General features: G+C 35.9%; 52 protein-coding genes and 2 other annotated features (2 of these 54 cut by a window edge). Of the genes, 23 read left to right on the top strand and 29 right to left on the bottom strand.

The features are described from left to right. From NKR20_RS18905 to NKR20_RS18940, 8 genes are all read left to right on the top strand, one after another. On the top strand, positions 1-512 hold the 3' portion of the coding sequence (locus NKR20_RS18905) for an alpha-ketoacid dehydrogenase subunit beta (RefSeq protein ID WP_253428439.1). The gene continues 469 nt to the left of window position 1, outside the view; 512 of the gene's 981 nt are visible here — the last part of the coding sequence; its start codon lies off the left edge, out of view; the stop codon is at positions 510-512. Positions 513-525: 13 nt separating this feature from the next. Further along, complete coding sequence (locus NKR20_RS18910) at positions 526-1,812, top strand: dihydrolipoamide acetyltransferase family protein (RefSeq protein ID WP_253428440.1); 1,287 nt, start codon at positions 526-528, stop codon at positions 1,810-1,812. Between the two features lie 14 nt (positions 1,813-1,826). Further along, positions 1,827-3,203: a dihydrolipoyl dehydrogenase gene (gene lpdA / locus NKR20_RS18915; RefSeq protein ID WP_253428441.1), complete on the top strand. Its 1,377-nt coding sequence runs from the start codon at positions 1,827-1,829 to the stop codon at positions 3,201-3,203. Position 3,204: 1 nt separating this feature from the next. Beyond that, on the top strand, positions 3,205-3,951 hold the full coding sequence (locus NKR20_RS18920) for an SDR family NAD(P)-dependent oxidoreductase (RefSeq protein WP_253428442.1): 747 nt from the start codon (positions 3,205-3,207) through the stop codon (positions 3,949-3,951). Beyond that, positions 3,948-5,369, top strand: a complete 1,422-nt coding sequence (locus NKR20_RS18925; protein WP_253428443.1) for an aldehyde dehydrogenase family protein — start codon at positions 3,948-3,950, stop codon at positions 5,367-5,369. The genes NKR20_RS18920 and NKR20_RS18925 overlap by 4 nt, the downstream gene beginning before the upstream one ends. A gap of 6 nt (positions 5,370-5,375) precedes the next feature. Further along, on the top strand, positions 5,376-6,191 hold the full coding sequence (gene aroE, locus NKR20_RS18930) for a shikimate dehydrogenase (RefSeq protein WP_253428444.1): 816 nt from the start codon (positions 5,376-5,378) through the stop codon (positions 6,189-6,191). Between the two features lie 354 nt (positions 6,192-6,545). Next, on the top strand, positions 6,546-7,754 hold the full coding sequence (locus tag NKR20_RS18935; RefSeq protein ID WP_253428445.1) for an MFS transporter: 1,209 nt from the start codon (positions 6,546-6,548) through the stop codon (positions 7,752-7,754). A 26-nt stretch (positions 7,755-7,780) separates the two neighbouring features. Continuing rightward, positions 7,781-8,635 carry an RCC1 domain-containing protein gene (locus tag NKR20_RS18940; protein WP_253428447.1) on the top strand — a complete coding sequence of 285 codons (855 nt, stop codon included), beginning with the start codon at positions 7,781-7,783 and terminating at the stop codon, positions 8,633-8,635. A gap of 45 nt (positions 8,636-8,680) precedes the next feature. Here the strand turns inward: NKR20_RS18940 and nagZ are convergent, their stop codons facing one another. The 3 genes from nagZ to pdxS all read right to left on the bottom strand — a co-directional run bounded on the left by nagZ (position 8,681) and on the right by pdxS (position 12,008). Then, positions 8,681-10,369, bottom strand: coding sequence for a beta-N-acetylhexosaminidase (nagZ, locus tag NKR20_RS18945; protein WP_253428449.1), 1,689 nt, complete (start codon positions 10,367-10,369; stop codon positions 8,681-8,683). Between the two features lie 174 nt (positions 10,370-10,543). Then, entirely contained in the window at positions 10,544-11,122 is a 579-nt protein-coding gene (gene pdxT, locus NKR20_RS18950; RefSeq protein WP_253428451.1) for a pyridoxal 5'-phosphate synthase glutaminase subunit PdxT, read from the bottom strand. A 1-nt stretch (position 11,123) separates the two neighbouring features. Beyond that, on the bottom strand, positions 11,124-12,008 hold the full coding sequence (pdxS, locus tag NKR20_RS18955; RefSeq protein WP_253428453.1) for a pyridoxal 5'-phosphate synthase lyase subunit PdxS: 885 nt from the start codon (positions 12,006-12,008) through the stop codon (positions 11,124-11,126). Between the two features lie 369 nt (positions 12,009-12,377). Here pdxS and NKR20_RS18960 point away from each other — a divergent pair, with 369 nt between their 5' ends. Together NKR20_RS18960 and NKR20_RS18965 are read left to right on the top strand one after the other, a co-directional pair. Then, the gene (locus tag NKR20_RS18960; protein WP_253428455.1) at positions 12,378-12,884 is read left to right on the top strand and encodes an RNA polymerase sigma factor; all 507 of its coding nucleotides are present in this window, start codon (positions 12,378-12,380) and stop codon (positions 12,882-12,884) included. Then, entirely contained in the window at positions 12,877-13,818 is a 942-nt protein-coding gene (locus NKR20_RS18965; RefSeq protein WP_253428457.1) for an anti sigma factor C-terminal domain-containing protein, read from the top strand. The genes NKR20_RS18960 and NKR20_RS18965 overlap by 8 nt, the downstream gene beginning before the upstream one ends. 213 nt (positions 13,819-14,031) lie before the next feature. Here NKR20_RS18965 and NKR20_RS18970 read toward each other — a convergent pair whose 3' ends face one another. The 5 genes from NKR20_RS18970 to NKR20_RS18990 form a co-directional block, all read right to left on the bottom strand. Next, positions 14,032-14,511: a GNAT family N-acetyltransferase gene (locus NKR20_RS18970; RefSeq protein ID WP_253428459.1), complete on the bottom strand. Its 480-nt coding sequence runs from the start codon at positions 14,509-14,511 to the stop codon at positions 14,032-14,034. 15 nt (positions 14,512-14,526) lie between these two features. Further along, positions 14,527-15,825 (bottom strand): NAD(P)-binding domain-containing protein, encoded by a 1,299-nt coding sequence (locus NKR20_RS18975; RefSeq protein ID WP_253428461.1) that lies wholly within the window; start codon positions 15,823-15,825, stop codon positions 14,527-14,529. A 208-nt stretch (positions 15,826-16,033) separates the two neighbouring features. Continuing rightward, positions 16,034-16,450 carry an arsenate reductase (thioredoxin) gene (arsC, locus tag NKR20_RS18980; protein ID WP_253428463.1) on the bottom strand — a complete coding sequence of 139 codons (417 nt, stop codon included), beginning with the start codon at positions 16,448-16,450 and terminating at the stop codon, positions 16,034-16,036. A gap of 74 nt (positions 16,451-16,524) precedes the next feature. Further along, entirely contained in the window at positions 16,525-16,827 is a 303-nt protein-coding gene (locus NKR20_RS18985) for an ArsR/SmtB family transcription factor (RefSeq protein WP_253428465.1), read from the bottom strand. 176 nt (positions 16,828-17,003) lie between these two features. Further along, on the bottom strand, positions 17,004-17,564 hold the full coding sequence (locus NKR20_RS18990; protein ID WP_253428467.1) for a TetR/AcrR family transcriptional regulator: 561 nt from the start codon (positions 17,562-17,564) through the stop codon (positions 17,004-17,006). A 154-nt stretch (positions 17,565-17,718) separates the two neighbouring features. On the opposite strand from NKR20_RS18990, the gene NKR20_RS18995 reads away from it, so the two are divergent. Beyond that, positions 17,719-18,639 (top strand): DsbA family protein, encoded by a 921-nt coding sequence (locus NKR20_RS18995; RefSeq protein ID WP_253428469.1) that lies wholly within the window; start codon positions 17,719-17,721, stop codon positions 18,637-18,639. A gap of 72 nt (positions 18,640-18,711) precedes the next feature. On the opposite strand, the gene NKR20_RS19000 is transcribed toward NKR20_RS18995, so the two are convergent. Both NKR20_RS19000 and NKR20_RS19005 read right to left on the bottom strand, forming a co-directional pair. Continuing rightward, positions 18,712-19,056: a hypothetical protein gene (locus NKR20_RS19000; RefSeq protein ID WP_253428471.1), complete on the bottom strand. Its 345-nt coding sequence runs from the start codon at positions 19,054-19,056 to the stop codon at positions 18,712-18,714. Next, positions 19,031-19,834: a ParA family protein gene (locus NKR20_RS19005; protein WP_253428473.1), complete on the bottom strand. Its 804-nt coding sequence runs from the start codon at positions 19,832-19,834 to the stop codon at positions 19,031-19,033. Before NKR20_RS19005 ends, NKR20_RS19000 begins: the two co-directional genes overlap by 26 nt. A gap of 525 nt (positions 19,835-20,359) precedes the next feature. Next, positions 20,360-20,598 (top strand) — a binding site (T-box leader). A 56-nt stretch (positions 20,599-20,654) separates the two neighbouring features. Between NKR20_RS19005 and NKR20_RS19010 the strand changes: the two genes are divergently transcribed. Beyond that, complete coding sequence (locus NKR20_RS19010; RefSeq protein ID WP_253428474.1) at positions 20,655-22,244, top strand: 2-isopropylmalate synthase; 1,590 nt, start codon at positions 20,655-20,657, stop codon at positions 22,242-22,244. A 102-nt stretch (positions 22,245-22,346) separates the two neighbouring features. On the opposite strand, the gene NKR20_RS19015 is transcribed toward NKR20_RS19010, so the two are convergent. After that, positions 22,347-23,651, bottom strand: a complete 1,305-nt coding sequence (locus NKR20_RS19015; protein ID WP_253428477.1) for an S-layer homology domain-containing protein — start codon at positions 23,649-23,651, stop codon at positions 22,347-22,349. Between the two features lie 303 nt (positions 23,652-23,954). Here NKR20_RS19015 and NKR20_RS19020 point away from each other — a divergent pair, with 303 nt between their 5' ends. From NKR20_RS19020 to NKR20_RS19055, 8 genes are all read left to right on the top strand, one after another. Continuing rightward, a complete protein-coding gene (locus NKR20_RS19020; protein ID WP_253428479.1) occupies positions 23,955-24,518 on the top strand; it encodes a TetR/AcrR family transcriptional regulator in 564 nt (187 codons plus the stop codon). Positions 24,519-25,192: 674 nt separating this feature from the next. Beyond that, entirely contained in the window at positions 25,193-25,636 is a 444-nt protein-coding gene (gene hutP / locus NKR20_RS19025; protein WP_253428481.1) for a hut operon transcriptional regulator HutP, read from the top strand. Between the two features lie 112 nt (positions 25,637-25,748). Further along, positions 25,749-27,287 (top strand): histidine ammonia-lyase, encoded by a 1,539-nt coding sequence (gene hutH / locus NKR20_RS19030; RefSeq protein ID WP_253428483.1) that lies wholly within the window; start codon positions 25,749-25,751, stop codon positions 27,285-27,287. Next, entirely contained in the window at positions 27,271-28,944 is a 1,674-nt protein-coding gene (hutU, locus tag NKR20_RS19035) for a urocanate hydratase (RefSeq protein WP_253428484.1), read from the top strand. Before hutH ends, hutU begins: the two co-directional genes overlap by 17 nt. A 2-nt stretch (positions 28,945-28,946) precedes the next feature. Beyond that, positions 28,947-30,203, top strand: a complete 1,257-nt coding sequence (hutI, locus tag NKR20_RS19040) for an imidazolonepropionase (protein WP_253428486.1) — start codon at positions 28,947-28,949, stop codon at positions 30,201-30,203. Position 30,204: 1 nt separating this feature from the next. Next, the gene (locus NKR20_RS19045) at positions 30,205-31,176 is read left to right on the top strand and encodes an agmatinase family protein (protein ID WP_253428488.1); all 972 of its coding nucleotides are present in this window, start codon (positions 30,205-30,207) and stop codon (positions 31,174-31,176) included. 80 nt (positions 31,177-31,256) lie between these two features. Further along, on the top strand, positions 31,257-31,613 hold the full coding sequence (locus NKR20_RS19050; protein ID WP_253428490.1) for a hypothetical protein: 357 nt from the start codon (positions 31,257-31,259) through the stop codon (positions 31,611-31,613). Between the two features lie 323 nt (positions 31,614-31,936). Then, positions 31,937-33,298: an IS4 family transposase gene (locus NKR20_RS19055; RefSeq protein WP_121215386.1), complete on the top strand. Its 1,362-nt coding sequence runs from the start codon at positions 31,937-31,939 to the stop codon at positions 33,296-33,298. Between the two features lie 482 nt (positions 33,299-33,780). Then, positions 33,781-34,322: a sequence feature (16S ribosomal RNA rRNA prediction is too short), on the bottom strand. An 803-nt stretch (positions 34,323-35,125) separates the two neighbouring features. Here NKR20_RS19055 and hisD read toward each other — a convergent pair. From hisD to NKR20_RS19130, 15 genes are all read right to left on the bottom strand, one after another. Further along, positions 35,126-36,397, bottom strand: a complete 1,272-nt coding sequence (gene hisD / locus NKR20_RS19060) for a histidinol dehydrogenase (protein WP_253428492.1) — start codon at positions 36,395-36,397, stop codon at positions 35,126-35,128. 15 nt (positions 36,398-36,412) lie between these two features. Further along, entirely contained in the window at positions 36,413-37,843 is a 1,431-nt protein-coding gene (locus NKR20_RS19065; RefSeq protein WP_253428494.1) for an aldehyde dehydrogenase family protein, read from the bottom strand. A gap of 30 nt (positions 37,844-37,873) precedes the next feature. Continuing rightward, complete coding sequence (locus NKR20_RS19070; protein ID WP_253428496.1) at positions 37,874-39,103, bottom strand: nuclear transport factor 2 family protein; 1,230 nt, start codon at positions 39,101-39,103, stop codon at positions 37,874-37,876. 20 nt (positions 39,104-39,123) lie between these two features. Further along, the gene (locus NKR20_RS19075) at positions 39,124-39,966 is read right to left on the bottom strand and encodes a carbohydrate ABC transporter permease (protein ID WP_253428498.1); all 843 of its coding nucleotides are present in this window, start codon (positions 39,964-39,966) and stop codon (positions 39,124-39,126) included. Further along, a complete protein-coding gene (locus NKR20_RS19080) occupies positions 39,963-40,841 on the bottom strand; it encodes a carbohydrate ABC transporter permease (protein ID WP_253428499.1) in 879 nt (292 codons plus the stop codon). Before NKR20_RS19080 ends, NKR20_RS19075 begins: the two co-directional genes overlap by 4 nt. A 119-nt stretch (positions 40,842-40,960) precedes the next feature. Beyond that, positions 40,961-42,307: an ABC transporter substrate-binding protein gene (locus NKR20_RS19085; RefSeq protein ID WP_253428501.1), complete on the bottom strand. Its 1,347-nt coding sequence runs from the start codon at positions 42,305-42,307 to the stop codon at positions 40,961-40,963. Continuing rightward, positions 42,308-43,621 carry an amidase gene (locus NKR20_RS19090; protein WP_253428503.1) on the bottom strand — a complete coding sequence of 438 codons (1,314 nt, stop codon included), beginning with the start codon at positions 43,619-43,621 and terminating at the stop codon, positions 42,308-42,310. A gap of 7 nt (positions 43,622-43,628) precedes the next feature. Next, the gene (locus NKR20_RS19095) at positions 43,629-44,381 is read right to left on the bottom strand and encodes an HpcH/HpaI aldolase family protein (RefSeq protein WP_253428505.1); all 753 of its coding nucleotides are present in this window, start codon (positions 44,379-44,381) and stop codon (positions 43,629-43,631) included. A gap of 12 nt (positions 44,382-44,393) precedes the next feature. Beyond that, complete coding sequence (locus NKR20_RS19100; RefSeq protein WP_253428507.1) at positions 44,394-45,485, bottom strand: ABC transporter ATP-binding protein; 1,092 nt, start codon at positions 45,483-45,485, stop codon at positions 44,394-44,396. Between the two features lie 16 nt (positions 45,486-45,501). Then, complete coding sequence (locus NKR20_RS19105) at positions 45,502-46,191, bottom strand: alpha/beta fold hydrolase (RefSeq protein WP_253428510.1); 690 nt, start codon at positions 46,189-46,191, stop codon at positions 45,502-45,504. Beyond that, positions 46,191-46,811: a cupin domain-containing protein gene (locus NKR20_RS19110; protein ID WP_253428511.1), complete on the bottom strand. Its 621-nt coding sequence runs from the start codon at positions 46,809-46,811 to the stop codon at positions 46,191-46,193. The genes NKR20_RS19105 and NKR20_RS19110 overlap by 1 nt, the downstream gene beginning before the upstream one ends. A 16-nt stretch (positions 46,812-46,827) precedes the next feature. Beyond that, positions 46,828-48,015 carry an iron-containing alcohol dehydrogenase gene (locus NKR20_RS19115; protein ID WP_253428513.1) on the bottom strand — a complete coding sequence of 396 codons (1,188 nt, stop codon included), beginning with the start codon at positions 48,013-48,015 and terminating at the stop codon, positions 46,828-46,830. 39 nt (positions 48,016-48,054) lie between these two features. Further along, positions 48,055-48,819 carry an SDR family NAD(P)-dependent oxidoreductase gene (locus NKR20_RS19120; RefSeq protein ID WP_253428515.1) on the bottom strand — a complete coding sequence of 255 codons (765 nt, stop codon included), beginning with the start codon at positions 48,817-48,819 and terminating at the stop codon, positions 48,055-48,057. Continuing rightward, on the bottom strand, positions 48,816-49,838 hold the full coding sequence (locus tag NKR20_RS19125) for a LacI family DNA-binding transcriptional regulator (protein WP_253428517.1): 1,023 nt from the start codon (positions 49,836-49,838) through the stop codon (positions 48,816-48,818). The genes NKR20_RS19120 and NKR20_RS19125 overlap by 4 nt, the downstream gene beginning before the upstream one ends. Before the next feature lie 149 nt (positions 49,839-49,987). Continuing rightward, positions 49,988-50,518: a DUF2179 domain-containing protein gene (locus NKR20_RS19130; protein ID WP_253428519.1), complete on the bottom strand. Its 531-nt coding sequence runs from the start codon at positions 50,516-50,518 to the stop codon at positions 49,988-49,990. A gap of 166 nt (positions 50,519-50,684) precedes the next feature. Between NKR20_RS19130 and NKR20_RS19135 the strand changes: the two genes are divergently transcribed. Beyond that, complete coding sequence (locus NKR20_RS19135; protein ID WP_253428046.1) at positions 50,685-52,112, top strand: DDE-type integrase/transposase/recombinase; 1,428 nt, start codon at positions 50,685-50,687, stop codon at positions 52,110-52,112. Between the two features lie 1,162 nt (positions 52,113-53,274). Here NKR20_RS19135 and NKR20_RS19140 read toward each other — a convergent pair. Continuing rightward, positions 53,275-54,399 (bottom strand): IS4 family transposase, encoded by a 1,125-nt coding sequence (locus tag NKR20_RS19140; protein WP_253422659.1) that lies wholly within the window; start codon positions 54,397-54,399, stop codon positions 53,275-53,277. Positions 54,400-54,867: 468 nt separating this feature from the next. Between NKR20_RS19140 and NKR20_RS19145 the strand changes: the two genes are divergently transcribed. Beyond that, positions 54,868-55,997 (top strand): IS3 family transposase gene (locus NKR20_RS19145; protein ID WP_253428537.1). Its coding sequence is split into 2 segments (ribosomal slippage): positions 54,868-55,114 and positions 55,114-55,997, totalling 1,131 coding nucleotides; the frame shifts between segments, so codons are not numbered across the junction. A gap of 134 nt (positions 55,998-56,131) precedes the next feature. Further along, on the top strand, positions 56,132-56,689 hold the full coding sequence (locus NKR20_RS19150; protein WP_253428523.1) for a hypothetical protein: 558 nt from the start codon (positions 56,132-56,134) through the stop codon (positions 56,687-56,689). Positions 56,690-56,955: 266 nt separating this feature from the next. Here the strand turns inward: NKR20_RS19150 and NKR20_RS19155 are convergent, their stop codons facing one another. Both NKR20_RS19155 and NKR20_RS19160 read right to left on the bottom strand, forming a co-directional pair. Then, positions 56,956-57,141 carry a hypothetical protein gene (locus tag NKR20_RS19155; protein ID WP_253428525.1) on the bottom strand — a complete coding sequence of 62 codons (186 nt, stop codon included), beginning with the start codon at positions 57,139-57,141 and terminating at the stop codon, positions 56,956-56,958. 71 nt (positions 57,142-57,212) lie between these two features. Beyond that, positions 57,213-57,671 carry the 3' end of a replication-relaxation family protein gene (locus NKR20_RS19160; RefSeq protein WP_253428527.1) on the bottom strand. 705 nt of this gene lie beyond the right edge of the window, so only the last 459 of its 1,164 coding nucleotides appear in the window; its start codon lies off the right edge, out of view; the stop codon is at positions 57,213-57,215.

The raw sequence follows: 57,671 nt of genomic DNA on the forward strand, positions 1-57,671 counted from the left end.
TATTGGCTGCAGCGATTAAAGACGATAATCCAGTGATGTTTTATGAACACAAAATGCTTTATAACGTAAAAAGCGAAGTACCAGAAGAGCTATACGAAATTCCATTAGGTGTTGCAGATATTAAACGTGAAGGAAAAGATGTCACAATCATCGCGACAGGATTAATGGTAAACAAAGCCCTTGAAGCAGCAGAAAACTTAGAAGCTGAAGGGATTGATGTGGAAGTTATTGATCCACGTACATTAGTGCCACTCGACGAAAAAACAATCTTAGAATCTGTTAAAAAGACCGGTAGAGTGCTGGTAGTTTACGAAGCTGTAAAACGAAATGGATTTGGATCTGAAATCGTAAGTCTAATCGCAGAAAGTGATGCTTTTGATTATTTAGATGCCCCCATTTTACGTCTAGGCGGCGCAGAAGCACCAATTCCTTATAACCCGGAACTTGAGAAAGCGGCAATTCCTCAAGTACACGATATTTACCAAAAATGTTTAGAACTCTTAAATCGATGAGAGGTGAAGAATAATGGCGACAGAAGTATTGATGCCGAAGCTAGGCGCAACGATGGAAGAAGGAACCATTGTTAGTTGGATCGCAAATGAAGGCGATTTAATCGAAGAGGGTGACCCAATTGCGGAAATTCAAACAGACAAAATTGTCCTTGAAGTAGAAGCAGAAACAACAGGTTATTTATTAAAAACCTTATTCGAACCTGGGACAACCGTTAATGTACACGAGGTAATCGCTTACATAGGTGATGCAGACGAACCGATCGAAACTTCTGCTACATTAGTGAGCGAAACTTCAGCACCACCAGTAGTACTTGAAGATGGCGTAAAGCCTAGAAAAACACCTGCTGCAAATAAACTAGCAAGAGAAAATAATATTCCTCTTTCCTCTATTAATGGAACAGGACCAAACAATCGAATACAACTTAAGGATGTAGAGGACTATTTAAAACAACAATCATCTTCTATTACACCGTTAGCGAAGAAAATGGCAGTAGATTTACAAGTATCACCGAATGAAATCACTGGCACAGGGCACAATGGTAAAATCACAAAACAAGATGTGCTCGCTTCTACTAAAGCACCAACGATTGTAAAAGAAGAAGCAAAACCGAACGTGACAAAAACACCTTTAAAAGGTATGCGAAAAGTCATAGCTGAACGAATGGCAGAAAGCTATTATACTGCCCCACACGTAACGTTAAGTGTAGAGATCAATATGTCTGAATGTGTGGCTTTACGTAAACAGTTAATTCCAATCATTGAAAAAGAAACAGGTCATCGCCTTTCTTATAACGACTTAATGATTAAAGCAGTTGCTCATACATTATCGAAAAATAAATCGTTAAACATCTCCTTACAAAAGGATGAAATTTATCAATACGAAGACGTGAATGTTGGATTTGCGGTCGCTTTAGACGAAGGATTAGTTGTGCCAGTGATTAAGAATGCCGACAAAATTGGGCTATCTGGCATAGTGAATTCTAGTAAACAATTAGTCTCGAACATTAAGAATGGCAAATTACATCCAGAGTATTTCGAACAGGGTACATTTACGATTAGTAACTTAGGAATGTATGCAGTGGATACTTTTAACCCAATTATTAATCAACCACAATCAGCAATTTTAGGCGTTGGTCGAATTGTTGAGAAACCGGTTGTGAAAAATGGCGAAATTGCGATTGATCCAACGATGCAACTGTCTCTATCTTTTGACCATCGCATCATTGACGGCGCACCAGCTGCACAGTTCTTAACGGATTTAAAAGATTACCTCGAGAATCCTATGAAAATGTTAGTTTAAAGGGGTGAAGATTGATGACTTATGATGTAACCATTATCGGTGGTGGACCAGGCGGCTATGTGGCTGCATTACGGGCTGCTGGTGAAGGTCTAAAAGTTGCACTGATTGAGGCAGATCATTTAGGGGGGACATGCCTAAACAAAGGCTGTATCCCTTCTAAAACCTATTTAAAAAACGCAGAACTCCTTGAAGACATGAAACATAGTGAATCAAGAGGGATTTTCGCAAAAAATGTGGAGTTATCGCTAGAAGGTTTAGTCGGTTTTAAAAACAACGTACTGAACAATTTAAGAGGCGGAATCAGCTCCTTACTTAAGGCAAAAAAAGTGGACGTATTCAATGGATTCGGGACGATTAAAACCCCTACTGAAGTCGAAATCCAACAAGCTGATTCCGTAAATTCCATCTCAACAAAACATATCATTGTGGCAACGGGCAGTAAACCTTCTATCCCGAAAATCGAAGGGTTAGAAAATGTTCCCTATCACACAACTGATACGATTTTTGAACTAACAGAAATCCCCTCTTCCCTTGTGATTGTGGGCGGTGGTGTAATTGGCGTAGAATTGGCCAATGCATTTAATAGTTTCGGCTCAAATGTAACGATTGTGGAATATAGTGACCGGATTATCCCAATGGAAGATTCAGAAGCTTCAAATTTATTACAGAAACATTTGAAGAAAAGCGGGATTAAGATTTTAACGAACGCTTTACTGAAAAAAGTAGAAAACAATGGTGCAACAACCTCTTTAACAATCGAGGAAAATGGCGCCAAACAACTAGTGCTAGAAACGGATCAGTTACTAGTAGCAGTAGGGAGAACACCAAATCTATCTGCTACACAAAACGTAAATCTCCAACAAAATGGCCCGTTTTTAAAAGTAAACGACTATTTACAAACAAATATCGAAAGTATTTATGCGATTGGCGATGTGATTGGTGGCTATCAACTTGCCCATGTGGCGAGTGCAGAAGGCTTAAATTGTATTGAAAACATACTGAATAAGCAAAAAAAGATGGACTATAGCATCATCCCTCGTTGTATTTATACTAATTTACAGATTGCAAGTGTCGGCTATTCGGAACAAGACTTAAAAAACCAAAACATCGATTACAACGTGTTTAAATATTCATTCCAAGGAATCGGAAAAGCCCAAACATTAGGAAAGACAGATGGATTTGTCAAACTGTTTACGGATCCAAAATACGGTGAAATTTTAGGAATATGTATGATTGGCCCGAATGTAACCGAATTAATTAGCCAAGGTTCTGCATTTATGCACCTTGAAGGAACTACCTTTGAAATGGCAGAAATGATTCAACCCCACCCTTCTCTATCCGAGATTTATATGGAAGTGGCGAATTTAAGTATTGGAAAAGGGGTGCATTAACATGAGCCAACATTTATTCGATTTACAAAATCAAAACATGATTATTACAGGTGGCGCTCAAGGGATTGGATTTGAGTTCGTTAAAGCATTTAAAGAATCTGGCGCAAACATTGTCGTCCTCGATATTTCCGACAAAGTGGAGAATCTTCAAGAGCTAAACGTTGATTACATTCAATGTGACTTAATGGAAATCGAAAAAATCGAAGCAACATTCCAAAAAGCGAAAGATATGCTAAATGGAAGATTAGATATTTTAATCAACTGTGCAGGAATTATTAAGCGTAGTCCCGCAGTAGATGTTCCGTTAGATACATGGCAGAGAATCTTTAGCTTAAACGTAACTTCCTTATTTGAATTAAGTCGATTAGCTGCCGGAGTAATGAAAGAACAAGGTCGAGGGAAAATCATTAATTTAAGCTCGATTGTATCAGTTATTGGAGCTTATAATTCATCACCTTATTCTGCAAGTAAAGGCGCTGTTTTGCAATTAACAAAGTCCTTATCAAACGAATGGGCATCGTACGGTATCCAAGTAAATGCTATCGCGCCAGGATACATTTTAACCGATATGAATACCGACATTTTAAACAATCCAACGCGAAAAGCAGAATTCGAAAAGCGCATCCCTGCGAATCGATGGGGAAATCCTCAAGATATTGTAGGTACAGCACTATTTCTAGCAAGTCCTGCGTCAGATTATGTGACAGGCGTATTAATTCCAGTAGATGGAGGGGTATTATCGCGATGAAAAAAAACCTATACATTAACGGCATTTGGGAAGATGGAGAAAACTATAGCGAATTAAAATCTCCATATTCTCGAGAAGTCATTGCAGAAATTGCTCAAGCAACAACAGAACAAGTAAACAAAGCAGTTGATTCAGCTCAAGAAGCATTCAGTACAATGAAAAATCTCTCTTCTTTTGAACGATCCACAATTTTAGATCAGTTAGTGAACCTATTAATTACAAACAAAGACAAAGCTGCAGAAATTATTTCTTTAGAATCAGCAAAACCTTTAAAGTTTGCGATAGGTGAAGTGGACCGAACAATTGAAACATATAAATTTGCGGCTGAAGAAGCGAAACGCATTTCGGGTGAAGTGCTACCTATTGATGCGGCTAAAAATGGCTTTAATAAAATTGGCTTTACGATCCATGAACCAATTGGCGTGATTGCGGCGATTACACCGTTTAACTTCCCAATGAACTTAGTGGCACATAAAGTGGGCCCGGCGATTGCGGCTGGAAACACAATCGTATTAAAACCAGCATCTCAAACACCACTATCTGCTATCTTTTTAGCTGAATTACTTGCTCAAACAGATCTGCCAAAAGGGGCATTTAACTTAGTTACTGGTAGCGGAAGAGTGGTTGGGGATGCATTAGTTGAAAATGAAAAAGTTAAAATGGTGACATTCACTGGGAGTCCTGAAGTTGGGAAAAACATTAAAACGAAAGCGGGCCTTAAACGTGTATCACTAGAGCTTGGGTCAAATGCAGGACTCATTATCGATAAAGATGTTAATGTGGATTCAATTATTGATAAATGTGTAAATGCGGCTTTCTCCAATCAAGGACAAGTTTGTATTTCACTACAACGCATTTACGTTCACGAACAAATTATCGAAGAGTTTACTCAGAAGTTTAAAGAAAGAACGGACCAACTCGTTTTAGGTAATCCGCTTGATATGAACACAGATATTTCTGCACTAATTAGTGAAAACGATTTATCTCGTGCAAAAACTTGGATTGATGAAGCGATTTCTGAAGGCGCGTCTTTAACAACAGGTGGTACCATTGAAAATCAAGTTTTAAGACCAACAATTCTATCAAATGTTGGCAACACGTCAAAAGTATCTTGCCAAGAAGCGTTTGCGCCAGTTGTAACGGTTAACAAAATTTCAAGTGTTGATGAAGCCATCCAGCAAATCAATGATTCTATTTTTGGATTACAAGCGGGTATCTTCACAAACAACATCACCCATGCCTATCAAGCAATTAAACAGTTAGAAGTCGGTGGTGTCATCATAAACGATGTACCAACATTCCGAGTAGATCACATGCCTTATGGTGGCGTAAAAGAAAGTGGAAACTGCCGTGAAGGGATTAAGTACGCAATTGAAGAAATGACAGAACTTAAGCTTGTTGTTTGGAATCATAATTAAAAGTAGGTGAATAACATTAGTATCTATGGTATTTTAGGTAACCCTTTAGATCATTCATTATCACCAATATTGCAAAACGAAACGTATAAAAAGAATTCAATAGATGTAGAGTTTCAGAAATTCCAAGTCAAAGAAGAACAGTTCGAACAAGAAATGTTAAAGTTAAAAACTCAAAATGTAAAAGGTTTAATTATTACAATACCGTATAAAGAAAAAATTCTTCCTTACCTTGATGAATTAGATATCACGGCTAAAAATACTGGCGTAGTAAATATCGTTCATCGCATCAATGGCAAACTTGTTGGATTTAACTTTGATGGGAAGGCATGGTTATCCGGTTTACTTCAACATTTTAATTTGCAAAACCTCGATAACAAAAATGTTCTTATTATCGGATTTGGTGGAGCTTCAAAATCTATTTATTTCGAGCTATTACAGTTTAATAATTTAAAGATTGATATCGCGAACAGATCAATTGAAAAAGTAAAAAATAGCGTTCAAACATACAACCAAATTTTCACCTTAAAAGAAGCAGAAAAAAGAATTGCAGAATACGATTTAGTCATTCAAACAACACCTATTGGAATGTGGCCAAATATAGACGAATCCCCCATCTATTTTTCTAAGGTCAAACCTGGTGCAATTTTCTCAGATATCATCTATAACCCAACTCAAACAGCTTTTTTAAAAAATGCAGCCCATTTAGGTGGTCAAATCCAAAATGGATTAAGCATGCTTGTTCAGCAAAACCATAAAGTCATAGAAATGTGGTTTGAAAAGAAAGTTAACTACGAAGATATGCAAAATTTGATTAAAATTTAGAATTATCCTTCACTCCCCCAAAGTGAAGAATATAATCTAAAAATATTTTCAACTCGTTTTCCGATTATTAACATAAAAACTACCCTATTAAGATATAAGAAATTCCCATCGCAAAAGTAAATTTACTACTTTTGCGATATCTTTTTTTGTAATAGTGAAGAGGTATATCTATATGTAATCATCGGATGTAATAACTCCTCTATACTTTACCGAATTATAATGTTCCATTGGCTTGTTTCTATTAGATAAAGAGAATCAGAAAATGAACTCCTGACCTTTTCTATTTTCAATATCTCTTTAATAATTGATTTTCTCATTTTAAAACACCTTTATGATGAAAAGGAAGGGAATTTTATGGAAGAAAGTAATACAAAAATATGGACCGGTCCATTTTTTGTGGCCCTTACTAATAACTTCTTTTTATTTATTGTTTATTATGCATTACTAACAATCTTACCTATCTATATTCTTAAAGACTTAAACGGTACAGAAGGACAAGCAGGATTAGCAATGACCATTTTTATGTTATCAGCTATTATTGTAAGACCTTTTTCAGGCAGAATTATTGAGATGTTTGGAAAACGAAACACACTTCTTATTTCCGAGCTACTTTTCTGTCTATCGTCCATATTATATATTTTTATTGATTCTCTCACTTTGTTACTTTCCCTTCGATTTTTCCATGGTATTTGGTTTAGCATTGTCACAACGGTTCTAATTACTGTTGTAAATGATATTATTCCAGATAGTCGCAAAGGTGCCGGACTTGGCTATTTTGCATTGTCTATGAATTTAGCGGTTGTATTTGGTCCACTTATTGCATTATCGATATTTCAAATGTATTCGTATAAAATTTTAATCATCAGTTTGGCAACTGTTATTATCATTGGCTATCTATCTGCTTTTACATTGAAAGTTTCAGAATTTCACCCACAAACCTCAACTGCGAAATGGAACCGTCTTACTTGGCAAGATCTCTTTGAAAAAAAGGTTATTCCGTCTGGGATTGTAGGGTTTCTGACAGCTTTTGCTTATGCAAGCATTATGTCTTTTATTTCTGTTTATGCAGAAACAAGAGGTATATTTGAATATGTAAGTTTATTCTTTATAGCCTTTTCAATCGCAATGGTGGTAGTTCGCCCATTTACTGGGAAAATGTATGATACAAAGGGTCCTAATTCCGTTGTTTACCCTTCTTTTCTCTTATATGCTGCCGGATTAATTCTATTAAGTAACATGCACACTGTTTCCACCTTATTAATAGCAGGTATTCTCATTGGTATCGGTTACGGTTCTGTTGTACCTTGTTTACAAGCATTAGCCATTCAATCAGCACAAAAACATCGAAGTGGCCATGCAACGTCAACTTTTTTCACAATATTCGATTCAGGTATTGCAATAGGTGCCTTTGTGTTAGGGATTATTTCTGCAAATTGGAATTACTCAGCGTTATATATTATATGTGGTGTTATCATCATCATAAATATTCCAATTTATTGGAAAATAATAGGGAGAAAGAAAAATGCTCAATATAATGAATCAATCTGTAATCAACAAGATTAGATATTTGCTTGAAGGTAGGAGGAACCATGATATCCATACACAAAAATAATCTAGCAGCAGGCATTCGGCATACGGTTGCCATTACATCAGACGGTTCGGTTGTCGCTGTTGGTGATAATAAAGTTGGACAATGTGATGTGGAAAATTGGCGGGATATTGTGGCGGTCGCTGCCGGGAATGTGCATATGGCGACAAACACAGGAAATGCTCATACAGTTGGGCTGAAAAAAGACGGTACTGTGATGGCTGTTGGTTGGAATAAGCATCACCAATGCGATGTAAACGATTGGCAAGATATTATATCAGTCGCAGCTGGTTGGGGTCGTACTATTGGGCTGAAATCGGATGGAACAGTCGTAGCTGTTGGCAGGAATAACGAAGGTCAATGCAATGTTAACGGTTGGCATGATATTGTGGCAATTTCTTCTGGTGATTGGCATACAGTCGGGCTGAAATCAGATGGTACGGCGGTTGTTACTGGTAATAATCGATATGGTCAATGCCAGATTAACGACTGGAACAATCTTGTGGCAATCGCAGCAGGTTATCTTCATACTGTTGGTTTGAAATCAGATGGAACCCTTGTAGCTGTCGGTTCAAATAAACATAACCAACTTGATATCAGCAAGTGGTATGATGTTGTGGCGATTGCAGTAGGTAGTGATCATACAGTCGGACTTAAAACGGATGGAACAGTGATATCTGTTGGTTCAAATAATCATGGTCAGTGTAATGTACATGATTGGTGCGATATTATTGCGATTACAGCAGGTTGTGCCCATACAGTTGGTTTAAAATCCAAAGGCACGGTCGTTGCTGTTGGTAATAATCATTATGGTCAATGTGAAGTAAGCAATTGGCAAGGCATCCACACAAATTAAAAAGTAGTGTTGTGAGTATGACGATAAAATCATACCCACACACTACTACTGGTAATACGTATTGAGAAGAGTTGTGATTTCCTGATTCAGTGCATTCACATTCACATTCACATTCTCCACCTTCGCATGCTCAATGTCGTATTTCTTTTTAAGCAACATAATCCGTTCGACACTTTCATTTAATCTTTCCTGTGAAATGTCTCCACTCTCAATTGCAGCTTTTAATGAAGTAATCACTTTTTCCACATTAGAATAACCGTGCCCAACTAAAATGATGTCGCTTCCGGCCTTTACGGATTCAACTGCAGCGTTACCAATATCATAATGATTGATAATGGCACCCATTGTCATATCGTCCGTTATGATAACGCCTGAGAATCCAAGTTGCTTTCTTAATATATCAGTCATCACCGCTTGAGACATCGTGGCTGGATGATTTTTATCCAATTGTGGCAATAAAATATGTGCAACCATCACCACATCAGCTCCTTCATTAATTGCCTGTTTAAAGGGAATTAACTCTAACGCCTCAAGTTCTTCCAAGCTTTTATCGACAATTGGGAGCTCAAGATGGGAATCCACCGATGTATCTCCATGCCCTGGAAAATGTTTGATTGTCGGAATAACGTTTTGTGATTGAAGGCCTTTCATCGTTTGAATCCCAAGGTTACTTACGATTTCCGCATTGTTCCCAAAAGAGCGATCCCCGATAACTGGGTTTTTCGAATTACTGTTAATATCAAGAACTGGAGCAAAATTAAGATTTAACCCAAATGCTTTTAATTCTTCGCCTAATAGAGTTCCGATTTTATAGGAAAATTCAGGGTTATTTACATTGCCAATTTGTTTATTGGAAGGAATATTCACTAGTCCCCCTGGTAATCTTGTTACCCGTCCTCCTTCTTGGTCCGTGCTTAAGAAAAGAGGTAAATTCGTCTGATTTTCTTCCTTTATTTGATTCACCAGTTGTACGGTTTGTTCTGGTGATTGGAAGTTATCTTGGTAAAAAATGATTCCCCCAACACGATGTTGGCTAATTAAATTCTTCGTTTCGGTATTCATTGTTGTACCGGAAATCCCCGCAAGAATCATTTGCCCAATCTTTTCTTCTACACTCATAACTTCAACGAGGGATTGAATGACAGCTTTATCGTCAACTTGAGTATAAAGGGAGATATGGTCAACTTTTGAATCTGGTTCTTGCTCGGTTGCTTTCGGTAAAACCCATAATAATTCAGTGCTAGTGTTTATGTCGTAAGCCAGTATTATTTGATCATGGGTTTCATCTTGATAATAACGAACGTCATCTGGCTCTCCAGCAACGTTTTTAATATCAGCTAAAGAAATCGTTTGCAGGTTCGCATCATAAGACCGGATATCATTTACAACATTTCCGGCATAACCAATGGTAGTCAGTTGATTTTGGTATTCCTCATACCTCGCCTTTTCCGTTTCCGCAATCTGCTCTGTTGTTCCCCACGCTTCTGTTACTTCCATCCATTTCGTCTTCCCCGCAACAAAGGGAATGTTCGGTACTTTCCCTTCCTTAGATAAAGTAAAAGTTTCCTCAACTAACTTCTCCGTAGCAGAAAGTTGAGGCTTTTCTTGCTTTTTATCAGATTGTACGGGTTTTCCATCGTTCATTGCATAAACAACACCAATAACTAAGGCTAAAATGACAAGTGGAACTGTAATTAAAAGAAGTTTTTTCTGAGAAGTTGATTGTTTCGCCATGTCAAGTTCCCCTTTCATCGAGTTTGAACTTACTTTATTGTTTCCTCTATTATACAGACGTAAAACAATGAATTTCGTTACGTTCAACTCTCGATGATTGGTTTACGTTTTTACTGAACGAGTTAAATGTAATATTACTATGTAATACGATTACGTAATACTGAACAGTAACACTCATTTGGAATACTCGTCAATCATATCAACAAAATATTGCAAAATTGTAGTATCTTTCGTTAATTCAGGGTGGAAGGAACATCCTAAGAAGTGACGGTCACGTGCTAAAACGATTCGCTCTTGGTACGTTGAAAGTACTTCTACATCTTCGCCAACAGAAATAATATGTGGCGCGCGAATAAAAACGGCTGGGACAGTTTTTTCTAACTTCGAAATGGTTAATTCGCATTCAAAGCTATCCACTTGTCGACCAAAGGAATTACGCTGAACCACCACATTCATGACTCCTAGATGTGGACTTTCATACCCAACAATCTCCCCGGCAAGTAAAATAAGTCCTGCACAAGTCCCAAACATCGGTAACCCTTGCTTTGCTAAACGTTGGATAGGCTCGAGTAAGTAAAAACGATCTAATAATTTACGGATTGTTGTACTTTCTCCTCCAGGTAGGATGAGTCCATTAATTCCGATTAAATCATTTGCCTCCTTTACAACAACTGCTTCGCAACCAACCAATTCAATTTGATCCATGTGCTCTCGTACCGCACCTTGTAATGCCAGAACGCCGATTTTTTTCATCTTACCAACCTCGCTCTTGCATCCGTTCTACAGCTGGAAGTGTTGCAATATCAATCCCTGTCATTGGCGTACCCAATTCTTTTGATATTTCAGCGATTAATTTATAGTCCTTATAGTGAGTTGTTGCTTCTACAATCGCACGAGCAAATTTTTCAGGATTTTCAGATTTAAAAATACCTGAACCAACAAATACGCCATCTGCTCCAAGCTCCATCATTAATGCAGCATCAGCTGGTGTTGCCACGCCTCCTGCAGCGAAATTAACAACCGGTAAACGGCCTAATCTCTTAATCTCGACTAATAATTCGTAAGGTGCTCCTAACACTTTTGCCTCTGTCATTAATTCATCTGTATTCATCCCAACAACTCTGCGTACTTGAGCATTCACTTTTCGAATATGACGAACCGCTTCTACAATATTTCCTGTACCTGGTTCACCTTTTGTTCGAAGCATCGATGCCCCTTCCCCAATTCGGCGAGCTGCTTCACCTAAATCACGACAACCACATACAAACGGAACTGTATAATCACTCTTTAATAAATGGAACTCTTCATCAGCTGGTGTTAATACTTCACTTTCATCAATATAATCTATGCCCATTGCTTCTAACACGCGAGCCTCCACAATATGGCCAATACGTGCTTTCGCCATTACAGGAATCGATACGGCATTCATCACTTCTTCTACAATTCGAGGATCTGCCATGCGAGCTACGCCACCCGCTTTACGAATATCTGAAGGTACTCGTTCTAATGCCATTACTGCTACAGCCCCAGCTGCTTCTGCTATTTTTGCCTGTTCTGCATTTACTACGTCCATAATGACGCCGCCTTTTTGCATTTCTGCCATCCCACGTTTTACAAGTTCTGTCCCTAACTGTTTCATAAAATCTACCTCCTCTGTAATAGTTCCTAGTATATTGAAAGTTGACTTTATTAAAAGAGTCAATTTTACAAAAATGAATGTGGTCAGTTAGTTAATGTTTGTCGCAAAAGTGGAAACTTGAAAAGTAGAAATTTGTTTTTTCTACTTTTGCGAAGTAGAAGTGTTGAAGGAATGGATCACTAATATGTAATACTAAATTGTAATATTTAAATGTAATACTCTTACGTAATACTGAATTGTAATACTTATATAAAAGGTTATTCTCTAAGTAGGAGGAGCTTTTTTATTTTCAAAATTTTTTTCTTATTTGCTGTAAACTTTTTAGAGGCAAAGGACTCTTTATTTATGAGACGTTAGAAAGGAGGAGCTATGGATTCAAAGCTTTTGTTGGAAATCTACAATAAACAAGCACGGATGATTTATTTTTATTTGAAGAAAAATGGCTGTAGCCATGAAGATGCAGAAGATATTGTTCAAGAAAGTTATACAAAATTCATCGCGTATAGTAGCGGTGTTTCTTCAGATAAAGCTCTTGCATACATATTTACCATTTCGATGAATGAGTTTAAAAAACTGTTAAAGAAAAAAGGCCAAGAACAAGCTCTTTTAATTGATGACGAACGCTTCTGGAGTAACTTTGCAAATGACGAAGATACAGAACTTAGTGTATTAAACATCGAAATGAATCAAGAAATCGCTTCGACTTTATACAAAATTCAAGAAATTTATAAGCAGCTTTTACTCTTAAAATATGAACTTGAACTTAGTTATAAAGAAATTGCCCTTTTACTTGGAATGAAGGAAGAAACGGTTCGAACGTATTTATTTCGAGCAAGAAAAGAGTTTCAAAAGAAATGGAGTGATCTTCATGAATGAATTTCCGGATGATATTTTTGATGAGAAGAAGATAAAAAAGGCCATAAAACGAGGAAAATTAAAAACGCTTATCACCATTACCTTAGTATCTTTAGTAGTTTTTGTGGTATTGAGTTTTGCTAACTTTGCCATAACGACTCATTATAGCGAAAAGGCCTTTAAAGAATGGGATGCCTTTGTCCGTCTTAGCACACCGAATGGCTATATTAGTGAAACGGTAGATTCAACAGGCTTACTTGGAGGAACAAGCACATATAAAATTTCAAAGGACTTTAAAATAAAATCCATCGTTGTCGAGCAAAAACAATATTCATTCGGTCTTCTTCCATCTGTTTTACTTTCAAGAGGTTCAGGTGGTGGCATTGGTATTACAGGAGAGGATTGGCAGTTCTCTTATAAAGAAAATGGCTGGCGAGAAATGTTGTTTTTCCATCCAGATGTTCAATATAAAAAATATAAAAATGATGAAGAACTGATTGAAAATATGCAAGGAGACAAAATATACGAAGTCGCCCTTTCCTTCGATAAGCCATACAAACAAAGTGATCTCCCCTTGTTTAAGCTTCCAGAAATGACGTGGTTTTGGCTAAACACTTATAACCAAGACCAATTAAACACATTCCAACAAGAAGCAAAAGAATACGATTGGTCATCAACATTTATCAGGGAACATCAAGCATTAGGCTTTTCTATCAATTCACCCTATTTATCCAACACAAATATGGATTTTGAGTATGAAAACTTCCTAGAATTATTGAATACGAGCTTTTCTGAAGAACATCAACAAGCATTCAACAAGTTGAATGATAGAAAGTTCGAGGATGTAGAGATTTTAGGGGTAGTCGTTTATGGAACAAAAGATGAAGTATTAGAAATCATGAAAAACCCAATCATTAAAGCTTCTTCCCTTGGAGGCGTTATTGACAATTATTAAGCCATGACGAAATTTCGTCATGGCTTTTCATTTTTCTTAAAATTGTAGCTTTAAAATAAAATTTGAACAATATCACCTAATAAGAAGCATCCATTTTAAAAATGATGAATCAAAATCGATGTTTCTTTATTTTTTAGTTATAAGTTTGTTCAATTTGTTTCTCCATAAACGTGCCAGATTGTTAAATAACTTTTTTGTTTTAACCTTGTATCGTTAATCCAAAATTAAATGTTGGTCCATTAAAACCGTGTTCATCCATTGATCGTTTTTTCTAGCAATACCTTTACGTACACCGACTACATGAAATCCTACTTTTTTATGTAGTTGTATACTTGCAGTATTAACTTCAAATATAGAAGCTTGCAACATCCAATAACCCAAGAGTTTTGCTTGCTCAATTAGATGTTGGAGTAGTTGTGTGCCAACCCCTTTGCCTTTAGCATGAGGGTGTATATAAATGCTTACTTCACCGACGCCTTTATAAACTTCCCTTGATGACACAGGAGTAACAGATACCCATCCTAAAATGTTTTTATTTTCTTCGAACACATATCTAAGTTTTGGGTGAAATTTTTTATCCCATTCATCTACAGATGGTGCCATTGTTTCAAATGTCGCAATTCCTGTGTCAATCCCTAATTGATAGATTGTCAGTACGTCAGGTATATCTTCCTTTTCTAAAAAACGAATCACCGAAAAAGCCCCCTTCTATTGACAGCATCCATCAATACCAGTATGACAAACGCCTGTCTCTGGTAGTGATAATTTTACATCAAGAGCGGCCGCTGTATCGCCAGCAAGATATGCAACGATTGAACGTACTTGCTCATAACCAGTCGCCATTAAGAAAGTTGGAGCACGTCCGTATGACTTCGAGCCAACGATGTAAAAGTTCGTTTCTGGTTGTCGTAATTCTTTTTCGCCATGTGCTGGCACACTTCCACAACTATGGAAGTTTGGATCAATTAATGAAGCGATTGTAGAAACAGCTTCTGTCGAAGGATCAACCTCGTATCGTAATTCACTATGGAATGAAAAATCTGGACGATTGCCTGTGTTGACAATTAGTTCATCAAAAGGACCAATTTTTTGGTCTGTACCTTTAAGAATTAAGCCTTCTTCTTTCTCTAAAATAGATTGGATATAAAAAGGTGTTTCTACATTAATCGTTTTATCCAAAAGGATTTGTTTCATTTTTAATCCAAGCTCACCACGTGCTGCTAGTTCATCGGCAGTACCACCGCCTAAAGCATCTTCTACACGTTTTTTCCGTAGAATCCATGTAATTCCAGTTTGTGGGTAAACTTCCTTTAATTCTACTAATTGAAGTAGTGTATTAATGGCTGAATGACCTCCACCTACAACAGCAATTCGTTTGTTTGCATAGCGTGAAGAATTAGCAGACACATTAGGAATTTGATAATTGATTTTTTGTGCTGCTGCTTGTTCATTCGGTAACCAAACACCATGACTAACAGCTGGATTCGGATTTCCCCATGTACCTGTTGCATCAATAATAGCGCTAGCTTTATAGGTTTTTGTTGCTTGCCCGTTTTTAGTGAATAATAAGAAAGGCTTGTTTACTCGATTTGTAGATTTCATTTTATCAGTATCTAATTTTGTAATTGCAATAACTTCTTCATTCATACGTAGTTGCTCTTTAAACAACTCACTGAGTGGAAGTAAATAGTCTTCTCGTAATGCTTTTCCTGTAGGAATATCGTTTTTGTTTGGCATCTTCCAACCAGCATTTTCTAACAACTGTTTAGCAGCACTGTCTATATTAAATTCCCAAGGTGAAAATAGCTGAACATGTTCCCAAGAAGCAACATTTGCAGCTACTTCATTTTTTTCTAATATGATAAATGGCAAATTGTAAGATTTTAAATGTGCAGCAGCCGCTAACCCAATTGGACCTGCACCAATGATTACGACTGGATATTTTGGTTCGCAACACCCTGAATTAGGTGTGCAACAAGATGAATTTGTTAAGATATTAAACTCCATTATTATTCCTCATCTCTTATAATTATTTGAAGCGCTTGTTTAAAATTAGAAAGCGTAATAGGACCAAGTGAAGATAAATCATTTTGAAAAAAGTGTTGGGCCATGTATTTCTCAAGATTTTTAACTGAAGTGATGTTAGCTTTTAAAACGAGTTGCATATAAGAAGTAAAAAATTCGACCGATTTAACTCCAGATTTGTGTATTCTCATCAGTTTTGCTCTCTAGCGAACAACCGTATTCGTGCTTCAATCGCATCACGAACTGTTTGAAATACAAGCCATCTTTCTTCTTCTGTTCCACTTGCTTTTGCAGGGTCAGCAAATCCCCAATGTTCACGTTTTACATGTGGTGGTGTTACTGGGCATTTGTCAGCTGCATCACCGCACAGTGTCACAACAAGTGTTGAGTTGTTTAATATATCTTGGTCAATGATATCTGAAGTTTGTTGAGAAATATCTATACCTTTTTCAGCCATGGCTTTTACAGCGTTCGGGTTTAATCCATGTGCTTCAATACCTGCACTTTTGATATTCCAATCTGGTAGATACTTTTTCGCAAACCCTTCAGCCATTTGTGAACGACATGAATTGCCAGTACAAAAAAAATATAACGTTTTCTTTTCCATAAAATAAAACACCTTTCATTAAAAAATAGGCTATCAAATAATGAAAATTAAGAGTGCGATAAAGAGAATACTTGCTAACAAGAACATGTATTTCCTCCACAGCGACACACATCATCAGCTTCTAATTCATTAATAACAGCTTCCACAACCGGAGAAAGTTGGTCTGCAATTCGGTAATATTTCCACGTACCTTCTTTTCTTTCCAAAATAATGCCAGCATCTTTTAATTTTTTTAACTGTTGACTAACAGCAGGCTGTGAAATACCTAGTACTTCAACAAAATCGCAAACGCATACCTCACCGTTTTTCATACATGCTAAGAGTGTAAGACGATTTTTATCTGCCAATGCTTTTAGTTGTTGCTCTAATAAATCCAAAGTGAAACCTCCAACTCTATATATAAGAATTTACTTATATAAAACATACCATCACCAAATATATAAGTAAATACTTATATAATAAAAATAAATTATCACCTTCAACATAGAAGGTGACGATTTTACCCCTATAGATAAATCAATCTTACTTATAAATATCGTAACTTTATTTCAAATCAACAAAAATTCATCCCATTGATCAAATAGGGAATGGCAGATTTTATAAATTCCTCTGGAGATGCCTTCATACCATTTCGTCTCCATTCCACGGAAGCGCCGTAAATGCCCCAACATAGAATCACCGCATGAATCCTTAACCCTTCATCATCGTCAGTTTTATTTTGTTTACACAACATTTTATAAAAAATAATCTTGAGCTGATCCATAATAATTCGCCCAATGGTATCTTCGTAACCTCGATAACATCGCGTCGATAATGACTTTTGAAAATTCGTAATCGCCGTGAAAATACTAACGAACACCTCTTCGGTTAGATTGGCACTCTCGTACAAATCACTATTTAAATTCACTAACAATACTTCTGATAAGACTTTATCCAATAAGTCATAAATATCTTCAAAATGATAATAAAAGGTAGCCCGATTGATCATGGCTTCTGTTGTGATGTCCTTGATCGTAATATCCTTAAATTCTTTCTTACTCGATAATTCGATGAAAGCATCCATAATCAATTTACGAGTTCGTAGTATTCTGGGATCCGTTTTTGTTTCCTTCAACTGTAAAACTCCCTTCTACTTTTCCAACAATATTTGAAATATGTTGGATATCCAACATTTCTAAAAATCTATTGGTATTCTTACATTTCATTATCCATTACACTCGCATTAAGTAGCAAACAGAACACGTTATCGAAAAATGAGAGGTGCGAGTATGATAAACAATAACTTAATCTGTGATTTAGAAACTGGTGTATGTGGTGTTGCGAGTGATAACGAAATGGAGCTAATTGATTTTAATCCACCAAGTAAAAAAGTCGATTTCTATTATGTAACCGATCCAATTTGTTCACATTGCTGGGCAATCGAACCGACGCTTCGCCGCTTTTTAAAGCAATATGGACAGTATCTTAATTTTAAAACTGTCATGGGAGGCTTACTAGAAAAGTGGCATGGTGGTCCAGTTGATCCGTCTAACGGCATTTATGGACCTACGGATGTTGCTGGCCACTGGAGAGAAGTAGGCGCACACTATCGAATGCCGATCGATGGTTCATTGATGATTGACAATCCCATTCAGTCATCATTTCCTCCATCCCGAGTTTATAAAATCATCCAAAAACATCATGGTGAGGAAAAAGCATTCGAGTACTTGCGTCGTTCCAGAGAATACTTATTTGTCTTCAACCAAAATATTGGTGAAGCATCAGTGCTAATAGAAATCGTGAATGCAATGGGCCTAAATGGGGAAGCAATCATAATAGAGGCGAACGAAAAAACGAGTCACGATTTATTAAATGAAGACTTCATGTTAACTCGAAATCTTGGAGCTAGAGGGTTTCCTACAATTATCATGGTGAATGAAGAAAAGAAAGGAGTAAAACTCGTTGGCGGTCGTCCTTTCGAAAATTATCTCGATGGATTAACGCAAGTTCTTGGCGAAAATCCAACGCCAAAACAACTCCCTTCATTATCAGCTTTATTGGAAGAAGAAAAACTCCTTTTCGCGAAAGAAATTGAGGTCATGTATGATGTTGAAAAGTCTAACCTTCAAGCTTTTGTTAAAAATGAATTATCATCAACTGATTACGAAGTGAAGGAGTTTCTGGGGGAATCTTACTTTTCGATAAAATAGATTTTTAACCAAAATCAAGGGACTGTCTTAGTAAAAACAGTCCCTTAATTTTCATTATTCATATTCAAGAAATCACTTCTTCTCCATTTCTTCCAATAACGCCTCGATTGCTTTATTCATAAACATGGTTTTGAAGCCTCTTTTATTTTTAGCGAGCTTGTCCAATCGGTTGGCTAAGTCTTTTCGAAATAAGAAAGTTGTTCGGATATGTGTATCTTCCACTTTTTCCTTATTTGTTTTTTCTGCATACATGCTTAACAAATCTTGCTTTACCCCTTCAATCGTTGGCGTGTCTTGAACCACTTTTTCTTGTGTTTCATTTGATTTCGTCACCACTTCACCCTTTACTGTGTCCTCTTCACCCTTTTCATTGAATCGTTCAAACACATTACTAAGACTTTTGCTTTGTCTTGCCATACTCAAACACCTCTTCCAATAATTCAAAATAAGCTTTCACGATTGGGTTACTTGAAGGAGTCATGGTTGCTGGTTTCCCGTCATAAGCCGTACTGTTCGCAAAACGAATGGAACGTGGAATAATCGTTTCGAACATTTGAAGTTCATTTTCTAAGCAGAAACGTCTTGCCTGCTGTAACATTTCCGAATGAAGGATGGTTCTACTGTCAACCATCATTCCGACAACCCCTAAAATTTCTAAGTTCGGATTTTCTCGATTTTTCAAGTCATTGATAGCACTAATAATTCGAATCAAGCCCTTCACACCAAATGTTTCAGGGACAAACGGAATAATCACCTTATCTGCCGTTGTTAAAACATTTCCAACCACTAAGCCCATACTTGGCGGTGTGTCGATAAAAACATAATCATAGTTGTGCAAAATCCCTTGAATGGATCGCTTTAATAACGTAAACGGTTTGTCGTAATGTTGAATATCTGGAAGAATATCAAACTCTAAGAAATTCATATCTTCGTTCGCTGGAATAATATCAATATAGTCATCTACCGTAACAATCACATTCTCCACATTAGTATGCCCTAGCAGTACATCGTAAATGGTATTCTCAAATTCACTTGGATTAAGGCCAAAAGCAATGGATGAATTCCCTTGTCCATCCGTATCAATAATGAGAATTTTCTTCTTCTCTTTTATAGAGATTGCCCCTGCGAGATTCGAAACAAGGGACGTCTTGCCCACCCCACCCTTATTCATGGCAACTGCATAAACTTCCGTCACACTACTGCACCACCTTTTGAAAAGTTTGCTTATTACTATGTATGTTTCAGTGTTATGTAATAGTACAACGGAATAGCAAAACGTAATAATGAATTGGAATATTCAGATGTAATACTTAAATGTAATACTATTTAGGAATACTTCGATGTAAAACCCAAATGTAATAGTATTTTGGAATACTTAGATGTAATACTCAAACATAATACTGTTTTGGAATACTTAGATGTAATACTCAAACGTAATACTATTTTGGAATACTTAGATGTAATATTCGAATGTAATACTGTTTTGGAATACCTAGATGTATTATTCAAATGTAATACTGTTTTGGAATACTTAGATGTAATATTCAAATGTAATACTGTTTTGGAATACTTAGATGTAATATTCAAATGTAATACTGAATTGAAATACTTAAACATAATACTCTTACAAGCTCAAATCATTGTAAGAAAAAAATAAAAATTCAAATAAATATCTTGACAAGTAAGATATTCTGCATTTATTATTGCAAATAACATTAATTAGTAAGCTTTGAACGGAAATAGTAGAAATCGTAATGTGCTTTCAGAGAGTCGGTGGTTGGTGTGAACCGATAGACATGCATTTTGAACTCGTCCGTGAGCTACTCCCTGAAAATTACAGTAAGGGACGTCGGTTGCCTCCGTTAACAGGCTAGACAGTGATGGCTGTTGAAAAGTGGGCTTAGTAGTAATTGCTATGTCAATTAGAGTGGTACCGCGAGAATCTATCTCGTCTCTATAGAATTTCTATAGAGGCGAGTTTTTTTTATTTTTAAAATTAGAAGGGAGTTTTTTTGATGACAAAGAAAATTTTAGTGTTTGATACAACATTACGTGATGGTGAGCAAGTACCTGGGGCTAAGTTAAACTTATATGAGAAAGTGGAAATTGCACAACAACTAAAAAAGCTTGGTGTAGATATTATCGAAGCTGGATTTCCTGCGTCATCAAATGGCGACTTCGAAGCAGTAAAAGCAGTAGCAAAACGTGTTGGGAACACAAGTGATATTATGATTACCGCATTAGCACGTGCAGTAAAGGCAGATATTGATTCTGTATATCATGCAGTGAAACATGCGGAGAACCCTATGATTCATATGGTATTAGGTACATCTGATATTCACGTTGAAAAGAAATTTAGTAAATCAAAAGATCAAATTTTACAAATTGGGATAGAAGCAGTGAAATATGCAAAAACGTTACTACCTCAAGTACAATATTCAACTGAAGATGCTTCACGATCAGACTTTGAATATTTATGGAAAACAATTGAGGCAGTTATAAAAGCTGGTGCAACGATGATTAACGTACCAGATACCGTGGGATATGCGGAGCCAGAAGAATTTGGAGAGATGATTTACAAGTTAAATGACCGTATGAAAAATTTAGATGATCGCGTCATTTTAAGTGTACACTGCCATAATGATTTAGGCTTAGCTACGGCAAATACATTAGCTGCGATAAAGAACGGCGCAGATAAAGTGGAATGTACAATTAACGGCATTGGCGAGCGTGCAGGGAATGCCTCATTAGAAGAAGTCGTAATGGCATTAAAAACGCGCTCATCGATTTATAATGTCTCAACAAACATTAATACAAAAGAAATTATGAATACATCACGTCTTGTTTCTAGTTTCATGGGACTAGATGTACAAGTAAATAAAGCCATTACAGGAGACAATGCATTTGCGCATTCATCCGGTATCCACCAAGATGGGCTATTAAAATCTCGTGATGCTTATGAAATTGTTCATCCAGAAGATGTAGGGTTGGAAGATATGGAGTTAGTATTAACAGCACGTTCTGGCCGTCACGCAGTGAAAAATGCACTGCAAAAGTTAGCATTCCGTGATTTTACAGAAGAAGAGTTCGAGCAAATTTTTGAAATGTTCCTACAGTTAGCCGATGCAAAAAAAGAAGTCTATGATCATGATTTATACGTCATTGTGGAAGATTACTACGAAAAAGTTGAAAAAAATAACCCAAATCATCAAAACTATCGTAGTCAATTTTATGCACTTGATGATTTACAAGTGATTAGTAACTCAGCATTCCCTTCTGCAAGTGTAAAAATCATCAAAGGCGATGAAATTTTGAAGTCGAGTGCAGTAGGATCTGGACCTATTGATGCATTATATTCAGCCATTGCCAATGTAACCAATATGGATGTAAAGCTTGTTGAGTACAATATTAATTCTGTTTCTCGTGGTAAAGAAGCAATCGGTAAAGTGAAAATTGCCATTGAACATGAAGGAACAAAATATATTGCCAAGGCGGCGGATACTGATATTTTGAAAGCTAGCGCATACGCATACATTAATGCGATTAACAGTATTATTGTCGCTCAGTTAAATGCCTTGAATAATAAAATACCTGAAATTGTGTAGAACTTATTATGTAATACTTAAATACCCATACAACAAACTTAATCATTTTAGTTATCGGTTTTAAAAAGCCGAAGCAACATTTGCCTCGGCTTTCTTTATTATTTATTGTTTATAACGGTCATCCATTGCACGGCTTAAGAAAATAGAAAAATGAGCTCGAGTTAGTGGGTTTTTCGGTTTAAATGTCCCATCTCCGTAACCAGTTGTTATGTTGTTTGTAGCTAATGCAGAAACATATGGATAAGCAGTTGATGATTTAGGCACATCCGAAAATACGGTTGATGATACACCTTTAAGTTTATATGCATTAACAATAATACTTGCCATTTCGCCTCGTGTTAAATTTGCATTTGGATCAAATTTCTTCCCATCAGGTAAGATTCCTTCATCAACAAGTGTTTTAATAGCATCATTTGCCCAATGTTTAGAGATATCCTTATAACTTGTTGCAGGACGGTTTTTAGTACTTAAACCCAATGCTTTAACAACCATTGAAGCGGCTTGTCCTTTTTTTACATAATCATTAGGTCTAAATGTTCCATCGTCATAACCGCCTATGATACCTAAATTAGAAAGAAATGCAATTTCTTTCACCCCACTTGTATTCAGTGTCACATCACTAAATTTCAGCGTATCTACTTCAATTGTATAATCTCTTTCCTCACTTGTGTAATGTTCGACTTTTACATAATAAGTACCCGGTGTTAAATTAAACGTTTTATTCTCTGCATTACTATTTAATAATGTTCTTGCTTCGTCGTAAAGATATACTCTAGCGATTGTTTCACTAGTATACTTAATCCCATATTTTTGTGTTACAGGAACTTCAAATTTATAATAGTCGGGTTGCCATGTTGGATATGTATTATCACTTTCTTGATTTACGTTAGCATGCCCACCCATAGATGTATTTAATGGTAAGTAATTAGCAGTTTCAAATGTATTATTTGGTTCTACTTCAAAGAATTCCCCTTTATCTTGCAGTTGAACATCAAACTTATAATTTGATACCTGATGACTGTATCTTAAGTATAATCTTATAATATACTCACCCTTCGCCAGGGATACCTTTTGAGCAAGTGTGTCTCCAACTGGTTCATCAAAATTTAGTATTTGTTCTCCATCTTTCGAGCTCAAGGTAAACCAGACTTCTTCATTTTTAAGACCACTTACCTTTAAATCTACTAATTGATCTTTATCTAACACTAGTTTAAAGAAATCACTTTCATTAGCACTATCTAGCGTATTTGCAACTGATGCTTTTTGTACTCCATTTAATTCTTTTAGAACTAGTGGTACCGGATTTGTTAATGAGTCATTCAGCAAATCATTTTCTGCTGCTAGAACTGGACTAAAAGAACTTGCCAATAAACTAATCGATAATGATGCTGTAATTATTTTCTTCATTTTTACCCTCCGATTGTACAAAATTCTATTCAATTTTCCTACACTTCTAAATCGATATAATGATTTTTTCACCACAAAACTATCACAATATTAGGAAAATGTAAATGTTCTATTTTTTGCTAAAATCTATCAAAAGTATTGCGTAAAAGAGAACTGCAAAAGAATTTTGAGTTTATTGCGTTTTTAACCCCCACTATTAAATTCGCATTCTAGTACATGCACTTTTTTCGTAAAGTTGCATAAAGTAAGTTCAATGATAGCAATTAGACCGGTTTGCCTAGACCTTCAGAAAGGGGTTCTCAGATGGATACAAAAGCTTTATTGGTAACAGAGGCAACCAAATTATTCTATGCAAACGGATATAAAAGTGTAGGACTTTCTAAAATCATTAATGTGACGAACACCTCTAAGGGATCGTTTTATCATCATTTTCCTAAGGGCAAGGAACAACTACTCATTGCTTGTTTAGAAAAGGTACAACAAGATATCGTCAATGAAATACAACAACATATCATTAAAAATCCAACGTTTAAAGATGCAATCCTTTCGCTTCTTGCAGATTTAATTCAAATGTATGATGAAAAGGGCCAAATTAATGGATACACATTTACCATCATGCTTAGTGAAATAAATGGTGTAAGTGATGAAGTACATGAAAAATGCGGGGACTTATATAGACAAATTGAAGAAGTCTTTTCAATCCAATTACAAAGTAGAGGTCTGTCATTGGAAGTGGCTAAACATCAAGCACTTATGCTTGTGTCTTTAATTGAAGGTAGTATTTTACAGAGCATAATGAAGAGATCATCAGAGCCTATGCGTATCTTGGCTCAGCATATTGATCAGTATATCGGAATTGAAGATTAAGTTTTTTTTTTAGGATTTCCCATGTTCAATTAATGGCAGACTTTTTAATGCTTTTCGTAATGTATCAATAATAGCTATTTAAGCTTTTATTTAATAACCCTCACTTTTATAGAAAGCTGCTTATTTTTGAATAAGTGGCTTTTTATTATGTTTGATTTTGATGTAATACTGAATTGTAATACTTGGATGTAATACTTATACGTAATACTGTTTTGAAACACTTATACGTAATACTGTTTTGGAATACTTAGATGTAATACTTACACATAATACTAATTTGGAATACTTGGATGTAATACTTATACATAATACTGTTTCGGAATATTTGAATGTAATACTTATACGTAATACTGAATAGTAAAACTTAAATGTATTAATGAAGTGTGACACTGAACCTAGCCCGTTTAATACAGGGTAAGTGTAATACTAAATTTGCTTTTCTGCATTTTTATTTCGTCCACCGAATATAATAATAAGTAATTTTGAACCCTATATTTCCATATTCTCTCTACCTTTGAAACCGGAAGCCCCCGTGTTCGCAATGGTCAAGTTTATTAAACTTAAAAAAATTCTCGTTGACACGCATTTTTCAAGCGTTTACAATCAAGTTAGCTATTAGACTTTAGAATATTAAGAGAATTTTTTTATTAGTTAAATGGAAAGAGTTGTTTAAGATGGCATTAAATAAAGACCGCCGTATAGGTAAACATGCTATTTTACTATTGCTTTCAGATGACCCGAACGAATATCTCGGCGTAATCGAGCAGTTAAACTGGAAAAGCTGTACCGGGAAAGTTGGATCGATGGATTCACAAAAGGTCGTTGCTGCGATAGAAACAGCAGCGAAGAAAAACGGGGTTATCAATTCAGATATTTATCGTGAATCTCACGCGTTGTACCACGCCATTATCGAAGCATTAAATGGCATCACAAGAGGTCAAGTGCAAATTGGGTCTGTCTTAAGAACAGTTGGTTTATCCTTCGCTGTTTTACGAGGAAACCCTTATGACGATGAGCGTGAAGGAGACTGGGTTGCGGTTTCCCTATATGGAACAATTGGCGCACCCGTTAGAGGTTCTGAACATGAAACGATTGGTTTAGGCATTAATCATATATAAGTTGCCCATAGTATTTTAGATAAATAGGGGGCTATATCAAGAAATCACTTTTTTAGTGGTTCTCTTTGGTATAGCCTCCTTTTCTATTGGGCTCATTAAAGGAGGACTAAAGATGGTCATATTAAATGGTCAAACACTAACTTTTGACGATGTACGAAAGGTTTTATTTGATGGAGAAAAAGTTACTTATTCAGATGAAAGTATAAAAAAAGTGCAAGAAAGTCGCAAAGCCGTTGAAAAAATTGTCTCCGAGGAGCGTATCGTATATGGAATCACAACAGGCTTTGGAAAATTTAGTGATGTGTTTATCGGCAAAAAAGATGTAGAAGCACTTCAACTGAATTTAATCCGTTCCCATGCTTGCGGCGTTGGCGAACCATTTCCTGAGATTGTGTCACGGGCTATGATTCTCCTTCGTGCAAACGCATTATTAAAAGGCTTTTCTGGCGTACGTCCTGTTGTGATTGAAAGATTATTAGAATTATTAAATGCTGGGATCCATCCAGTCATCCCTCAACAAGGCTCTCTCGGTGCAAGTGGTGATTTAGCGCCACTTTCCCATTTGGCACTTGTGTTAATCGGTGAAGGAGAGGTCTTTTATAAAGGGGAAAAAACATCAGCGAGTGACGCATTAAAGAAAGAATCCATTTTCCCGATTACCCTAACAGCAAAAGAAGGGTTAGCACTCATTAATGGAACGCAAGCCATGACGGCAATGGGGGTTGTCGCTTACCTAGAAGCAGAAAAATTAGCGTACCAATCAGAACTCATTGCATCCGTGACAATTGAAGGCCTTCGTGGCATTATTGATGCCTTTGATGAAGACATTCAACTTGCCCGTGGTTATAAAGAACAAGTAGAAGTTGCAGAGCGTATTCGCAATTACTTAGCAGATAGTTCTTTAACAACAAAGCAAGGCGAACTTCGCGTTCAAGATGCCTATTCCATTCGCTGTATCCCACAAGTGCATGGTGCAACATGGCAGGCACTAAATTACGTGAAAGAAAAATTAGAAATTGAAATGAATGCGGCAACGGATAATCCTTTAATTTTTGACGATGGCGAAAAAGTATTATCTGGTGGGAACTTCCACGGCCAACCAATTGCATTTGCGATGGACTTCCTTGCGATTGCCGTAGCGGAATTAGCTAACATTTCAGAACGACGAATTGAACGTCTGGTGAACCCGCAATTAAATGATTTGCCTCCATTTTTAAGTCCTCAACCAGGCTTACAATCAGGGGCAATGATTATGCAGTATGTAGCAGCATCCCTTGTATCAGAAAATAAAACATTAGCACACCCAGCAAGTGTTGATTCGATTCCATCCTCTGCGAACCAAGAAGACCACGTAAGTATGGGAACAATCGGCTCAAGACATGCATATCAAGTGATTACCAATACTCGTCGCGTGTTATCGATTGAAGCCATCTGTGGACTACAAGCGGCACAATACCGTGGCGTAGACAAAATGGCATCACACACACGTAAGTTTTTAGAAAGTGCAAGAAATATTGTTCCTTCCATTAATGCCGACCGAGTATTTTCTAAAGATATTGAAGCAATGAATGCTTGGTTAAAAATAGAATCTTTCGAGTTTGGAAAAAAAGTATCTCAACTAGGGGGAAATGAAAATGAAAGCAACAACTAATCAAAAAGTAATTCGTTATACAGAAACACAACTACATACGAAAGGCTGGCAACAAGAGGCCGTACTTCGTATGTTAATGAATAACTTAGACCCAGAGGTAGCAGAAAGACCTGAAGACTTAGTCGTTTATGGCGGTATTGGAAAAGCAGCTCGTAACTGGGATTCATTTGATGCGATTGTGAAATCCATTAAAGAACTAGAAAATGATGAAACATTACTAATTCAATCAGGTAAACCGGTTGCGATTTTTAGAACACATTCTGATGCACCTCGTGTTCTTCTTGCAAACTCAAACATTGTACCAGCTTACGCAAATTGGGAAACATTCCACGAGCTCGACAAAAAAGGGCTTATGATGTATGGCCAAATGACAGCAGGTAGTTGGATTTATATCGGCTCTCAAGGAATTGTTCAAGGAACTTACGAAACATTTGCGGAGTTAGCGAAACAACACTTTAACGGTTCACTAAAAGGCACAATCACTGTTACAGCTGGATTAGGTGGTATGGGTGGTGCTCAACCACTTGCGGTAACGATGAACGGAGGCGTATGTATCGCCATTGAAGTAGATGAATCACGAATTGACCGTCGAATTGAAACACGTTACACAGATGTAAAAGCCTATTCGTTAGATGAAGCCATTCAATTAGCGGAAGAAGCAAAGAAAGAAGGCAATGCGTTATCCATCGGTTTATTAGGAAATGCAGCTGAGATTCTTCCGGAAATGATTAAACGAAACTTCATTCCTAATGCTTTAACAGACCAAACATCAGCTCACGATCCACTGAACGGGTATGTTCCTGTAGGGATGACTTTAGAAGAAGCAGCGAAGTTACGAAGCGAAAACCCAGCAGAATATGTAAAACGTTCAAAAGCATCAATGGCTACACATGTAAAAGCAATGCTTGAGATGATGAATAAAGGTGCGATTACATTTGACTATGGAAACAACATTCGTCAAGTTGCGAAAGATGAGGGCGTAGAAAATGCATTCGACTTCCCAGGTTTCGTACCAGCTTATATTCGCCCACAATTCTGCGAAGGAAAAGGACCTTTCCGTTGGGTAGCACTATCAGGAGATCCGGAAGATATTTATAAAACTGACCAAGCAATTTTACGTGAATTCAGTGACAACAAACATTTATGCAACTGGATTCGCATGGCACAAGACAAAATCCAATTCCAAGGCCTTCCTTCCCGCATTTGCTGGCTAGGCTATGGCGAACGCGCTCGTTTTGGAAAAATCATTAACGACATGGTTGCAAGCGGCGAACTAAAAGCGCCAATCGTTATTGGTCGTGACCACTTAGATTCAGGTTCCGTTGCTTCTCCAAACCGTGAAACAGAAGCAATGAAAGACGGTTCTGATGTTGTGGCAGACTGGCCAATTTTAAATGCTTTAGTTAACGCTGTCGGTGGAGCTACTTGGGTTTCTGTACATCATGGTGGTGGCGTTGGTATGGGGTATTCCCTACATGCAGGAGTTGTTATTGTTGCAGACGGAACGAAAGAAGCAGAGGCACGTATCGAGCGAGTATTAACAACAGATCCAGGAATGGGTGTCGTTCGTCACGCAGATGCTGGTTATGAATTGGCACAAAAAACAGCTCGTGAAAAAGGAATTAAGATGCCAATGCTTGATAAAGGAGCGGAATAGTCATGACAAAACCAATCTGGATTAAACATGCAGCACAATTAGCGACCCTTGCTTCTGAAAAATCAGGTCCACGCATCAAAGAAGAAATGTCTAATCTAGGGTTAATTGAAGACGGCAGCCTATGGATTGAAGATGGCATTATTCAAGCGGTAGGAACGACAAAAGAGCTAGAAGAACGCTACTTTAACAAACTCCATCAAGCTGAAATTGTCGATGCCTCAAACCATTTAGTTACTCCTGGATTAGTAGACCCTCATACACATGTTGTGTATGGGGGTAGCCGGGAGCATGAATTTGAAATGCGCCTTGAAGGGGCAACCTACATGGACATTATGGATGCAGGTGGCGGCATTCATGCGACGACTCGTATGACAAGAGAAGCAACAGAAGAAGAACTAATCGCACAAACAACACGTCGACTTGATTCATTCCTAGCCCATGGTGTCACTACCATTGAAGGAAAAAGTGGTTATGGCATGAACCTTGAAACCGAGCTGAAGCAATTACGTGTCATGAAAAAGCTACAAGAACAACATCCGATTGATATCGTCCCGACCTTTATGGGTGCTCATGCGGTACCACCTGAATTTAAAGGGCGTGAGGATGAATATGTCGATCATTTAATTCAAGACATGTTACCTGTAGTAGCTACGGAAAAACTAGCAGAATTTAATGATGTCTTCTGTGAAAAGGGCGTATTCACACCTGAACAATCGGAGCGCATTTTAGAAGCAGGTAAACGCTTTGGGTTAACACCGAAAATCCATGCCGATGAAATTGAACCGTATGGAGGAGCGGAAATAGCCGCAAAAATCGGGGCCATTTCAGCAGAACATTTGTTAAAAGCATCTGATGAAGGAATTCAAGCCATGGCGAAAGCCGGAACAATCGCTTGTTTACTACCAGCAACTGCCCTCTATTTGCGAGAAGAAGCGGCTAAGGGGCGAAAAATAATTGACGAAGGTGTAGCTGTAGCAATTTCTACCGATTGCAATCCTGGTTCCTCACCAACGACATCGATGCCATTAGTGATGAACTTAGCTTGCATCTCAATGCGTCTCACTCCTGCTGAAAGCTTAACCGCTGCAACGTACAATGCGGCTTGCGCAATCAATCGCCAGGATTTAGTCGGCTCCCTTGAAGTCGGAAAACAAGCCGACATCGTATTATGGAATACGAAAAACTATCAAGAACTACAATATTTATTTGGGGTCAACCATGTGAAGGCTGTTTGGAAAAAAGGTATAAAGGTGGTATGAAATGAAGAAACATTATCTTCAAGAACCTGAGTGGTCATGGAATCTTCCAGGAGAACAACCACCAACCTATGTACATCATTGGGTGCAACAACTAAGAAACACTAACAATACACCTGACATGATACTTTACGGAGCCCCAATATCACGATCTTCTATTAGTGTATCGGGGGCTTCCCTTTATCCAACGGAGTTTCGTCGATTATGGAAAAATTTTGCGACCTATAATTTGGATGAAGATGTTGATTTAATTCCCTATAACGTAGCTGATGCTGGGGATGTATCCATGCACACAACGGATATTCTTTTATCCCATCAACGGATTCAAGAGTCTACTACATATTTAGTAGAGAACTATCCAAACACAACTACTTGTATGATTGGTGGCGACCATTCTACAACGGCCTGTGCAGTTCGTGGAATTAAGGAAGCATACCCAGAAGAAACGATTGGCATCCTTCAGCTGGATACCCATCTCGACGTGCGAGATCCAAAAGAATTGGGACCTGCAAACGGAACACCAATCAGGCAATTAATTGATGGAGACATTGTAAAGGGCGAACATGTTATCAATATTGGATTGCATGGCTACTTTAATGCAAAGCCCCTCATTGATTATGCAAAAGAACACAAAATTCAAATGGTGACAATAAAGCAAGCTCGTAAAAAAGGATTAATCAAAACCATTCAAAAAGCGCTTAATGATTTATCATCAAAGGTAGATCGGATTTATGTCACTGTAGATATGGATGTACTCGATATTTCACTTGCACCAGGGGTCCCCGCCTCTACTCCAGGGGGCATGACGACGATTGAACTCTTTGATAGTTTACTAGAAATCGGCCGTCACCCAGTTGTAAACCATATCGATTTTGTTTGCCTCGACCCAAGCAAAGATTCAGCGGTTGCTGAAACTGTGAAAACTGGCGTGTATGCATGGTTACAATTTGTGACGGGGAGAATTTTACAAGACTAGAACATCAAACGCTTTTCTCAAAAGTAGAAAGGCGTTTTTCTTTTTGAAATGGTAAAGTATTGATTAGGAGGAATACAAACATGAAATACATCACTTTACTTTTAGCCCTTTGTTTTACCATACTATTTGCTTATGATTATTTTCCCGCTGCACAACAAATCGTAAAACTGCCAGTTTCCTTACTGGTTATCCTAATGATCGGACTTATCTTAATCAGTTTATTGTTTAGTAAAAATAAAAACTTAGATAAAAAATCCGTTTTAAAATGGAAAGTATGGGTTACGGCGTATATTATTTTGTTGATGATTGTCTTCACTGCCTTAGGAGGACATTCACAATCGGGAATTTCTTTTAATAATACCTTTTTCTGGATTGTGATGTTAATTGCGGTGATGGATATCTTTTCTGATTGGAAAAAGTTAAAGCGTACCCAGTAAATCAAAGCTTTTCGAGTGTTATGTAATATTTGAATGTAATATTAGTATTTTTAATTAATGTTATGAGGATTAACACTAATAATAATCTAGCATCATTAATTAGTAACTTTATTTATAAATTAATATTAATATTAATGATAATGTTAATATTAATATCTCAAACTTCGCACATAAATAATTAGGTTCAATAGTTGATGCTATTTGGTTCTTCTCGATTTCAATAAGAACCTTGACATACTTTTTTTAGATACAAAAAACACCTCATTCTTTGGTATAGTGGATTTGTCGAGAATACACTACCAAACAGAAGAGGTGCTTCCATTATGATAGAGCATAATGACCAAAATAATCAACTACCAAAAGAATTAAAATCTGTGTTTCGTGAATTAGAGATCGTGAAACATCTTCGAAAAGCCGGTATTACTAAGAAGTTTGGCTTTACAACTTCCTATTTGTTTCAACTTGTTTTTTGTTTAATCTTTCATCATAAGAGTTGGTTCACCCTTTTAAATTCAAAGAAGGGAGACCGTTACCCTGCAAAGGACTCTGTTTATCGTTTCATGAATCATTCCAAGTTTGCATGGCGTCGCTTTTTAACGTATTTAAGTGTGCATGCCATTCAAAAGGTCGATCAACTGACGGATGTAACGCGTCCAAAAGTGTTGATCATTGACGATTCTATGTTTGATCGGAATCGGAGTAAAAAGGTAGAACTTCTTGCGCGTTGTATGGATCATTCATCTTTAACGAAACGCTTCTATAAAGGGTTTCGTATGCTTACTTTGGGTTGGTCGGATGGCTTTACATTTATGCCACTTGACTTCACGTTACTGAGTTCAAAAAATGCACAAATTAATGGGATTTCCGAGAATATTGACAAGCGTTCTTCCGGCTATAAACGACGTGTAGAAGCGTTGGAATCTGCTCCTACCGTTATTCCCAGTATGCTTGAAAGAGCATTACAAGCAGGTGTTTCCGCTGATTATGTGTTAATGGATACATGGTTTACGCAACAACCTCTTATTCAATCCATCGTTGAACTCGGTCTTGACGTCATTGGCATGGTGAAGGCAACGAATCAACGCTATTTGGTGAACGATCAAAGGCTATCTCTGAAAGAACTATACAAAGTTGCCACACCTGTTTCTGGCAAGAAAGGCATCATGCGATCGATTCAAACTACTATGGCAAATGGCATTCAAGTAAAGGTCGTGTTTATTCAAAACCGCAATAAAAAGAGCGAATGGCTTGCGATTCTCAGCACCGATTGTACGCTTTCTGAACAAGAAATCGTCCGTATCTATGGCATGCGTTGGGATATTGAAGTCTTTTTCAAGACGACAAAATCCCTATTACGCCTTCAGAAAGAATTTCAAGGCATATCGTATGATTTACTCATTAGCCACACAACGGTTGTGTTTTCCAGATACATCGTCTTGTCCTGGCAAAATCGTTGCCATAACGATCAACGAACATTAGGTGGCATTTTTTATGAATTATGTGATGAAGTCAACGAACTGGATTGGGCTGTCGCGTTACAGCAATTAATCGAGCTTCTTGAAGATGCCCTAAAAAAGACAAATAAAACAATCCAAAAATTAATCAAAAGTCAACTACAGCAGTGGATTAACGGTCTGCCTAACTATATCAAGGCTTATTTGTCGATTTTAGTCTGCGAAGTTTGAGTTAATATCTATTCCTTAATTTATTTCTTATTATTGTATTTGCCCCCAGGACATTATCGATAAGCAACAGTACTCAACCATTCATAACCTATTATTAAAAAAAGTGATTCATTTCTCTAATTCTGTATCTTCTATAACGATATTATAATCTAGTAAAAACTTCCACAAACTACTTTTAATTCTTTTGAAGCTTTTATCAAATAGATAGTAGCTGGTATAAAGAATCATGCATATGTCCACTTAATTTAGTAATAGAATACTAATGTTATTTCATAATAATATAAATCAAATTCAGTTACTTCCTTAATTCTTTTGCCACTATAATTCTAGTAGTACAACAATTATTTATCATTTTCCTGAAATGTTTTCATGTTAACTTCTATACAAAATTACCACTAGAATAATTCGATTTCTAGAAATGTTTTTGACATTATAATTAACTCTAAATCAAAATTAATGGTTAAATTAAAATTGATGTATGTAAGTTAGTTTGTTCTATTAGTGTGGCTAAATATTTCATTCACTACTATATTAATAATTGCAGCACTAAGGGGCGGAACCCCCTAAGACTTAGCACTGTGTGGACTACCAGGGTATCTAATCCTGTTTGCTTCCAACTCTTTCGCGACTCAGCATCAGTTACAGAACAGAAAGTCGCCCTGCGCCACTGGTATTCCTCCAAATCTCTACGCATTTCACCGCTACACTTGAAATTCCACTTTCCTCTTCTGCACTCAAGTCCTCCAGTTTCCAATGCCCCTCCACGGTTAAGCCGTGGGCTTTCACATCAAACTTAAAGGACCACCTGCGCGCGCTTTACGCTCAATATTTCCGGACAAAGCTTGCCACCTACGTATTACCTCGGCTGCTAAAGTAGTTAACCGTAGCTTTCTAATAAGGTACAGTTGTTTCTCCAATTTAATTAACATTTAATTTAACATTAATATTAATACTTTAGATAACAAAAACATTAACTAATTTTATATTTGCTTTTGCTCTTGAGGTGGCCTGGCCTATTCATTTTGACTACGTTATTTAACACTAGCAGTCAAAATTGTTAATCAAACTATTAATACATGTTGCTAATACTATTTCACTCCCAACCAATCGTCTAGAGCTAGCTATATAGATGAACAGTTTTTAGCAGAGCCCGAAATCAGACAAAGTGGATATAGATGAACTTGTTTTCCGTAATGAAGATTTTGAAGCTCTTGTATAAATCAACTAAGCAAAATAACATTTTTATATAAAAATACAGGGATGAAGAGGACAAGTTATATGTCCTCTTCTTTTTTAAAATAGGTGTTTACATAATAATGCAGTGTGGAAACAGTTATCTTCTACACCGTTTGTCCCGGCTCGCCCCTTTGCATATATTATTATTTACATATATGCGTATATGCAAAAAAGAAAAACCTTTATATATCAAGGTTTCTCTTTTAAACTTCATATAAAAAATCATCAACATTGAACCACGAATACTAAGTAGCCGAAAAACGTTCATCTAACATTTCATAAATCGTATCCAGAACTTTGCCTTCAAGCTACTTAACTTCACTATAAATTTCATGATCAGGGATCCCGTCAAAAAAAATCCCTTAACGTTGTAAATTAGCATTTTTCTGACGGAACCCCTAGATACAAATAAAATAATTAAACAGTTTGCTATACAGGCCTAAGAAAAAATATTTTCTACGGAGAAAAATTTAAAATACTAGAACACCACTCCTCAAATGTGCGGCATAATTCTAAAATATTAAAAAACTGCATTAAGAATAGAAAATTCTATTTTTAATGCAGTTTATAGTGGGAATGGAATGTGTTATATTATTTCACTTCATTTAATGATGCTAAACGACAAGTTGCAGAAAGTTTATGTCCTTCTAAGCCCTCAATTTCAGACTGTTGTGATGCGTGTTGAGCTAAGAAATCTACACCAATTCCTGTAATTTTTTGATGCGTTTGCACTTTAACGTAGCTACCTACCCAAAGACCGCCTGTATAAGTAGCTGCCTTCATAGTTGGAAGGGTATGATTTGTCCCTGAAACTTTATCAGAAAATACCACTGAGCTATCTTCACCAATAAATAATGATCCGTAGTTTCTTAGTTTTTCTACATATTCATCTGCATTTTTCAAATGAATATGTAAATGTTCACTTGCGTAAACATTGCATACCTCTATAGATTCCTCAACAGATTCTGTCAAAATCACTTCTCCATAATCTTGCCACGAAACATGGGCTGGAGAATCTGCTGCAAAATCGATAAGTATTTCTTTCACTTCTTTTATAACTTCTTGTGCCAATTCATTAGAATTTGTCACAAAAATGGCTCTTGCATTCGGATCGTGTTCAGCTTGGGCTAATAAATCAGCTGCAATTTTGAATGCATTACCATGTTCGTCAGCCATAACCATTACTTCACTTGGGCCTGCAATTAAATCAATACCAACTTTCCCAAACACTTGTTTTTTTGCTTCAGCTACAAATTTATTACCTGGTCCTGAAATCATATTAACGGCTGGGACTGTTTCTGTACCATATGCCATGGCTGCAATAGCTTGAGCACCGCCTATAGCAAAAATATCAGTTGCTCCAGATTTCACCAATCCATATAGTACGGCCGGATGAATACCTCCTTTGTAATTTGCTGGACTACACGCTACAATTCTTTTTACCCCTGCTACTTTGGCAGGAGCAACGACCATAGGACCTGAAGATAAAAGTGGAAATCTCCCCCCTGGTACATAGGCACCTACTTTATCAATTGGTACAATTCGATGTCCCATTTGAATGCCTTCTCCAAATTCAGCTTCAAAAGGTTGTAGACACTTTAACTGAGCTTCGGCAAAGGCACTTACTCGTTCTACTACGCGATCGATTAAAATTTTCGTTTCCTCTGTTAATTGTAAAATACTAGCATCTATTTCCTCTTGGGTTACACGGAATGGTCGGTTAGATGCACCGAATTTTTCTTCATACTTTAAAACAGCTGCATCTCCATTTTCTCTAACATCATTCAGAATGTCTTTGACAATTGCAGATACTTCTTCTAGTGATTTCTCACTCGTTACTTTCGATGTTTTTACATAGATCATTCAATTCACCTTTGCTTATCCTATAGTTTTTTTCATTGCGATAAATCTTAAATCTGTCATTTCTTCAATTGCAAACTTAATTCCTTCTCGCCCATATCCACTCTGTTTTACGCCTCCATATGGCATATTATCTACTCTAAAAGAAGGGATATCATTAATAATTAATGAACCTGTCTCAATTTCATCAGAAACTAATAAAGCATCCGATAAACTTTGAGTGTAGATACCAACGTTCAATCCATACTTAGATTCATTTACCATATTAATTGCGTCCTCTAAATTCTTATATGGTATAATGGAAACAATTGGAGCAAAAGTTTCTTGACATACAATTTTCATTTGAGAAGACGCATTCAATACCACTGTAGGAGCCATAATACGTTCTGTAAATGTTCCACCAGTTGCCACTTCTGCACCCATTTTTATTGCTTCATTTAACCATTCTTTTAAACGTTGAACTTCTGTTGGATGGATCATTGCCGAAACATCTGTCATTTCATTAGCTGGGTCTCCAATTACTAATTTATTTGTCTCATCTACAAAAGATTGAACAAATTCTTGATAAATAGATTCATGTACATAAATTCTTTGTAAAGAAATACATACTTGTCCAGCAAAATTAAATGCACTGTTGACTATTCTTGATATTACTTGTTGAATAGGCGTACCCGGTTCAACAATCAAAGCTGAATTAGAACCTAACTCTAATGTCAATTTTCTCAACCCAACTTTTTCTTTAATCGCTAAACCAACTTTTTCACTACCTGTAAACGTCACTTTTTTCACATACTCATGTGTGATGAGACTTTCACTCAATTCACTTCCAGAACCTGTAACTATTTGTAATACGCCATCTGGTAATCCTGCTTCTTTAAAGACTTCAGCCATAAATAAAGCACTTAAAGGTGTTTGATTTGCTGGTTTGAGTACAACCGTATTACCAACAGCAAATGCTGGTCCTAATTTATGGGCAACTAAATTGAATGGGAAGTTAAAAGGTGTAATTGCTGAAACAACACCTAAAGGAACGCGCTTTGTATAACCCATATAACCCTTACCTGTTGGTGCAGCATCTAATGGTACGGTTTCCCCACTCGGTTGCTTTGCACCTTCAGCAGCAAATAGATAGGTTGAAATCGTTCGTTCTGCCTCAGCTAAAGCTGCTTTATATGGTTTTCCCGCTTCTTTAACTAAAATAGAAACCATTTCCTGCTTACGTCGTTCTAAAATATTAACTACTTTATATAAAATTTGAGCCCTTTCATAAGCACTTGTCTTTTTGAACGTTTGAAACGTTTGATGAGCAACTTCAATTGCACGATTAACATCATCTTTTGATGCTTTCGCTATATTTGCCAAGAGCTTTCCATCATATGGAGAATAAAGCTCATAGGTTTTTTCAGTTGATTCCCATTGACCATTTATCCAAATTCGTGTAGTTTCCATCTGCATCTCCTCAGATTCCATCAATAAGTTTTACGATACACCTGCAAAATTTCCATCTTCAATTACAATTTCATCTTTCACATCTTCAACTTCTGTATAGATTTGTCTTAACACTTCAATCCCATCAAATAAAAAGTGTTCATCGACAATTTTTTTATTTCGGATCTTATAATGATTAATCCCGCAAATTTCAATGAACTTACCAGATGGGGCACCAAAATATCCCATTCCTTCATGTACACCTTGTAGTCTCCATCGCACTGCAACATCCCAGTCATACTCATTATCTCGTTTGTTGCACGTAATACGCTCTAAGACGAGTTTCGCGTTTGGTACAGAAGCAAACAAACTAATATACATTCCTTGAATTTCATTGAAACCTACTAAATCTTTATTGCATACGTAATGAACAACTGCATTTTCCTCATAACATTCACGGACAAAATTAATTGATCTTCTCTCCCAAATCCGGTTAAACATGAATAACATGAAATTACCAACTTCCCACTCTTCTAAATCAATATCGAGAAGTTTCGGTGGTAAGCCCATTTCAGCAGTTTCTGGTAATCCAAACTGTATTGGCGGTGATAAAGTAACTGCGCTTTTTGCAAATTTTTTAGCTACCTCTACAGGGTCGATTCCTAATTGCTGTACTAAATGATAAGTATCCATAACTAACCATTCTTCATAAATCTTATTTTCTTTTATTAAACAATCTGCAGAGGTGCGGAAAATAACTTTTTTACCAGTGGCTTTCCCATATGCACTATCTCCCGCATTTGTTGCATATGATTTACCACGATGCGAAGTGAAAAAGCCCTCTTCATCGTTACCCGACCAAATAACGCTCCAACCTAATCCTTTTCTATCAGGGAAGGCCTGCAGTGTTTGTAATGTCCCTGAAATAACCTCATTAATTCCATGAGAATTAATTAAACCTTTATGAACGGAAATACTCGTACTATACGTATCGTAAATAAGCCCAATATCTTTTTCTTTCCAAATTTGACGCGTAATTTTAACAATATAATCAACAATGTTGTTATACTCTTCGTTAAATCCCTTCATACTCTGCTTTTTAATCTGCTTTGTATCCAGGGACATATAATCTTCATCATCACGATGGTCAATCATGTTTACATCTGCTGTATCTGCATAATAAATGCTATGATCATATATTCGTTTTTTACTAGTTAGTGCGGGTTTAGACTGCACTACTGTTGCTTTTTTCTTTTCTTGTTGTGTTAACTCTTTTTCCATTTCTTTCACCACTTCTCTAATTATTTGACGCTACCAGATGTCATACCTTGAACAAATTGTTTTCTCACCAATAACATAAAGATAACTGTCGGCAACATGAAAATAATTCCTGCTGCAGCCATTTGATTCCAAATAACACCTTTCTCTCCATTAAAGAACGATAATGCGATTGGAAGTGTAACGGCCTCTTTTTGTGTTAAGATTAGTGCAAACATAAATTCGTTCCACGTAATTACAAAACAGAATACTGTTGCTGTAATAATTCCTGGAAGAGCTGTTGGAATCAATATTTTTGTAATAATTTGAAATCTATTAGCACCATCTATTGCAGCAGCTTCTTCAATATCTACAGGTACCCGATCGATAAACCCTTTTATTAACCAAATAGCGTAAGGAATTGTATGTCCTAAATTCACGATAATCAAAGCAATAGTTGTATCAATCATACCTAAATTCCTAAAAATTAAGAAAAGAGGAATTAAATTAACTACTAAAGGAATAAACTGTGTTGCCAAAATTGCAAACATAAATACTTGCTTTCCACGCATTTGGAAACGTGACAATGCGTATGCTGCTAAAATACTGACCGGAATTGTAATTAATAAAGTAGCAAACACTACCCATACACTATTAAAATAGTATTTACCAATGTTAAATTCTTGGCTAAATAAGTATTGAAAGTTCTCTAAAACTGGCTTAAAAAACACTGTAAAGTTATAAGAGTCCCCTTCTGTTTTAAAAGCTGTTAATACAATCCAAAGAATAGGTACAAATAAAAATAAGAGGATTGCAAACACGCCAAAATACTTTAGAAGACCAATCGTGTTGACCCTTTTTTTCTGATTCATTTTTACTGTCGTCAACTCCAATCATCTCCTTTCGATAATTTACGCATGTAAATAACAACAAATACAATTGTAATCATCGCTAAAATATAACCTAGTGCTGCAGAATAACCCATATCGAAGTATCTGAAGGCATTCTTATAAATGAAGAAATTCAATACTTCAGTAGAATTCCCTGGTCCACCTTGAGTTAACGTTACAACTGGATCGAATACTTTTAATGTAAACATTGTCATTAAAATAGATGAAATTAAAATAATCGGTTTCATCAATGGTAATGTAATCTTATAAAGTGTTTGTAATCGCGTAGCACCATCTACTTTCGCTGCTTCATAAACCTCATCTGGAATGCCAATTAAACCACTAATAAACATTAGGCTCATGAACGGCAACCAAATCCAAACTGTTACTGAAATTAAAGCTAAGAGGGACGTAAAGCTTGTTCCTAACCAGACAATATCTTGCAAAAAGGGAAATAAAGTTCCTGCAATTTTGTGGAACAATCCATATTCTGGATTTAGCATAAATTTCCAAGAATACCCTACTAGAGCTGGACTAATAGCAAAGGGAATAATTATTATTGCACGAACAAACTGTAAAAACTTACTGTTGCCACTTAACAGTAAAGCTACTAAGAAACTTAGGACTAATGTTATTACCACAGTGCTCACTACGAATACTAGAGTAATAAATACACTGTTCCAGAAATACTTATCTGAAAATGCCCTCGTATAATTTTCTATCCCTACAAAATCTCCCATTTCCACAGACTTTTTTAAATCCCAATCATGTAAGCTGATCCAAAACGAATTTAAAAGCGGGTAAATTGTGATAACAGAAATTAAAATGAGAGCAGGGGCTAGTAGTAAATATTTGATGCGCTCATTATTCATCTTGAACCTCTTTTCTTTTATACGTGACTAGCACCTATAAAATCGTTTGAATTAGATGAAAATGTACAAGTGTACAAAGAAAGATTAATGCACTCTTTTTTGTACACTTGTCATTTTACTTAATCGTAATAACCTGCACTTTTTAGAATTGTTTCTACTTGAGTAGCTGCTTTATCAAGTTCACTTTGAACTGATGCACCCGTAACGATATTAGAGATAGCTGAACTTAATATGTCTGCTACTTGAGACCATTCTGGGATGTTTGGTAACGCTCTAGAATTTTCAAATCCTTCTGCTGCTACTGCGTAGAAGTTATCAGAAAGCTCATTTAATTTTTCATCTTTCAAGTTCGCAGTTTGCGTTACAACTGTTGATGCTTGAGATGGATCGATTGTATTTTCCCAAGTTTGCGTTACAATATCTAATTCTTCTTCAGTAGAAGCAATCCATTTTAATACTTCCCATGCTGCATCTTTATTTTTAGAACCTTTTGTAATAGCTAATGGGAACGAACTAATATTTGTAGATGTACCTTTACCATCCCATGTTGGAACAGCTGCATATTTTACATTACCTACAACTTCTGGTGCCGATGCTTCTGCACTGTTGAATTCTGAGAATACCCACCACCAGCCAATCCAAATAGCTGCATCACCTTGTTTGAAGTGTGTACGTGACTCTTGCTCACCATATGAAACAGAGCTTGCTGCTGCAACTTTATCTTTTAATAATAAATCTACATATCGTTGAGTAGCTTCTACACCCTCTTTGTTATTGAAAATTGGTTTATAATTTCCATCGAAGATATCACCATTATTACCCCATAAATACGATGTCCACATGAACAAGTTTTGTCCATTGTTACCTGTTTTATAGTAAGGAGCAATTGCATCAATACCTTCTTTTTCTTTAATTGTTTTTGCTACTACATCAAATTCATCCCATGTAGTCGGAACTTTTAAATTATGCTTCTTGAAAATATCATCTCGGTAGAACATCATTTGTACGTGTCCTCGTACTGGGAAACTGTAAATATTGTCTTCAAATGTTGATAAATTAACTAAAGACTGTGGCCATCTGCTTACATCAAAATTATCTCTTTCAATGTAACTATTTAATGGCTCTAAAAACTGAGTGAGTGCTGGACCCATAGAATCTAAAAATACAACTAAATCATATGCACCACCATTGGCTATGCCGTCAGTAGTAATATTTTCCAATAAATTGTCGTAAGGCGTTTCTAAAAACTCAACTTTAATACCCGTATCTTTAGTAAACTGTTCACTGCGTGCTTTCCAAGCGTTAAATTGTCCAATATCACCAGCGGATAATAGTACTTTTACTGGTTCAGAAGTGTCTATCGCATTATCATTTGAAGTTTCTCCTTCTTTCTCATCTGAACAACCCGCTAGAATTAGAGCGAACACAGCAACTAATAACAATAAATTTTTTAAAAGTTTACTCATTTAATAACCTCCTAAGTTATCATTTTTCAACAAACTATTTGCGAAATCTAATAATGATCTAATATTTTCATCCGTGACCGTTAATTGAACAGAAAATTTTATACTCTGGTGATAAATATTAGTAGGTATAGATATTGTAGGAAGTTCTAAGATGTTAAAAGGACTTGTACATCGAACCAAAAGTTCTTCTAAGTCGAATTCTTTTTGGTTAATGTTCATTGATGTATGTCCCAATTTAGGAGGTACGATAGGTAAAGTTGGAGTTAGCAGAAGATCGATTTCTTCAAAAATTTGCTTAAAACGATTCATCCATTCAGCCTTTTTTTGAAGAGCTTTCTGATACATATCTTCTGTGATTTGATTGCTTCTTTCTAATGTGTCTTTTACTGTTTGCGAAAGAAACTCATTGTTCTTTAATTTTTCCATATGTTTCATGCCGAACTCTTTTGTTCCAATCGTTCGTGCTACAGTTAACGTCTCTTCTAAAAATTCTGTATTGACCTCAACTAAATCGAAACCAGATGCACGTAAATCTTCATAAACATTTTCTAAAGCTATACGTACATCATCTTCTAAATAGCTATCAAAATAGCCTTTCGGAATACCAATTTTTTTTACAACGTTTAACTTATCTAAAGTGTTTATATTCAAACACTTTAAAACCTCCTTTAAATCGGTAATGTTTCGTGTTAACACACCCAAATGATCTTGTGTTAAGGATAATTCTGTAACACCTTGTAAAAGTCTTTTGTCATATGGCAATTTAAATCCTATTACTTCGTTACAAGCAGCTGGCACTCTAATCGAACCCGATGTATCGGTTCCAATTGCAAATATACATAGTCCACGTGCTACCGATACTGCTGCCCCACTGCTAGAACCGCCCGAAATACGATTTGGATGTCGACAATTTACAACATCTCCAAATGTGGCGCTATGATTCAAAACACTCGTTGCATATTCAGGCAAATTGGTTTTCCCCAAACAAATAGCACCAGATTTCTCTAATTTATCCATCACGTAGGAATTTTTTTGCTTCACTTCATAATGTTTTTCATATGCTCCATTTGTAGTTTTATGTCCCTCAATATCAATACAATCTTTAAGGGTGAATGGTACTCCATATAATGGTTGTTCTTCTGGTGATTTTAAGTTTTCCAACTCTTTTAGGGCCAATCCATCCGTAATTTGAATAAAACTGTTGGTAATATACTGATCTTCTTTAATAGTCTCTAAATATGAAGAGATTACTTCATCTGGTTTTAAAAGATCTTCTTTGTAATATTCTAATAACATTGAAATAGTTTTTGTCATCAGTGCCTCACTTTGCCATATTTTGAACATATTTTTTTAAGGCATTCATTACATAATTCACACCTACAAGTGCTACATATTTCGCTCCTCTATCAACAGCTTTCTGCGCAGTTTCCTCATTTGAGGCCACTTCTCCAACTGCGATATTAGCTTGCTTTGCTTTTTGATAGATTTGCTCAACAACTGCTTGAACTTCTGGATGATTCGAATTGTTCGGATAACCCATATCAACAGATAAATCAGTTAAGCCAATAAAAATCAAATCGATTCCAGGTACTTGTAATATTTCATCAATATTCTTAAATGCTTCATATGTTTCTAAATGAATTGCGACAAAGATATCTTCATTACTCTGTTGCAAATATTGTCGCCCACTCAATTGACCGTATTTAGCTGCTCTATGAGAATAAGCCACGCCTCTATTACCCAATGGTGGATACATTGCTTTTTGAATAACTTTTAAAGCATCTAATTTTGAGTTGACCATTGGTACATGAATGCCCTTCGCCCCTCGATCTAATGCTTTTTGGATACTCGATTCATCATAAGAAACACGAACAAGAGACAATAAATCAACTGCATCTGCAGTCCTAATCATTTCTTCTAAATCACGGTCACTAAAGGCTCCATGTTCATTATCAAAAATGATAAAATCAAAGCCCGCATAACTACACATTTCTACTAATGCCGGTGAATACACTCCTAAAAACATTCCATGTGCGATTTTTTCATTCGAAGTTAAATCTGCTTTATTGTTCAAATAGAACACTCCTTAAAAGATCCTAAGTTCTGTTTCTTTATCAAAGAAATGTAAATTATTCATGTTGATTTTCATAGACACCTTATCGTTAATATTGAATACTGCATTCGTATACAATTTCGCTATTAAATCGTGACCTTGTAAATTAATATAAAGAATTGTTTCAGAACCTAGCATTTCCGGAACAGTTACTATTGCTTCATAAGTTTCTTCATCATTAGTTGTTCCATCGCTTAAAGAAATTCCCTCTGGACGTATTCCAACGATAATTTCCTTATTTAGATAATCACGGTCAAGCAGTTCCTTAATATTTTCTTCACTTACTTTTAGCAATAGGTTATCTACCTTAATTCCATTTAAAGTGACTAAACCATTTAAAAAATTCATTGGAGGAGCTCCAATGAAGCTCGCAACGAAAGTGTTAGCCGGCTTCTCATATACTTCATTTGGCGTACCAATTTGCATGATATGTCCGCCCTTCATAACTACAATACGTGATGCCATTGTTAGAGCTTCTGTCTGATCGTGTGTTACATAAATAGTTGTAGTTTGTAACCGTTTATGTAATTTGATAATTTCAGCTCGCATATGCATTCTTAATTTTGCGTCTAAATTAGATAAAGGCTCATCCATTAAGAATACTTTTGCATCACGGACGATTGCTCTTCCTAGCGCGACACGTTGTCTCTGTCCCCCTGAAAGTGCTTTTGGCTTCTTGTCTAAGTACGGTTTTAAGTCTAAAATTTCTGCTGCATTGTTTACACGCTCATCAATTTCTTTTTTACTCATCTTCCGTAGCTTTAATCCAAATGCCATATTATCGTATATCGTCATATGAGGATACAAAGCATAGTTTTGGAATACCATCGCAATATCACGATCTTTTGGTTCAACATTATTCACGACATTTCCATCTAAAATGAATTGCCCTGATGATATTTCTTCTAGCCCTGCTATCATACGTAAAGTAGTAGATTTACCGCATCCGGAAGGGCCTACTAATACAATAAACTCATGATCTTTCACTTCTAGGTTAAAATTTTCAACCGCATTAGTTCCATCACTGTACGTTTTGTAAATATTCTCCAATATCAACTCGGCCATTTAATCCCTCCTCAAATTAATGAATTCGCAACCAAGATTGTATTATTTCCGCAATTTTCTGAGGTTGTTCTAAGACTGATAAATGTCCGGTTTCAGGCAAAATAATAAGTGTTGAATTCTCAATATTCTCATGAAGATACTCCGACATTTCAACTGGGCATATTCTATCCTCATCCCCTACAAAGATTAACGTTGGACATTTGATAGTACTAAACTTTTTAGTTAAGTCCTCTCTAGTTTCAACTGCATTTAGCTGATTGAAATATATATCTTCTCCAACATCTAGGGCCATTTCTTTTACTAAATCGAATAAACTATTCTTTTCATTTATTAACGAAGGTACCCATTTATCTTCTACAAATCTATTAAATCCGTATTCTTCTATATATTTTCTATTTGCAATCCAACTACTGAACTGCATTTCAGTTGGTAAAAATGGGTTCGTATTAAATAAAATTAATTTCTCAATTCTTTCAGGAGCCATCGTTGCGATTTTCAGCGCAACAATTCCTCCTAACGAAAGACCCGCTAAAATAAATCTACCATTTATTTTAGCTAAAACACGTTTAGCCATTTCTTCAATCGTATTTCCTTCATTTAGGTTAATAATAATCTCTAAATTTCTGAATTCTAAATCTTCAGACATCTTAACCCACAATTTAGTAGTACATAGTGTGCCTGATAAATATACGATTGGAAAAGACATTATTTCTCTCCCATTTTCAATTTAATTGCTAATTCTTTTTCTAACTCATCAAAGTTATCTGGCTTAATCATTTTTCCAAACTCATCTGCCTTAAATCCATAAGCTTCAGCTTGCTTAATTATTTCTTTTGGCCAATATGGATCTTTTCCTTCAAATACTTCATGTTGTTCTAGTACTGCAAAAATCCAAGCATCCTCATCACTAATATTTTCAAATCCACGCCATAATCCCGGTGGTAATGAAATTAAATCCCAAGGACCAACAATTGTTTCACCTTGAATTTCGTCTTCACTATTGCCCCAGTAAAATCGCCATTTACCTGTTAACGGTAAAAATGCCTCAATATAATCATGTGTATGATAAGCTGGCCCATTTCCTTTAGGTGCTTTTACCATTCCAATTTGGAATCCGTGTGGGGATTGAATTTTTGGTGTAAATTTTTCATTTTCACTTGCTGTATCACCAATTAATGCATAGTTGATACGATTGTGACCTGGTAAAATGCTATCAATAAACATTAATGGAATACCGTCTTTCTTTAATTCATCAAAACGAATAACATAATTATTTTCCATTTCTTCATTTGTATAATTTGTTTGCACTTTAGGTTGTAATGTCATAATTTCTAATCCTCCATTATTTTATATTTCCAGAATAAGCATCTTCATAAATTTTATGGATTGTCTGTTCATTGAGCTTATAAGGTGTATTATCAAGCAAGCGATGAATTTGACTTGCTGCTGACGCCATCATTTGTAGATCACTTTCTTTTACATTTAAATCCTTTAAATTACTTGGTAAGTTTAAATCCTTTAGCAATTTAAATAAATATTCGACAAAGTATTCAACAACATTACTTGTGTTGATATTGTCATCTTTGATGTCCATAATTTCAGTCACTTTTAACAATTCATCTACGTTGGCCTTCCCAATTTCTTTCAAGACATAAGGTAAGAGCAATGCATTTGCTACACCGTGTTCAATGTGATAATAGCCACCTAGTGGGTAAGCTAATGCATGGATGGCACCTACTCCAGCATTGGCTAGCGAAACTCCTGCTAATAAACTAACCCAACTCATATTTTCACGAGCTAATTTATTTTGGCCGTCATGAACAGCCTTGACTATATTTTTAGGAAACAACTGCATAGCTTTTTCAGAATACATTTTTGTTAAAACTGTTGCTTTTTTCGCTAGAAATGATTCAATTGCATGTGTAAAAGCATCGATGCCCGATGCTGCCGTTACTCTTGGTGGGCAAGTAAGTGTTAAATCTGGATCGATAATCGCAATATCTGGTAGCAAACATGAACTAATTATTCCTCTTTTTACTTGCTGCTCCTCATCTTCAAAGATTGCATTCATTGTTACTTCTGCACCTGTTCCAGAAGTTGTTGGGATTAAAATAGATTTAATTGTCCTTGACTCAATTACTTTCTCACCTGATAAATACTGGGCAATATTTTCTTTATCCGCCAACGCAGCTATTGCTTTCGCGACATCTAATGAACTACCACCACCGATTCCAATTATTGCTTCGAAAACACTATCTTTTACTACATCATGTAGCGAATTTAACAATTTAAATGTTGGTTCTCCTTCAATTTCCGTAAAGCTTTGGATTTCTCTAAAGTCTGTCTTAATCAAAGCTCTTAAACGATCGACCAAACCTGTTTTTTCGATTCCTTTATCGCTAATAATCAATACTTTCTTTACACCAAAGTCATCTAAAACTGTTTTCACAGTTTGAAGGGAACCCGAGCCAAATCGAATATTACTGGGATTTTTAAAATCATTTACTTCTAAAAAGTTTTCGATTTTCATCAGTCTAAGTTCCTTTCTTTTTGAATTCGAATTCAATAATCACCAGACTGTCCAACCGCCATCAATCAGTAATGTTTGACCGGTAATCATGTCTGAACTTTTAGTACTTAGTAATAAAATAGCACCTAAAAGATCCTCACATTTAGCCAGACGTCCTAAAGGAATTCTATCCATTACTTCACTTCTGAATTTGGAATCTTCAAACATTTTTTCGGTTAATTTAGTCTCTATAAATGTTGGAGCAATACCGTTAACATTTATTTTATGTTCGGCCCATTCAATCGCTAAAGCTTTCGTTAATTGATTTACTGCCCCTTTACTTGCTGAATATAAACTACGCTTGTAATAGCCTACAAAGCCCATTTGCGATGACATATTAATAATTTTCCCATAGTTATTAAGTTTCATATACTCACCTACAGCTTGACATAAAAATGCCATGCTCGTAACATTTAGTTGCATTACTTTCTCCCAATCTTCAATTTGCAACTCTTCAATTGGTTTAGCGATATTAATACCTGCGTTATTAATTAATACATCAACTGATTTACATTCTTCATAAATATCAGCAATAAGGTCTTTAATACCGTGTATATTGTTTAAATCATAGGGTTTAATAGTAACTTTCCCCTCATTATCTTTAATTTCTTGTGCTAGAAGCGCTAATTTTTTTTCATTCCTAGCAATTAACACTACGTGTGCACCTAATTTCGATAAAAACAAGGAAATTTCTTTCCCAATGCCTTCACTTGCACCAGTAATAATGACCACTTTTTCTCGAATATTAAACAATTCATTAATCATAGGTTTCTATCCTTTGCTGTAGTTGTTCCACGTACAATCAATTCTGGTTCTAGTGTTATTTGAACAGGCGTTTCAACCTCTTTATTAATGAGTTTTAATAGATTTGTCAATGCAAGTACGCTCATTTCCTCTTTCCTTTGAGAAACCGTTGTTAGTTTTACATATGGATTCGATGATATGTTAATGTTGTCGAATCCAATTACTGAAACATCTTCAGGTACCCGCTTATTACATCTTGATGCTGCTTCTAATATTTCCAGAGCAATACTATCTGTTGAAGCAAAGAATGCTGTCACATCAGGATTATTTCTCAATAAATCCATAGAAAAATCTAACGCACTCCCCTTAGGGTTCACTTCAAATACTAAATTTCCATCGTACGCTAAATTATTTTCTGCTAATGCCTGTTTGTAACCTAAGAAACGATCATTGAATGTAGAATATCCTTGCCATCCTGTAATATAAGCTATTTTTTTATGACCACTCTGTATCAAGTGTTCCATTGCTAATTTTGAACCTTTTAAATTATCAACTACTATATAGTTTGTATTCACAGCATGATCTAATGTTCGATTAAAAAATATCACCGGTATAGATTTTTCTGTCAAAACTTTTGTTAATTCATCATCATTTCTTTTAACAGAAGCGACAACAACACCTTCTACTCTACGATTAATTAACTTTCCTATTACTTCAGATAGAGATATATTGTTAGAATCTCCCTCCATCATAATGACATCGTAATCTACTTTACTCGCTTCATTCAAAATAGCTTGAGCTGTTTCTGAATAAAATGGGTTTGCAAGATTACCAACAATTAATCCAATCGTATTCGTCTTTTTCTTCACTAAACTTCTTGCAATCTCATCTGGTTCAAAACCAAGTTTTTCAATTGCTTCCAGCACTTTTTCTTTTGTAGTAGGTCGCACATGAGGAAAATTATTTAGTACCCTTGAGACAGTTGTTTGAGACACACCTGCAAGTTTAGCCACATCGTATGCATTCGGTCTCTGACTCAAAAAATATCCCCTTTCTATATGAATTCGAATTCAATAATGAATTCTAACAAAACATTATCATACCCAAAAGTATAAAATCAACACATTAATTACATTTTTTCGAATTTTCAGTCTATAAAATATTCTAGTATAATTATTTTTTTTGTTCTTTAAACGGTTTTCTTGTTCAAAACTTTCATATTCCTAACCAAAAATCCTCCCTTAAATGATTTAGGTTCATAGGAAATAATGAATGCATTCGGTTCAATCGATTCTACTAAACTAAAAAGCTCTCTTTCACGTTTACGTGTTGCTAAAATCTCATACTTAAATCTCTCACTATCTCTTCCTTCTCCTAAAAAAACCGTTACAGCAAATCCGGCTTCACGAAGAGTGTTAATTAACAGCTCATTTTTTTGTTGAGTATTAATTGCAATATAAATATAACCAATAGCTAACTTGTTCTCGATTTTTGTTCCTAAAATCATGCCCAAGCCAAAGCCTACCGCATAAGCAATCATGGCTATTATATTTTGATTGTCATTAAAAACTAGTGATAATCCAAACAAATATACTAGCATCTCCATAATTCCAAATAACGAAGTCAAAATTGTTAAATTCTTAACCAAAAAAATTGTACGCAAAGTTAATAATGGAACATATACCATTTGTAAAAGAAAAATCAAAATTATCGTCTTCATTTTTATCACCTCCTTATAATCACCCGTATTGTCAAAACTTATATATATAAATCGCTAATAATCGTTGGTTTTATAGTCTTTTACGCAAAAAAACTTGCCACCCCCTGGATTTTGGTGTTAGTTGAGGTTACCACACACAAAACTACCCAAAAAGGAAGTGACAAGTTTGTACCCTCAATTATTAGCGTATTTAATTGAATTTATCAAGTACCAAGAAAAAATAATTAAAATATTAATGGTGATAATATTTGGTAAGGCTGTTGGAAGTGTGCGTCCTGAACAGCCAATTAATAAAGAATACCGCAAGTTACAAGTTGATAAGTTACCCATTCTGTATCAACCTGAAAAAGCATCCTTTCAGGATTTACTAATCGCCTACTTCCATGAACATGGCAAAGAATTAAAGCCTGTAAGACGACACGCCAAGTCCAAATCAAAAGTACCTGAAAACCTCTGTTGTCCTAAGTGTGGTGCACCTTCCTCGTATTTGTATGCGAATAATGGTGCAAAAGGACAATATCAATGTAAGGTATGTGATTGCTTATTTAATCAAAAAAGTCGCTATCAGAAAGAGGCTATTCTTCGTTGCCCCCACTGTATGAAGACCTTAGAGAAAATTAAAGAGCGAAAAGATTTTCACATTTGGAAGTGTAAAAGTAATCAGTGTTCCTATTATTTATCCAATATAGGTCGAATGAGTAAGGAAGAAAAGACCCGATTTAAACAAGATCCACAGGCGTTTAAAGTGCGTTATATTTATCGTGAATTTTTGTTTGATTATCAACCTTTATCTCCAGCATCACCAGTAAAACCACGTGTAGATTTATCACGGATTCATACGTCATCCCATACACTTGGATTGATTTTGACATACCATGTGAATTACGGTATTTCAGCACGGAAAACAGCAGCGATTATGCAAGACATACATAATGTTTCCATTTCACATCAAACGATATTAAATTACGTGAACAGTGTCTCCATCTTGATGAAGCCCTTCGTTGATGGTTATCCTTATGAACTGTCCGATCAATTTTGTGGCGACGAAACGTATATTCGGGTTAATGGGAAATGGCATTACTTATTCTTTTTCTTTGATGCGGCGAAAAAAGTTATTCTCTCTTACCGTGTTTCGCCTAATCGCGATACATTGTCTGCCATTAAAGCAATCGATGATGTTTTACAAAAGTTCAAGGAGATTCCCGAAAACCTGAATTTAATCGTGGATGGCAACCCCATTTACTTATTAGCACAACACTTTTTCGCACAACATGACATTTGGTTTGATGTGACACAAGTGATAGGCTTAACGAACGAAGATCCAGTGTCAGCCGAATATCGTTGGTTGAAACAAATTATCGAACGTCTAAACCGGACATTTAAAGGGCATTACCGTGCGACAACAGGCTTTGGTTCCGAAGCTGGCTCGGTATCGTTTGTGACGATGTTTGTGGCCTATTTTAATTTCCTTCGACCGCATGCAAAGCTGGAAAAGCGTGTGCCGGTCATGATTCCAGAGTTGGACCAGATGCCACATATGCCAGCACGTTGGACAAAACTGATTGAACTGGCCCAATTGGAGTTAACGAAATAACCGCAGCCTACTTTTTTTAGCAGAGTCCTCAAATAACTACATACGAATGACAATCGGCGTAGCGAACTCTTGACAAACCGAATGGAGAAAAGGTTAAAATTGGTATTTGGCGAGGGTTATTTGGTGTGCCTACTTTTTCCCCTTCGCCCTCAAAAATATGGGCGCAACCTTTTCGGAATGTTTGTCAAGAGCGATTGTCCCCTCGTTCGGAGAGTACTTATCGCCCAATACCTTGTGTTTTTCAATTTTTCATAGAAGTTTTGACACTACCTAATCACCTATTAATTTCCATGTATTTTACATAGTTAGAAATTGATTGTCTACTTCTTTTTTTATAATATGTAACTCACTTCTTACAAAGGAAAAAAATGTAATTTTAAAATAATAAATTTTCTTAAATTATTAAAGATTTTAAATTAACGATGTTACAGCACATAACGAAAAAATTAATCCCTTTACAACAAAAATCAAAAATTTATGGAAAGAGAACAATAGCAATCGCCAAATTAGCAAGGTGAAATCGAAAAAAAAAATTAAAGTAATTATAAATATCTGTGATTATTTTTCATAAACAAAGTTCTTTTCTTAAAAAGTTAACTCTAATTAAACACTCAAGTAATATAAAAAGAAACTTCACAAATCTGATTTACTTCGACTATTTATTTAAAACGATGATGCATTAAACCTTTGGAATATTCACATTTATCTACAGCAAAATTATAAGTATGCATTACGGAAGAAGCGGGCATACAAATTAATTTATATTGCCCTTTTTATATGGTTTAAATTTTAGAAAAAGAAAAAATCACCCGTTATCTAACGGATGTTTTTTAAGAAAAACGAACCTTGAAAAAATAGAATTTAGAGTATATTTCTTATTGCCTTTCTATATATCATCATAAAATTCCATATCATTTATTAATATTTGTCCTTTTTTATCATATTCCTTCAATACAATTTTATAATAAGGAACTATCGATAAATTCATTTTTAACAATTTTTTATATGCTTCAAGTCACTACCGTTGCATAAAAGTGTTCTGAATTTTCAGTTTTTGTTTTACTTAATTTTAAAGAAAAATTGAAAACACTAAAGCTAGGGTAGTAAACATTCATTTTTTTACTATAACCTGTGACTTGTGTAACAACGACTTTTAAAACCTTTATGGGACGTTTTTTCTTTCAATTTTGCGCAACCAAATGTGAGCAGATTTCCATAATGCAGCTTTTAAATAGCGACTAATTTCTAGGTAACTTCGATCGCTATTTGTGTTCATCTGTGCCAAAACGTTTAGACAAAACACGATCATTGCGATGTACACTTGATTGTGTACAGCTTGTTCACTGTGACCGTAGAACTTTTTGATGTTCAGATGTTGTTTCATCCATTTGAAAAACAACTCAATTGCCCAGCGTGATTTATAGATTTCTGCTATTTCATCTGCGTCTAAATCAAAACGATTCGTTAGTAACGTTAGTTCACTGCCTTTTGTATCAAGGATTTCTAGGCGACGAAACACATTTTCCGAACGATTTTGTGTTGTACCAATAACCACCATCTCATCTGATAGGACCTTTGAATCTTCTGGTAGAGAAAATGTTTCAAGTACACGTACGACGGCATTTTTTCGAAGACGTGTGACAAAGAAATAGCCATCATCCGTCATGCGATCGAAGCGTTTGTAATCCAAGTAGCCACGGTCGAACACGTACAGGCATTCTTTGTCATCAATGAATACCTCAAGTTGACCTCGGTCGTGTTCAATCGCATTTGTGAGCACCGTTTGATCTGGATACGAAAGACCTTTTTCCATGAAAACGAGTCGAAGGTGAAGCTTCACACCAGACTTTGTTTTTCGAAACTCTGCCCACTTATGGTTGGTTAAATTAAGTGGTAATGTACTCGAATCAATAATTTTCAATGGTGTTGTCGTTTTTCTTTGTTTCTGAAAATCCGTTTTCTGATGAATTTGTGAGACTAAATCTAGAAAAAGCGTTTGAAAGAACTCGGTTGGGATTGTATTTATTCTTCTGCCCAATTGGGAGAAGCTAATCGATTCAAACCCTATTGTCCGTTGTAAATCATCTGAAAACACAGCATCGCTTAATGCCCTTAAACTCTCTGTTTCATGAAGCTGGGCATATAAAAGCAGTTTCATAAAGGAAGCCATGTACAGCTTCTTTGTATAGTAATTTAATTGATGAATTTTCACCTGTTCTTCAAATAACGTCAAATTAATCGGTGAAAACCATTGTTCAAATGATGTTATTCGTGTAAACTTATCCATGCGATTAGTCCTTTATTTTGGATTTGGATGGTTTACTACCGCCCAACCATTATAAAGGCTTTTTTTGTGCGAAGAATATATTTCAGAAAATTCAGTTTTAATAAAGGTGTCAAATTATTTTAATGCGACGCTAATGGCTTCAAGTATATTTTTGTTTACTTGATAATGTTCTAAATTTAATTTCCAATTTAACTCTGACTCATTCTTTATTATTAAAATTTCATTGTCTAATGTATAATCTTGATTTTCCTCTAAATAAGACAAAGTTCGACTAAAATGTGTTATTAATGATGAATCAAACTCATGAATAAACATTGAAAATTTTAGGTTATTATTCCTTTTATTTTGATAAAAAATTATCTTATCTCCTAGATAGGTAACATTTTCTGCTGAATAGGCTACACTAAGTTGGACAGATAAAATAAGGGGTTGTAAACTTAGACTAATAACTTAAGGGAGCGTGCAACAATGTCACGTCAACGTCGAACATTTACACCCGAATTTAAACTGCAATTAGTGAAGCTTTATGAAAATGGTAAGCCTCGTGCGGAGATTGCGCGAGAATATGATATTACCCCTTCTGCGCTAGATCGCTGGATTAAAAACCACCAGGAAACAGGTTCATTCGCTGCGAAAGACAATCGTTCAGAAGAAGAGAATGAGCTCGCTCGATTACGTAAAGAAAACCAACGCTTACTAATGGAAGTCGATATTTTAAAGCAAGCGGCGCTGATCATGGGACGAAAATAAGTGTGATTCGTAATAACGCTCACAAGTATTCGGTATCAGCAATGTGTGCCGTCCTCGAGATTCCAACAAGTACGTATTATTATCATGCCGATCTATCTAGTCAACGTGCGAAAAAGGCTGAAGATAAGGTGATTTCAAAGGAAGTTGCGCGTATTTTCAAAGAAAGTCGCAATAATTACGGCACACGTAAAATCAAGAAAGAATTAGCGAAATTGCCTGAGCCAAAACACGTTTCTCGTCGTCGAATTGGTCGCATTATGAATGAACTCGGGCTCGTTTCAACCTATACAGTGGCGCAATTTAAGCCACATAAATCAAGCTGTAACGAAGCTCCAGTCAAGAATGAATTACAGCGTCAATTTAAACAGGATGAACCATTAGCGGTGATTGTCAGTGATTTAACATACGTTCGTGTCGGAAAAAAGTGGCACTATGTATGCCTATTTGTCGATTTGTTCAACCGTGAAATCATCGGTTATAGTGCTGGTGAAAATAAAACGGCAAAGCTTGTGCATCAAGCCATTGCAAGCATCAAGGTCAATCTAAATGACGTCAAAATGTTTCACACAGACCGAGGAAAAGAGTTTGATAATAAACTGATTTCAGAGGCACTTGAAACATTCGGAATCCAGCGATCACTGAGCATGAAGGGATGCCCTTACGATAATGCCGTGGCTGAAGCGACATTTAAGGTAGTTAAAACAGAATTCGCTAATCAGGCCCACTTCACCTCTCTTGAACAGCTGGCTCTTGAACTTGGGGATTACGTACACTGGTTCAACAACCTACGAATTCACGGAACACTCGGCTATTTAACGCCTGTGGAATTCAAGCAACAGTCCCTATAATTTTTGTCCAGTTTAGTGTTGACATTCCAAAATACAGTTACCATACGCAAAGGGAGCTAAAGCGGCTAGGACGATATTTAAGTTATCAATGGAAAGTCCGGACGCTTAGCCGCAATCTAAAACAACCATTTAAAGTGAAAACACTTATTGAAACCCTCGATTTTCCTTCTAGCTATAATGGGGTCTTTATACGCGAAAAACTAGAGAAAATATTAGATGAATTACAACTAGACGGGATTGTTGCGGAATGGTACTATACGGAGCCTATTGATGAATCCAAAGTTGGGAAACGAGGATGGGTGAAGAAATACTGGGGCGAATTAAATCTAATTATTTTACCTCCTCATGAAACAATTGAGGAAAATAAAAAGAAGATTGACCAAATGGAATTACTTGCTCAAAAGCAAGAAGCGCAACAACGTTTGTTAGAAAATAATCATTCAGATGTAGATATGTCTGAAGCGGTTTCTAAAACTTCTAATTCAAAAGTTATACCCAAAACAAAACAACCATTATCACCGGAAAGCTTAGCTGAAATTATTGATCGTGAAAAATTAAGTATTCGGGGTGCAGCTGCAGAAATTGGTGTATCTCATAGCACCCTATTGCGCTATTTAAAGAATGAAATGAAACGCTATAATAAAGCTAGTATGGCTAAGATGAAGGCCTGGTTGGAGAAGTATACTGAGTAATATCAAAAAAGGGACAAGGAATGGTTTATATTCATTCCTTGTTTTTTCTATATATCTATTTTTAGAAAAATGTATTTTTCCCTTTTATTAAAATTTGGGTTGCAAATTGAACCTTTATTAACACCTTTTATTAATCATGATGGTACAGCAGGATTTTTCTGTATATTTACAGTCACTTATACAGTTAGTTCAACCTCAAATATTGCTTTTAACTCTAATTTTACAGTGGAAGCAGATAAATTTAATTCCCCTAATTTGAAGAGCGGTTACTTATTTTCCACGCTTCTCTTATAAGTGTGAAACGCTTGGTGAGCAGTAGCATATTTACGTCTATCTTCATCATTAATACTTTTTTGCCAATTTACCCGCTTCGTAAAGTTTTCGTTCAATTGTGGATCTTGTATTCGTTTCAAAAGCCGATCTACAGAATTTACCCTCATATATCCCTCCATATAATTTATCCCCTTCATCTAGATATAAATTACTTACATTTTTTCATTTTGATTTAGCTGACTAATTACTATTAAGTTCCTCTTTCAACAATTAACAATTGTTTTTGAGTAAAAGTTGAATAATTCACATGTTGTAACTCTTGGTTTTGGATATCTATTTTAAGATTCTCTTTAGAAGTATAAATTACAATTTTCGGTGCAAACGTATTTACAGTCATACTTAACATCTCATTTGTTTTCTGCTTAACTGTATAGTGTTCTTGTAACTTTATTATATCGTTCCAGATTTTAGTACGTCTCACATTAATCTCAGCTAAAATAACTTCAACTTTATTGTGTTCATTAACAAAACCTATAATGTTATAATTTTGTAATCCCCATATTTTAGTGGTACTTGACAATTTATATTGATGCCATATACTTTTACAATCGTCACTAAATATATATTCATCTTTCAAGTCCATTCGAATAACTTCTAAAAATTCATCAATTGAAACAAAACATAGATCTATTTCATATACATAATGTTG

Source organism: Ureibacillus endophyticus (assembly GCF_024159215.1).
Taxonomy (GTDB): domain Bacteria; phylum Bacillota; class Bacilli; order Bacillales_A; family Planococcaceae; genus Ureibacillus; species Ureibacillus endophyticus.

What these genes read in the sequence shown, in the direction of transcription:
- NKR20_RS18910 (WP_253428440.1), top strand. Translation starts at nt 526, where the DNA reads ATGGCGACAGAAGTATTGATGCCGAAGCTAGGCGCAACGATGGAAGAA.
- lpdA (WP_253428441.1), top strand. Translation starts at nt 1,827, where the DNA reads ATGACTTATGATGTAACCATTATCGGTGGTGGACCAGGCGGCTATGTG.
- NKR20_RS18920 (WP_253428442.1), top strand. Translation starts at nt 3,205, where the DNA reads ATGAGCCAACATTTATTCGATTTACAAAATCAAAACATGATTATTACA.
- NKR20_RS18925 (WP_253428443.1), top strand. Translation starts at nt 3,948, where the DNA reads ATGAAAAAAAACCTATACATTAACGGCATTTGGGAAGATGGAGAAAAC.
- NKR20_RS18935 (WP_253428445.1), top strand. Translation starts at nt 6,546, where the DNA reads ATGGAAGAAAGTAATACAAAAATATGGACCGGTCCATTTTTTGTGGCC.
- NKR20_RS18940 (WP_253428447.1), top strand. Translation starts at nt 7,781, where the DNA reads ATGATATCCATACACAAAAATAATCTAGCAGCAGGCATTCGGCATACG.
- nagZ (WP_253428449.1), bottom strand. Translation starts at nt 10,369, where the DNA reads ATGGCGAAACAATCAACTTCTCAGAAAAAACTTCTTTTAATTACAGTT.
- pdxT (WP_253428451.1), bottom strand. Translation starts at nt 11,122, where the DNA reads ATGAAAAAAATCGGCGTTCTGGCATTACAAGGTGCGGTACGAGAGCAC.
- pdxS (WP_253428453.1), bottom strand. Translation starts at nt 12,008, where the DNA reads ATGAAACAGTTAGGGACAGAACTTGTAAAACGTGGGATGGCAGAAATG.
- NKR20_RS18960 (WP_253428455.1), top strand. Translation starts at nt 12,378, where the DNA reads ATGGATTCAAAGCTTTTGTTGGAAATCTACAATAAACAAGCACGGATG.
- NKR20_RS18965 (WP_253428457.1), top strand. Translation starts at nt 12,877, where the DNA reads ATGAATGAATTTCCGGATGATATTTTTGATGAGAAGAAGATAAAAAAG.
- NKR20_RS18975 (WP_253428461.1), bottom strand. Translation starts at nt 15,825, where the DNA reads ATGGAGTTTAATATCTTAACAAATTCATCTTGTTGCACACCTAATTCA.
- arsC (WP_253428463.1), bottom strand. Translation starts at nt 16,450, where the DNA reads ATGGAAAAGAAAACGTTATATTTTTTTTGTACTGGCAATTCATGTCGT.
- NKR20_RS18995 (WP_253428469.1), top strand. Translation starts at nt 17,719, where the DNA reads ATGATAAACAATAACTTAATCTGTGATTTAGAAACTGGTGTATGTGGT.
- NKR20_RS19000 (WP_253428471.1), bottom strand. Translation starts at nt 19,056, where the DNA reads ATGGCAAGACAAAGCAAAAGTCTTAGTAATGTGTTTGAACGATTCAAT.
- NKR20_RS19010 (WP_253428474.1), top strand. Translation starts at nt 20,655, where the DNA reads ATGACAAAGAAAATTTTAGTGTTTGATACAACATTACGTGATGGTGAG.
- NKR20_RS19015 (WP_253428477.1), bottom strand. Translation starts at nt 23,651, where the DNA reads ATGAAGAAAATAATTACAGCATCATTATCGATTAGTTTATTGGCAAGT.
- NKR20_RS19020 (WP_253428479.1), top strand. Translation starts at nt 23,955, where the DNA reads ATGGATACAAAAGCTTTATTGGTAACAGAGGCAACCAAATTATTCTAT.
- hutP (WP_253428481.1), top strand. Translation starts at nt 25,193, where the DNA reads ATGGCATTAAATAAAGACCGCCGTATAGGTAAACATGCTATTTTACTA.
- hutH (WP_253428483.1), top strand. Translation starts at nt 25,749, where the DNA reads ATGGTCATATTAAATGGTCAAACACTAACTTTTGACGATGTACGAAAG.
- hutU (WP_253428484.1), top strand. Translation starts at nt 27,271, where the DNA reads ATGAAAGCAACAACTAATCAAAAAGTAATTCGTTATACAGAAACACAA.
- hutI (WP_253428486.1), top strand. Translation starts at nt 28,947, where the DNA reads ATGACAAAACCAATCTGGATTAAACATGCAGCACAATTAGCGACCCTT.
- NKR20_RS19045 (WP_253428488.1), top strand. Translation starts at nt 30,205, where the DNA reads ATGAAGAAACATTATCTTCAAGAACCTGAGTGGTCATGGAATCTTCCA.
- NKR20_RS19050 (WP_253428490.1), top strand. Translation starts at nt 31,257, where the DNA reads ATGAAATACATCACTTTACTTTTAGCCCTTTGTTTTACCATACTATTT.
- NKR20_RS19055 (WP_121215386.1), top strand. Translation starts at nt 31,937, where the DNA reads ATGATAGAGCATAATGACCAAAATAATCAACTACCAAAAGAATTAAAA.
- hisD (WP_253428492.1), bottom strand. Translation starts at nt 36,397, where the DNA reads ATGATCTATGTAAAAACATCGAAAGTAACGAGTGAGAAATCACTAGAA.
- NKR20_RS19065 (WP_253428494.1), bottom strand. Translation starts at nt 37,843, where the DNA reads ATGGAAACTACACGAATTTGGATAAATGGTCAATGGGAATCAACTGAA.
- NKR20_RS19070 (WP_253428496.1), bottom strand. Translation starts at nt 39,103, where the DNA reads ATGGAAAAAGAGTTAACACAACAAGAAAAGAAAAAAGCAACAGTAGTG.
- NKR20_RS19080 (WP_253428499.1), bottom strand. Translation starts at nt 40,841, where the DNA reads ATGAATAATGAGCGCATCAAATATTTACTACTAGCCCCTGCTCTCATT.
- NKR20_RS19085 (WP_253428501.1), bottom strand. Translation starts at nt 42,307, where the DNA reads ATGAGTAAACTTTTAAAAAATTTATTGTTATTAGTTGCTGTGTTCGCT.
- NKR20_RS19090 (WP_253428503.1), bottom strand. Translation starts at nt 43,621, where the DNA reads ATGACAAAAACTATTTCAATGTTATTAGAATATTACAAAGAAGATCTT.
- NKR20_RS19100 (WP_253428507.1), bottom strand. Translation starts at nt 45,485, where the DNA reads ATGGCCGAGTTGATATTGGAGAATATTTACAAAACGTACAGTGATGGA.
- NKR20_RS19105 (WP_253428510.1), bottom strand. Translation starts at nt 46,191, where the DNA reads ATGTCTTTTCCAATCGTATATTTATCAGGCACACTATGTACTACTAAA.
- NKR20_RS19110 (WP_253428511.1), bottom strand. Translation starts at nt 46,811, where the DNA reads ATGACATTACAACCTAAAGTGCAAACAAATTATACAAATGAAGAAATG.
- NKR20_RS19115 (WP_253428513.1), bottom strand. Translation starts at nt 48,015, where the DNA reads ATGAAAATCGAAAACTTTTTAGAAGTAAATGATTTTAAAAATCCCAGT.
- NKR20_RS19120 (WP_253428515.1), bottom strand. Translation starts at nt 48,819, where the DNA reads ATGATTAATGAATTGTTTAATATTCGAGAAAAAGTGGTCATTATTACT.
- NKR20_RS19130 (WP_253428519.1), bottom strand. Translation starts at nt 50,518, where the DNA reads ATGAAGACGATAATTTTGATTTTTCTTTTACAAATGGTATATGTTCCA.
- NKR20_RS19140 (WP_253422659.1), bottom strand. Translation starts at nt 54,399, where the DNA reads ATGGATAAGTTTACACGAATAACATCATTTGAACAATGGTTTTCACCG.
- NKR20_RS19155 (WP_253428525.1), bottom strand. Translation starts at nt 57,141, where the DNA reads ATGGAGGGATATATGAGGGTAAATTCTGTAGATCGGCTTTTGAAACGA.